Annotated in this window: 42 protein-coding genes and 1 tRNA gene (1 of these 43 only partly in view); 20 read left to right on the top strand and 23 right to left on the bottom strand. The window is 69.1% G+C overall.

Going from position 1 to position 51,452, the window contains the following annotated elements:
- Window positions 1–139 precede the first annotated feature (139 nt).
- The 3 genes from gltX to SOM13_RS09995 all read left to right on the top strand — a co-directional run bounded on the left by gltX (window position 140) and on the right by SOM13_RS09995 (window position 2,686).
- On the top strand, window positions 140–1,630 hold the full coding sequence (gene gltX, locus SOM13_RS10005; protein ID WP_320479607.1) for a glutamate--tRNA ligase: 1,491 nt from the start codon (window positions 140–142) through the stop codon (window positions 1,628–1,630).
- Window positions 1,631–1,632: 2 nt separating this feature from the next.
- Window positions 1,633–2,562, top strand: a complete 930-nt coding sequence (locus tag SOM13_RS10000) for an NAD(P)/FAD-dependent oxidoreductase (RefSeq protein ID WP_320479606.1) — start codon at window positions 1,633–1,635, stop codon at window positions 2,560–2,562.
- A gap of 52 nt (window positions 2,563–2,614) precedes the next feature.
- A tRNA-Gln gene (locus SOM13_RS09995) sits at window positions 2,615–2,686 on the top strand.
- Window positions 2,687–2,897: 211 nt separating this feature from the next.
- On the opposite strand, the gene purL is transcribed toward SOM13_RS09995, so the two are convergent.
- From purL to purS, 3 genes are read right to left on the bottom strand one after another with little or no spacing between them, the layout of a single operon-like run.
- Window positions 2,898–5,243 carry a phosphoribosylformylglycinamidine synthase subunit PurL gene (purL, locus tag SOM13_RS09990; protein ID WP_320479605.1) on the bottom strand — a complete coding sequence of 782 codons (2,346 nt, stop codon included), beginning with the start codon at window positions 5,241–5,243 and terminating at the stop codon, window positions 2,898–2,900.
- Window positions 5,240–5,935, bottom strand: coding sequence for a phosphoribosylformylglycinamidine synthase subunit PurQ (gene purQ, locus SOM13_RS09985; RefSeq protein WP_192060868.1), 696 nt, complete (start codon window positions 5,933–5,935; stop codon window positions 5,240–5,242). Before purQ ends, purL begins: the two co-directional genes overlap by 4 nt.
- On the bottom strand, window positions 5,935–6,207 hold the full coding sequence (gene purS, locus SOM13_RS09980) for a phosphoribosylformylglycinamidine synthase subunit PurS (RefSeq protein ID WP_192060867.1): 273 nt from the start codon (window positions 6,205–6,207) through the stop codon (window positions 5,935–5,937). Before purS ends, purQ begins: the two co-directional genes overlap by 1 nt.
- 390 nt (window positions 6,208–6,597) lie before the next feature.
- Here purS and SOM13_RS09975 point away from each other — a divergent pair, with 390 nt between their 5' ends.
- Both SOM13_RS09975 and SOM13_RS09970 read left to right on the top strand, forming a co-directional pair.
- Window positions 6,598–7,068 (top strand): Fur family transcriptional regulator, encoded by a 471-nt coding sequence (locus tag SOM13_RS09975; RefSeq protein WP_192060866.1) that lies wholly within the window; start codon window positions 6,598–6,600, stop codon window positions 7,066–7,068.
- A gap of 63 nt (window positions 7,069–7,131) precedes the next feature.
- The gene (locus SOM13_RS09970; protein ID WP_192060865.1) at window positions 7,132–8,634 is read left to right on the top strand and encodes a catalase; all 1,503 of its coding nucleotides are present in this window, start codon (window positions 7,132–7,134) and stop codon (window positions 8,632–8,634) included.
- Between the two features lie 91 nt (window positions 8,635–8,725).
- Here SOM13_RS09970 and SOM13_RS09965 read toward each other — a convergent pair whose 3' ends face one another.
- The 4 genes from SOM13_RS09965 to purD form a co-directional block, all read right to left on the bottom strand.
- Window positions 8,726–9,313, bottom strand: a complete 588-nt coding sequence (locus SOM13_RS09965) for a GNAT family N-acetyltransferase (RefSeq protein ID WP_192060864.1) — start codon at window positions 9,311–9,313, stop codon at window positions 8,726–8,728.
- 99 nt (window positions 9,314–9,412) lie between these two features.
- Complete coding sequence (locus SOM13_RS09960; RefSeq protein ID WP_320479604.1) at window positions 9,413–10,324, bottom strand: VOC family protein; 912 nt, start codon at window positions 10,322–10,324, stop codon at window positions 9,413–9,415.
- Window positions 10,325–10,478: 154 nt separating this feature from the next.
- The gene (locus tag SOM13_RS09955; protein WP_243214149.1) at window positions 10,479–11,375 is read right to left on the bottom strand and encodes a phosphoribosylaminoimidazolesuccinocarboxamide synthase; all 897 of its coding nucleotides are present in this window, start codon (window positions 11,373–11,375) and stop codon (window positions 10,479–10,481) included.
- Window positions 11,372–12,640, bottom strand: coding sequence for a phosphoribosylamine--glycine ligase (gene purD, locus SOM13_RS09950; RefSeq protein WP_320479603.1), 1,269 nt, complete (start codon window positions 12,638–12,640; stop codon window positions 11,372–11,374). The genes SOM13_RS09955 and purD overlap by 4 nt, the downstream gene beginning before the upstream one ends.
- A gap of 86 nt (window positions 12,641–12,726) precedes the next feature.
- On the opposite strand from purD, the gene SOM13_RS09945 reads away from it, so the two are divergent.
- Window positions 12,727–13,116: a sterol carrier family protein gene (locus SOM13_RS09945; protein WP_192060861.1), complete on the top strand. Its 390-nt coding sequence runs from the start codon at window positions 12,727–12,729 to the stop codon at window positions 13,114–13,116.
- A 159-nt stretch (window positions 13,117–13,275) separates the two neighbouring features.
- Window positions 13,276–13,713 carry a hypothetical protein gene (locus tag SOM13_RS09940; RefSeq protein ID WP_320479602.1) on the top strand — a complete coding sequence of 146 codons (438 nt, stop codon included), beginning with the start codon at window positions 13,276–13,278 and terminating at the stop codon, window positions 13,711–13,713.
- A gap of 159 nt (window positions 13,714–13,872) precedes the next feature.
- On the opposite strand, the gene SOM13_RS09935 is transcribed toward SOM13_RS09940, so the two are convergent.
- The 3 genes from SOM13_RS09935 to purF all read right to left on the bottom strand — a co-directional run bounded on the left by SOM13_RS09935 (window position 13,873) and on the right by purF (window position 17,888).
- Entirely contained in the window at window positions 13,873–15,447 is a 1,575-nt protein-coding gene (locus SOM13_RS09935) for a transporter (protein ID WP_243214152.1), read from the bottom strand.
- Window positions 15,429–16,304 (bottom strand): ABC transporter ATP-binding protein, encoded by an 876-nt coding sequence (locus SOM13_RS09930; RefSeq protein WP_320478426.1) that lies wholly within the window; start codon window positions 16,302–16,304, stop codon window positions 15,429–15,431. Before SOM13_RS09930 ends, SOM13_RS09935 begins: the two co-directional genes overlap by 19 nt.
- Window positions 16,305–16,427: 123 nt before the next feature.
- On the bottom strand, window positions 16,428–17,888 hold the full coding sequence (purF, locus tag SOM13_RS09925; RefSeq protein WP_320479601.1) for an amidophosphoribosyltransferase: 1,461 nt from the start codon (window positions 17,886–17,888) through the stop codon (window positions 16,428–16,430).
- A gap of 71 nt (window positions 17,889–17,959) precedes the next feature.
- On the opposite strand from purF, the gene purM reads away from it, so the two are divergent.
- Window positions 17,960–19,084, top strand: a complete 1,125-nt coding sequence (purM, locus tag SOM13_RS09920) for a phosphoribosylformylglycinamidine cyclo-ligase (RefSeq protein ID WP_320479600.1) — start codon at window positions 17,960–17,962, stop codon at window positions 19,082–19,084.
- A gap of 166 nt (window positions 19,085–19,250) precedes the next feature.
- Here the strand turns inward: purM and SOM13_RS09915 are convergent, their stop codons facing one another.
- Together SOM13_RS09915 and SOM13_RS09910 are read right to left on the bottom strand one after the other, a co-directional pair.
- Window positions 19,251–19,694: a VOC family protein gene (locus SOM13_RS09915; RefSeq protein ID WP_320478424.1), complete on the bottom strand. Its 444-nt coding sequence runs from the start codon at window positions 19,692–19,694 to the stop codon at window positions 19,251–19,253.
- Window positions 19,695–19,706: 12 nt separating this feature from the next.
- On the bottom strand, window positions 19,707–19,904 hold the full coding sequence (locus SOM13_RS09910; RefSeq protein ID WP_192060854.1) for a DUF3073 domain-containing protein: 198 nt from the start codon (window positions 19,902–19,904) through the stop codon (window positions 19,707–19,709).
- A gap of 217 nt (window positions 19,905–20,121) precedes the next feature.
- Here SOM13_RS09910 and SOM13_RS09905 point away from each other — a divergent pair, with 217 nt between their 5' ends.
- Complete coding sequence (locus SOM13_RS09905; RefSeq protein ID WP_320479599.1) at window positions 20,122–20,673, top strand: VanZ family protein; 552 nt, start codon at window positions 20,122–20,124, stop codon at window positions 20,671–20,673.
- Here the strand turns inward: SOM13_RS09905 and SOM13_RS09900 are convergent.
- From SOM13_RS09900 to SOM13_RS09885, 4 genes are all read right to left on the bottom strand, one after another.
- Window positions 20,654–21,322: a glycosyltransferase gene (locus tag SOM13_RS09900; protein WP_341850028.1), complete on the bottom strand. Its 669-nt coding sequence runs from the start codon at window positions 21,320–21,322 to the stop codon at window positions 20,654–20,656. The two genes, SOM13_RS09905 and SOM13_RS09900, sit on opposite strands and share 20 nt — an antisense overlap.
- A 455-nt stretch (window positions 21,323–21,777) precedes the next feature.
- On the bottom strand, window positions 21,778–22,719 hold the full coding sequence (locus tag SOM13_RS09895) for a hypothetical protein (RefSeq protein WP_320479597.1): 942 nt from the start codon (window positions 22,717–22,719) through the stop codon (window positions 21,778–21,780).
- Window positions 22,719–23,369: a low molecular weight phosphatase family protein gene (locus SOM13_RS09890; protein WP_320479596.1), complete on the bottom strand. Its 651-nt coding sequence runs from the start codon at window positions 23,367–23,369 to the stop codon at window positions 22,719–22,721. The genes SOM13_RS09895 and SOM13_RS09890 overlap by 1 nt, the downstream gene beginning before the upstream one ends.
- A 3-nt stretch (window positions 23,370–23,372) precedes the next feature.
- Window positions 23,373–24,809 (bottom strand): polysaccharide biosynthesis tyrosine autokinase, encoded by a 1,437-nt coding sequence (locus tag SOM13_RS09885; RefSeq protein ID WP_320479595.1) that lies wholly within the window; start codon window positions 24,807–24,809, stop codon window positions 23,373–23,375.
- A 303-nt stretch (window positions 24,810–25,112) separates the two neighbouring features.
- Between SOM13_RS09885 and SOM13_RS09880 the strand changes: the two genes are divergently transcribed.
- Window positions 25,113–26,903 carry a hypothetical protein gene (locus SOM13_RS09880; protein WP_320479594.1) on the top strand — a complete coding sequence of 597 codons (1,791 nt, stop codon included), beginning with the start codon at window positions 25,113–25,115 and terminating at the stop codon, window positions 26,901–26,903.
- Between the two features lie 10 nt (window positions 26,904–26,913).
- Here SOM13_RS09880 and SOM13_RS09875 read toward each other — a convergent pair whose 3' ends face one another.
- Window positions 26,914–27,405, bottom strand: coding sequence for a DapH/DapD/GlmU-related protein (locus SOM13_RS09875; RefSeq protein WP_320479593.1), 492 nt, complete (start codon window positions 27,403–27,405; stop codon window positions 26,914–26,916).
- 270 nt (window positions 27,406–27,675) lie between these two features.
- On the opposite strand from SOM13_RS09875, the gene SOM13_RS09870 reads away from it, so the two are divergent.
- The 5 genes from SOM13_RS09870 (at window position 27,676) to SOM13_RS09850 (ending at window position 34,841) form a co-directional block, all read left to right on the top strand.
- Window positions 27,676–28,818: a glycosyltransferase gene (locus tag SOM13_RS09870; RefSeq protein ID WP_320479592.1), complete on the top strand. Its 1,143-nt coding sequence runs from the start codon at window positions 27,676–27,678 to the stop codon at window positions 28,816–28,818.
- Window positions 28,819–29,106: 288 nt separating this feature from the next.
- Window positions 29,107–31,020, top strand: a complete 1,914-nt coding sequence (locus tag SOM13_RS09865) for a glycosyltransferase (protein WP_320479591.1) — start codon at window positions 29,107–29,109, stop codon at window positions 31,018–31,020.
- Window positions 30,920–32,272, top strand: coding sequence for a hypothetical protein (locus tag SOM13_RS15355; RefSeq protein WP_341850027.1), 1,353 nt, complete (start codon window positions 30,920–30,922; stop codon window positions 32,270–32,272). The genes SOM13_RS09865 and SOM13_RS15355 overlap by 101 nt, the downstream gene beginning before the upstream one ends.
- Window positions 32,273–32,305: 33 nt before the next feature.
- Window positions 32,306–33,508 (top strand): lipopolysaccharide biosynthesis protein, encoded by a 1,203-nt coding sequence (locus SOM13_RS09855; protein ID WP_320479589.1) that lies wholly within the window; start codon window positions 32,306–32,308, stop codon window positions 33,506–33,508.
- Between the two features lie 10 nt (window positions 33,509–33,518).
- Window positions 33,519–34,841 (top strand): O-antigen ligase family protein, encoded by a 1,323-nt coding sequence (locus SOM13_RS09850; protein ID WP_320479588.1) that lies wholly within the window; start codon window positions 33,519–33,521, stop codon window positions 34,839–34,841.
- Between the two features lie 9 nt (window positions 34,842–34,850).
- Here the strand turns inward: SOM13_RS09850 and SOM13_RS09845 are convergent, their stop codons facing one another.
- The 4 genes from SOM13_RS09845 to SOM13_RS09830 all read right to left on the bottom strand — a co-directional run bounded on the left by SOM13_RS09845 (window position 34,851) and on the right by SOM13_RS09830 (window position 40,880).
- Window positions 34,851–36,341 carry a sugar transferase gene (locus tag SOM13_RS09845; RefSeq protein ID WP_320479587.1) on the bottom strand — a complete coding sequence of 497 codons (1,491 nt, stop codon included), beginning with the start codon at window positions 36,339–36,341 and terminating at the stop codon, window positions 34,851–34,853.
- A 234-nt stretch (window positions 36,342–36,575) separates the two neighbouring features.
- A complete protein-coding gene (locus SOM13_RS09840; RefSeq protein WP_320479586.1) occupies window positions 36,576–37,637 on the bottom strand; it encodes an LCP family protein in 1,062 nt (353 codons plus the stop codon).
- Between the two features lie 207 nt (window positions 37,638–37,844).
- Window positions 37,845–40,109, bottom strand: coding sequence for an amino acid permease (locus tag SOM13_RS09835; RefSeq protein WP_320479585.1), 2,265 nt, complete (start codon window positions 40,107–40,109; stop codon window positions 37,845–37,847).
- 144 nt (window positions 40,110–40,253) lie between these two features.
- A complete protein-coding gene (locus SOM13_RS09830) occupies window positions 40,254–40,880 on the bottom strand; it encodes a hypothetical protein (protein ID WP_320479584.1) in 627 nt (208 codons plus the stop codon).
- Window positions 40,881–40,942: 62 nt separating this feature from the next.
- On the opposite strand from SOM13_RS09830, the gene SOM13_RS09825 reads away from it, so the two are divergent.
- The 3 genes from SOM13_RS09825 to SOM13_RS09815 all read left to right on the top strand — a co-directional run bounded on the left by SOM13_RS09825 (window position 40,943) and on the right by SOM13_RS09815 (window position 48,399).
- Window positions 40,943–42,430: a PLP-dependent aminotransferase family protein gene (locus tag SOM13_RS09825; RefSeq protein ID WP_320479583.1), complete on the top strand. Its 1,488-nt coding sequence runs from the start codon at window positions 40,943–40,945 to the stop codon at window positions 42,428–42,430.
- Between the two features lie 145 nt (window positions 42,431–42,575).
- Complete coding sequence (locus SOM13_RS09820) at window positions 42,576–45,725, top strand: efflux RND transporter permease subunit (protein ID WP_320479582.1); 3,150 nt, start codon at window positions 42,576–42,578, stop codon at window positions 45,723–45,725.
- Between the two features lie 520 nt (window positions 45,726–46,245).
- Window positions 46,246–48,399 (top strand): DEAD/DEAH box helicase, encoded by a 2,154-nt coding sequence (locus tag SOM13_RS09815; protein ID WP_320479581.1) that lies wholly within the window; start codon window positions 46,246–46,248, stop codon window positions 48,397–48,399.
- Window positions 48,400–48,569: 170 nt separating this feature from the next.
- Here SOM13_RS09815 and SOM13_RS09810 read toward each other — a convergent pair whose 3' ends face one another.
- Complete coding sequence (locus SOM13_RS09810) at window positions 48,570–49,076, bottom strand: mycothiol transferase (protein ID WP_320479580.1); 507 nt, start codon at window positions 49,074–49,076, stop codon at window positions 48,570–48,572.
- 33 nt (window positions 49,077–49,109) lie between these two features.
- Window positions 49,110–49,613 (bottom strand): MarR family winged helix-turn-helix transcriptional regulator, encoded by a 504-nt coding sequence (locus tag SOM13_RS09805; RefSeq protein WP_192060833.1) that lies wholly within the window; start codon window positions 49,611–49,613, stop codon window positions 49,110–49,112.
- Between the two features lie 244 nt (window positions 49,614–49,857).
- Here SOM13_RS09805 and SOM13_RS09800 point away from each other — a divergent pair, with 244 nt between their 5' ends.
- Window positions 49,858–50,457, top strand: a complete 600-nt coding sequence (locus SOM13_RS09800) for a hypothetical protein (RefSeq protein ID WP_192060832.1) — start codon at window positions 49,858–49,860, stop codon at window positions 50,455–50,457.
- A 426-nt stretch (window positions 50,458–50,883) separates the two neighbouring features.
- A protein-coding gene (locus SOM13_RS09795; protein WP_320479579.1) for a signal peptidase I crosses the window boundary here: on the top strand, window positions 50,884–51,452 show its start. Its footprint extends 1,036 nt past the window's final position; only the first 569 of its 1,605 coding nucleotides appear in the window; its start codon is at window positions 50,884–50,886; its stop codon lies off the right edge, out of view.

Raw genomic sequence — 51,452 nt, 5'->3', positions numbered from 1 at the left:
ACTGCAAGGGGGACCTTGTGGGAGAGTAGGACACCGCCGGACTCCTTTTAGTAAGATCAGAGAGCCCCTTCTTCGGAAGGGGCTTTCTGCGTTTAACGCGCCTTCGGCAGTCGTGGGTGAAGCGGTAAGATGATCCTCGATGTCTGCTCCTTTCTCCACCGCGACCGGCACTGATGTGCGCGTCCGGTTCTGCCCCTCGCCCACTGGCACGCCTCACGTCGGCCTGATCCGGACGGCCCTGTTCAACTGGGCTTATGCACGTCACACGGGCGGCAAGCTCGTCTTCCGCATCGAGGACACCGATGCGGCCCGTGACAGCGAAGAGAGTTACGAGCAGATCCTCGACGGTCTTCGGTGGCTCAAGATCGACTGGGACGAAGGTGTCGACGTCGGCGGCCCGCACGGGCCGTACCGGCAGTCGCAGCGTCACGACATCTATCGTGGTGTCATCGACCAGCTGCTCGAGCGAGGACTCCTGTACGAGAGCTTCGCGACGGGCGAGGAGATCGAGGCGCGCAACATCGCCAACGGTCGCGACCCCAAGCAGGGCTACGACAACTTCGAGCGTGAGCTCACCGACGAGCAGCGTGCGGCGTTCCGTGCCGAGGGCCGTCAGCCGGCGCTCCGACTGCGAGTCCCCGACCGCGACCTCAGCTTCGACGATCTCGTTCGTGGCGAGATCACGTTCCCGGCCGGCTCGTTCACCGACTTCGTCGTGGTCCGGCCCAACGGCGTACCTCTCTACACCTTCGTCAACCCCCTCGACGACGCGCTGATGGGCATCACGCACGTGCTCCGCGGCGAGGACCTCCTCTCGTCGACACCCCGGCAGATCGCTCTGTACGAAGCTCTCGTCGAGTTGGGCATCACCACCTTCGTGCCGCGCTTCGGACACCTCCCCTACGTCATGGGTGAGAAGAACAAGAAACTGTCGAAGCGCGACCCCGAGGCCAACCTCTTCCATCACCGCGACCGTGGTTTCGTCCCGGAGGGCCTGGTCAACTACCTCGCTCTTCTCGGCTGGTCGCTGACGCACGATCGGGACGTCTTCTCGATCGACGAGATGGTCGAGGCTTTCGATGTCGTCGACGTCAATCCCAATCCAGCCCGCTTCGACCTGAAGAAGGCCGAATCGATCAACGGAGACCACATCCGCCGTCTCGAGGCCGCGGACTTCGTCGACCGTCTTCTGCCCTATCTCGAGGGCGTCGTCTCGGATCCGATCACCGAGTCGGAGCGTCGAGTGCTCGGCGAGGCGGCTCCGCTCGTCCAAGAGCGCATGACTCTGCTCGGAGAGGCGCGTGGCATGCTGTCGTTCCTCTTCACGAGCGACGACGAACTCGTCTACGAAGAGGACGCGATCGCCTCGTTGCCGGAGGGGCATGTCCAGGTGCTGCGCGCCTCCTCGGAGGCTCTGCAGGGGCTGACGTCGTGGAATCACGCCGACGTCCAGGAGGCACTCAAGGGGGCGCTCGTCGACGGGCTCGGGCTCAAGCCTCGCGTCGCCTTCGGCCCGCTGCGCGTCGCGCTGTCCGGTCGACGGGTGAGCCCTCCGCTGTTCGAGTCCATGGAGATCCTCGGTCGCGAGTCGACGATGGCCCGTCTCGAGAGGCTCGCAGCACGCTCATGAGCATGGAGTACGAAGTCGCGGTGATCGGGGGCGGGCCAGCCGGGCTCAGCGCAGCCCTCAATCTCGCCCGCGCCCGCCGTCGCGTGCTGCTCATCGACGGCAACCGGCCGCGCAACTCCGCGACGCTGCTGTCTCACGGGTACCTCACTCGCGACGGCATCTCGCCGCTCGAGCTGCGCAAGCTCGGCCGCGACGAGTTCCTGCGGTACGAGGGTGCCGAGCACCGGATGACGATGGCCACGTCGGTATCGGTTGTCGACGGCGGCTTCGAGATCGACTGCGACTTCCGTGGGCGCACCAGCAGCGCGACCGCAGGGGTCGTGGTCGTCGCTACCGGGCTGCACGAGACCCTGCCCGAGATCGACGGCCTGAAGGCGTTCTACGGCACGTTCATCCACAGCTGCATCGAGTGCGACGGGTACGACAAGCGTGATCAGCCTCTGGCTGTGATCGGCGAGCACCCCGACCTCGCCGAACGGGCGCATCTGCTGCTGCAGTGGTCGGCCGACCTGGTCGTCTTCACCAACGGGGCTGACGTCGTCACGCCGAGCGAAGAGGCCGATCTCGGGTCACGCGGGGTGACCGTGGAACGCCGCCGTGTGGCGTCGATCGATGCGGACCGCGACGGGATGCGCGCCGTCGTGCTCGACGACGGCACCCGGATCGAACGCTCCGGCGGCTTCGTGCGTCCCGCCTGGTCGGGTGCACTCGAGTACGTCGCCACTACCGGAGCGATGCTCGACTCGGACGGTCTGCTCGTCGTCGACGCGCACGGCCGCACGACGGTCGATGGCCTCTACGCCGCGGGGGAGTCGACGGCGCCGGGGCCGCAGCAGCTGATCGTGGCAGCGGGCTCGGGAGCGTCGGTCGCGGCCGTCGTCAACCGCGATCTGATCGGTGTCGCATGTGGCCTCGGTGATGCTGTACAGTAGGTTCTCGGTTCGAGTTTGAGCCGAGTGATGTAGCACTGACGTGTGTCATCATTGGGGTATGGTGTAATTGGCAACACGACTGATTCTGGTTCAGTTGTTCTTGGTTCGAGTCCAGGTACCCCAGCATCGAGAAAGGCCCCGACCTCTTGGTCGGGGCCTTTCTGCGTCCCGCGCCGACCCAGGAGGCGCGGGTCAGGTTGGTCGGTTGTGGCCCTTCGTGCGGCTCTGAGGGGCGTCTTCTGACCACCGTGGAACGTGGTCGGCGCTATGGGCCCGGCGCAGACGAAGGACGCCCCCGCCGGGATGGCGAGGGCGTCCGTGGTGCTGCGTGGTTGCTACTGCGGGATGGTCGCTCCGAAGCGCGCGGGGAGCGTCCCGCGGTGGGTGCGTCGCAGCTCGTCGAGCGAGACCGTGAAGACGTCCTGGATCTCGAGCGACTCCGACGCGCCGTCGGTGACTCCGATGCGGGCCACCGGGTAGCCGCGACCTTCGCAGAGGCCACGGAACCGCACGTCGTCCTCGCGGGGCACCGACACGATCACTCGGCCGGTCGACTCGCTGAAGAGCGCCGTGGCCGCGTCGATGCCGTCGCGCTCGAGCAGTTCGCCGAGCCAGACCCGCGCACCGACGCCGAACCGCAGGACCGACTCCGCCAGGGCCTGCGCGAGGCCGCCGTCGCTGAGGTCGTGCGCGGCCGCGAGCAGCGACTGATCGGCACCGGCGGCCAGCAGCTGGGCCAGCTGCCGCTCGGCGTCGAGGTCGACCGCGGGCGGACGACCGCCGAGGTGGTCGTGGATCACGCCGGCCCAGGCCGAGCCGTCGAGCTCGAGCGCCGTGGTGCCGAGCAGGTAGATGTTGTCGCCTTCGTCCTGCCAGCCGGACGGGACGCGCTTCGCGACATCCTGGATGACGCCGAGCACGCCCACGACCGGCGTGGGGTGGATCGGCACGGTGCCGGTCTGGTTGTAGAACGAGACGTTGCCACCGGTGACGGGGATCTCGAGTTCGAGGCACCCGTCGGCGAGGCCCTCGACGGTCTGCGAGAACTGCCACATGACCTCGGGGTTCTCGGGGCTGCCGAAGTTCAGGCAGTCCGTCACGGCGGCGGGCACCGCACCCGTCACGGCGACGTTGCGGTACGCCTCGGCGAGGGCCAGACGGGCGCCCTGCTTCGGATCGAGCTGGCAGTACCGGCCGTTGGCGTCGGTGGCGATGGCGAAGCCGAGGCCGCTCTCTTCGTCGACGCGGATCATGCCGCCGTCGTCGGGGAAGCTCAGTGCGGTGTTGCCGAGCACGTAGGTGTCGTACTGGTTGGTGACCCAGCTCTTGTCCGACAGGTTCGCCGAGCCGAGCAGTTCGAGGAACTGCTCGCGCAGCACGCTGTTGCCCGTGGGGCGGGGGAGCGCCGAGGCGGAGTCCGCCTGCAGGGCGTCGATCCAGGTCGGGTACGCGACGGGTCGCTCGTAGACCGGGCCGTCGACCGCGACGGTGCGCGGCTCGACGTTGACGATCTCCTCGCCGTGCCAGTCGATCACCAGCCGGCCGGTGTCGGTGACCTCGCCGAGGACGCTCGTCTCGACGTCCCATTTGGCCGTGACGGCGAGGAACGCCTCGAGCTTCGACGGCTCGACGACGGCCATCATGCGCTCCTGGCTCTCGCTCATCAGGATCTCCTCGGCGGTGAGCGACGGGTCACGCAGCAGCACCTTGTCGAGCTCGATGAACATGCCGCCGTCGCCGTTGGATGCGAGCTCTGACGTGGCGCAGCTGATGCCGGCCGCGCCGAGGTCTTGAATGCCCTCGACCAGCTCGTCGCGGAACAGCTCGAGGCAGCACTCGATGAGCACCTTCTCGGCGAAGGGGTCGCCCACCTGCACGGCCGGCCGCTTGGTCGGGCCACCCGACGAGAACGTGTCGGAGGCGAGGATGGAGGCGCCGCCGATCCCGTCGCCGCCCGTGCGAGCACCGAAGAGCACGACCTTGTTGCCCACACCGCGGGCGTTCGCCAGGTGCAGGTCCTCATGACGCAGGACGCCGACCGCGAGGGCGTTGACGAGGGGGTTGCCCTGGTAGACGGCGTCGAAGTAGGTCTCGCCGCCGATGTTGGGCAGACCGAGGCAGTTCGCGTAGAAGCTGATGCCGCCCACGACGCCATCGACGACGCGCGCCGTGTCGGGCGCGTCGATGGCACCGAAGCGGAGCTGGTCCATCACGGCGACCGGGCGGGCCCCCATGGAGATGATGTCGCGGACGATGCCGCCGACGCCGGTGGCGGCACCCTGGAAGGGCTCGATGTAGCTGGGGTGATTGTGGGACTCGACCTTGAAGGTCACGGCCCAACCGCCTCCTACGTCGACGACGCCGGCGTTCTCGCCCATGCCGACCATGAGGTCCTTCTTCATGGCGGGCGTGACCTTCTGGCCGAACTGCCGGAGGTAGATCTTGCTCGACTTGTACGAGCAGTGCTCGCTCCACATCACCGAGTACATGGCGAGCTCGCCGCTCGTGGGGCGGCGGCCGAGGATCTCGCGGATCGACGCGTACTCGTCGGCCTTGAGGCCGAGGGCGCCGTAGGGCTGTTCTCTGTCGGGGGTCGCCGCGGCGTTCGCCACGGTGTCGGGCACGTGGCCCTCGGGGCGCACGTCGATCTGCTCCGCCGTGTTCTTGCTGTCGATGCTCATCTGGCGAGGGCCCTCTCGATGACGGACGTGAAGAAGGTGAGACCGTCGATGCCGCTCGACATCGCGTCGGGCATGTCGGGCCCGAACCCCGGCTCGGTCGCGTGCTCGGGGTGGGGCATCAGGCCGACCACGTTGCCGCGTGCGTTGGTGACGCCCGCGATGTCGTCCATCGACCCGTTGGGGTTGACCTCGAGGTAGCGGAAGGCGACCTGCCCCTCGCCCTCGATGCGCTTGATGGTCTCGGCGTCGGCGATGAACCGGCCGTCGGCGTTCTTCAGGGGGATCGTGATCTCCTGCCCCTCGGTGAAGCCGTTCGTCCAGTCGGTGCGGGCGTTCTCGACACGGAGACGCTGGTCGCGGCGGATGAACTGCTGGTGCGCGTTCCGGGTGTGCGCGCCGGGGATGAGCCGCGCCTCCGCCAGCATCTGGAAGCCGTTGCAGATGCCGAGCACGGGCACTCCCTTGTTCGCCGCGTCGACGACCTCGGTCATGATCGGGGAGAACGAGGCGATGGCGCCCGCCCGCAGGTAGTCGCCGTAGCTGAAGCCGCCGGGGAGGATGATCGCGTCGACCCCCTGGAGGTCGTGGTCGCCGTGCCAGAGGGCGACGGGTTCGCCGCCGGCGAGGCGGACCGCGCGCTGCGCGTCGCGGTCGTCGAGGGAGCCGGGGAAGGTGACGACGCCGACGCGCATCAGACGGCGGCGGGGGCGTCGGCGGAGTCGACGACGGTGATCGACACGACGTCTTCGATGACGGAGTTCGAGAACATGTCGTCGGCCAGGCGGCGCACGTCGGCGAGCACGCCGTCGGTCACCTCGCCCTCGACGGTGACCTCGAAGCGCTTGCCGATGCGGACATCGGTCAGCTGCTTCTGTCCGAGACGGGCCAGGGCGCCGGCGACGGCCTTGCCCTGGGGGTCGAGCAGTTCAGCCTTGGGCATGACCTCGACGACGATTGTGGGCACGTTTTACTCCTGCGGAGACGTCAGCGGGTGGACGCGACGAGTCTACGGCAGCAGGAGGCGCGGACCGGTGGCGACCAGCGCCTCCTGGGGACGGCGGCGAGACCGGGGAGGGGTCGTCGCGATGCACGATGCTCAGCGGACTGCGAGTCCGCTCCCAGCGTCGTCATCGGTTCACGTCGCAGGATGATCTCAGCGGTGAGGAACAAGACCTCGTGATCGGGTCTCCTGCCGCTCACACCGGTCGAGGGCTCCTGATCCGCCCGACACCGTAGGACGCCCGGTCGAATCCCCCCATCGACCGGGCGTCACCCCTCTCCCCGGGCTGTGATGACGCTCCGAGTGATGCTCATCTGTTTTTGAACAGATCAAAAGAGTGCTTTACTGGAAGCCATGACGACGATCGCCGACGATGCCACCCGAGACGCCCTCCGCGGCGCCGGTCTGCGCGTCACCGAGCCCCGCCTCGCGGTGCTCGCGGCACTCGAGGGGCGCGCCCACGCTCCTGCCGACGCTCTGTTCGCAGCGGTGGCGCCGCGCCTCCCCGGCACCTCGCTCCAGGCCGTCTACGGCGTCCTCAACGCGTTGACCGGCGTCGGGCTCGTCCGCCGCATCGAACCCGCCGGCTCGCCGGCGCTGTACGAGCTGCGCACCGGAGACAACCACCACCACGTGGTCTGCAGCACCTGCGGCGACATCGCCGACGTCGACTGCGTCGTCGGGCACGCACCGTGCCTCTCGCCGTCGAACGACGCCGGGTTCTTCGTCCAGACGGCCGAGGTCACGTTCTGGGGCATCTGCCCCGAATGCCGCGCCGCCGAGCTCGACCAGCCTCTCGAGGTCGACCCCGTCCTGACCGACTGACCCGCGCCTCCCGGGCCCCCACGACATTCCGATCTGAACGACACCGAAAGACAGGATGAGAAGATGACCGACGAGAAACGCGTCACCACCACCAACTCAGGCGCACCCGTCGCGAGCGACGAGCACTCGCAGAGCGTCGGCGCCGACGGCGCGATCGCGCTGCACGACCACTACCTGGTCGAGAAGCTCGCCCAGTTCAACCGCGAGCGAGTCCCCGAGCGCGTCGTGCACGCCAAGGGCGGCGGAGCCTTCGGCACCTTCACGACCACCGGCGACGTCTCGAAGTACACGCGGGCGGCGCTGTTCCAGCCCGGCGTCGAGACCGAGATGCTCGCGCGCTTCTCGACCGTCGCCGGCGAGCAGGGCAGCCCCGACACCTGGCGCGACCCCCGCGGGTTCTCGCTGAAGTTCTACACGACCGAGGGCAACTACGACCTCGTCGGCAACAACACACCCGTGTTCTTCATCCGCGACGGCATCAAGTTCCCCGACTTCATCCGTTCGCAGAAGCGACTGCCCGGCACGCACCTGCGCGACCACGACATGCAGTGGGACTTCTGGACCCTCTCGCCCGAGTCGGCTCACCAGGTGACCTGGCTGATGGGCGACCGGGGTCTGCCCGCCTCGTGGCGCAACATGGACGGCTTCGGGTCGCACACCTACCAGTGGATCAACGCCGAGGGCGAGCGCTTCTGGGTCAAGTACCACTTCAAGAGCGACCAGGGCATCAAGATCCTCGAGCAGGCCGACGCCGACCGCATCGCGGGCGAAGACGCCGACTTCCACATCCGCGATCTCTCGGCCGCGATCGAGCGCGAGGAGTTCCCGACCTGGACCCTCTCCGTGCAGGTCATGCCCTACGAAGACGCGGCGACCTACCGCTTCAACCCGTTCGACCTCACCAAGGTCTGGCCGCACGCCGACTACCCGCTGATCGAGGTCGGCTCGATGGAGCTCAACCGCAACCCCGAGAACTACTTCGCGCAGATCGAGCAGGCAGCCTTCGCCCCCTCGAACTTCGTGCCCGGGATCGCCGCCAGCCCCGACAAGATGCTGCTCGCCCGCATCTTCAGCTACGCCGACGCGCACCGCTACCGTGTGGGCACCAACCACGCGCAGCTGCCGGTCAACGCGCCGAAGTCGCCCGTGCACTCGTACTCGAAAGACGGTGCGGCGCGGTTCGACTTCCAGAAGGCCGAGGTGCCCGTCTACGCACCGAACTCGCTGGGCGGCGCGCACGCCGACCCGCAGGTCGCCGGTGACACGGGCGGCTGGGAGAGCGACGGCGAGCTGCAGCGCTCGGCCGCGACGCTCCACGCCGAGGACGACGACTTCGGGCAGGCCGGCACGCTGGTACGCGAGGTCATGGACGACGAGCAGCGCGACCGTCTGGTCGCCAACATCGTCGGTCACGTCTCGAAGGTGACCCGCCCCGAGCTGCGCGAGCGCGTCTACGAGTACTGGGCGAACGTCGACCCGACACTCGGTCTCCGCGTCCGCAAGGGCGTCGAGCCGGAGGCCCCCGGTTCGAACGAGGACCCGGCGACGGTCGGCGTCAGCGTCTGATCGATCGGTCTGGTGACTGAAGGAGGGTCGAGGAGTCGCGACGCGTCGTGGGCTCGCGAGTCGGCGCCGGGTCGTGACTCCTCGAGGCCGGTCAGACCATCTGCCCGTTCCAGTGCAGGTCGCCCTCGGGCCACTCCGCCAGGGTCGAGGTGCCCTCGCGGGCGAGCCAGCCCTCCTGCTGCGTGACGAGCACGCCCGCGCCATCGGCGCTGAACGCCGTGTAATGACCGGTGATCGGTTCGCCGGCGTGCTCGAGCGGGCGCCACCCGGCCGAGCGGTAGAAGCCCTGGACCCCCTCGCCCGACTCGAGCACGCCGAAGCGGACGCGCAGATCGGTCAGCACGCCGTCGACGTGCCGCAGGAGCTCGGCGCCGAGCCCCGTGTTCTGCACCTCGGGCGAGACGGCGACCATGCCCACGGCGGCGACGAGCAGGTCGGTCGTGCCGACGGTGACGAACTGGCGGCGGACTCCGGCATGCGCCACGACCACGTCGCCGAGCCGTGCGACGACACGGCGCTCGGGTTGCATGCCCGCCCAGCTGCGGGCTCCGAGGTACCAGTGGTCGTAGCTCGGGAACGCCCGGGCGAGCAGCGACGCGATGGCCTCGTGATCGTCGAGCGTGAGGTCGCCCTCGGCGACGGGGCTGAAGATCGGGGCTGGTGCTGCGGCGTCGGACATGACGTCGACGCTAGCGCGCCCCGCCTCGTGCCGGCGGGGTGCTGGCGGCGTGCGGCGGGGGAGGGCGGTCGTGGGTCGCGTCGGTCGGCGTGCCCTGCGTCAGCGGGTGCGGGTCGTGACTTCGATGCGGTTCGACCAGGGGTCGTCGAAGCCGAGCACCCGTCCGTCGTCGCGGGTGGCCACGCCGAAGTGGCCGAGGCGCTCGCCGAGTGCGCCGAGATCGTCGCCGCTCGGCACCTCGATCCGCACGAGTCCCAGCCCGAGGGCGAGCTGCCGGCGCCCGGCGCCCGCGCTGTTCCACGTGTTCATCGCCATGTGGTGGTGGTAGCCGCCGGCGCTGACGAACAGGGCCTGCGGTCCGAATCGCGTCGTCGTCTCGAAGCCGAGCTGCTCGACGTAGAACCGGTGGGCCGAATCGACGTCGCCCACGCTGAGGTGCACGTGCCCGACGGAGGCGGGGCGGAGGGCGGTGCCGGCCAGCGCCTCCTCGGTGACGTTCTGCTGCAGGAACCCGTTCGGATCGAGCGCGAGCGTCGCCATGTCGACCTGCCCGTGCGTCCACGACCACTCGGTGCGGGCTCGGTCCCAGTAGAGCTCGATGCCGTTGCCCTCGGGATCGGTGAAGTAGAACGCCTTGCTGACGAGGTGGTCGGCGCTGCCGGTGAACGACTGCGGGTGGCGGCTCGCGACCGAGTAGACCGCTGCGGCCAGATCGGCCTCCGTCTCGAACAGGATGGCCGTGTGGAACAGCCCGGCCTCGCGCGGACCGGCGTGCCGCAGCTCGGGCGCGTGCTCGAGGATCACGATCGGCGTCGCACCGCGCCCCAGGGTCACCCGGCCTGCCGCCGGCTCGCTCGCCAGCACCTGCAGCGTGACCGAGTCGCGGTAGTACGCGGTCATCGCGTCGAGATCGGCGACGCGGAGGGTGACCGCACCCATGCCCGTGTCGGCTGCGAGCAGATCGGCCGAGGAGGCGCGGGGTGCGTCGGGAGCGGCGGGTGCGTCGGTCATGGGGTCCTCTGAACGGTCGATGTCGATGGGGCGTCACAGGTCGGTGACGTGTCATCGACCTAACCGGTCGGCGGGAGGCGGCATTCCCGACGCGCGACGGGGCTTGGCCGCAGGCGCAACCGGCGCAACCGGCGCAACCGGCGCAACCGGCGCGTCAGGCGGTGAGGCGCTCGATGAGCTCGCGGTAGCGGAGAGCGGTCTGCTCGACCACGTCGGCGGGGAGCTCGGGCGGGGTGCCCGTGCCGTCCCAGTTGGTCGACAGCCAGTTGCGGACGATCTGCTTGTCGAAGCTCGCGGTGCGATCGCCCGAGGCGTAGACCTCGGCGTCCCAGTAGCGACTGCTGTCGCTCGTCAGCACCTCGTCGCCGAGGGTGATCTCGCCGGTATCGCGATCGGCCCCGAACTCGAACTTCGTGTCGGCGAGGATCACCCCACGAGCCTCGGCCACCGCGGAGGCACGGCGGAAGACGTCGAGCGAGAGGTCGCGGAGGGCCTCCGCCGTCTCGGCCCCGACCAGCTCGACGGTGCGCTCGAAGCTGATGTTCTCGTCGTGGTCGCCCAGCTGCGCCTTGAACGCCGGCGTGTAGATGGGCTCGGGCAGTCGGTCGCCACTCGCGAGGCCCTCGGGCAGCGGCACGCCGCAGACGGTGCCGTGCGCCTGGTACTCGACCCAGCCGCTGCCGACGAGGTAGCCGCGCACGACGCACTCGACGGGGAACATGTCGAGCGGCTTCACGAGCATGGCGCGGTCGCGGACGGCGCCGGGCAGCGACACCGTCGCCCGCGTCGGGTCGACCAGGTGGTTCGGCACCGTCTCGAGCTGGTCGAACCACCACAGGCTGAGCTGCGTCAGGAGGGCGCCCTTGCCCGGGATGCCGGGCTCGAGCACCTGGTCGAACGCGCTGACCCGGTCGCTGGCGACGACGAGCACGTACTCGGTGCCGTCGAGCGATGCGGCGCCGTCCGTGGCGGGGACGTACAGGTCGCGGACCTTGCCCGAGTAGACGGGCGCCCATCCGTCGAGGGCGGGGGGCGTGCCGAGGGTGCTCATCGGGTGACCCGTTCGGCGATGTCGCGGCGGTACTGGCCGCCCTCGAGCCCGATGCGCGACAGGGCGTCGTAGGCGCGGCCTCGTGCCTCGCCGAAGTCGGCCCCTTCGGCGACGACGCTGAGCACGCGGCCTCCGGTCGCGATGAGGCGGTCGTCGAGCCGGGCCGTGGCGGCGTGCGCGACGTGGACTCCTGCGACGGCCGTGGCGTCGTCGAGCCCGGTGAGCGGACGACCGCTGACCGCAGCCTCGGGGTAGCCCTCGCTGGCGAGGACGACCGTGACGGCGGAGGTGGGCGCGAACCGAGGCGATTCGTGGTTGCCCAGCGAGCCGGTCGACGCCGCGAGCAGCAGACCGCTGAGGGGGGTGATGAGCCGGGGCAGCACGACCTGCGTCTCGGGGTCGCCGAACCGGGCGTTGAACTCGATGACGCGCACACCCTGCTCGGTGAGGATCAGCCCGGCGTAGAGCAGGCCGATGAACGGCGTCGACTCGCTCTCGAGCTGACGGACCGTCGGTGTGGCGATCGTGTCGAGCACCTCGTCGACGAAGTCCTTCTCGCTGCCGAACCGGTCGGCCAGCCACGGCAGGGGCGAGTACGCGCCCATGCCGCCCGTGTTGGGCCCGTCGTCGCCGTCGAGCAGTCGTTTGTAGTCTTGCGCCGGGCTGAGCGGCACGACGGTGTGACCGTCGCTGAGGAAGAACAACGAGACCTCGGGGCCGTCGAGGTGCTCTTCGACGAGCACCGGCCCGTGCTGCAGCCAATAGGTGGCGTGCTCGACCGCGGCGTCGCGGCTCTCGGTGACGAGCACGCCCTTGCCCGCCGCGAGTCCGTCGGCCTTGACGACGTACGGAGCGCCGAAGTCGTCGAGCACCGCGATGGCCTCGTCGAGGGTGCCGACGCGCGTCGCGCGACCGGTCGGCACGCCGGCCTCCTGCATGATGCGCTTGGCGAAGGTCTTGCTGCCCTCGAGCGCGGCGGCCTTCTTGCCGGGCCCGAAGACGGGGATGCCGCGAGTCCGCAGCGCGTCGGCCACACCGGCGACCAAGGGGGCCTCGGGGCCGATGACGACCAGCTCGACGTCGTTCTCGAGCGCGTACTCGGCGACGACCGAGCCGTTCGACGGGTCGAGGTGCACGACCTCGACCTGCGCCGCGATGCCGGCGTTGCCGGGGGCCGCCACGATCTCGTGGCCCGCGTCTTCGCGCAGCAGAGCGGTGATGATGGCGTGCTCGCGAGCACCGGAACCGAGGACGAGGATTCGCACGGGGCAAGCCTAGCGACGAGCGCCGACGGGCGGGTGGGGGTGCGCTGGGCGGGCCCGGCGGTCGGGGCCGGGCGTACGGTGGCCCGATGGCCAAGGCGCGGATCGACGACGGGGCGGGGGCGGCTGCCGTCCGGGAGGCGTCGGCGGCGCTCGACGGCGGCGAGACGGCACCCCGGATGGTGACGGCCACCGCCGTCCGCTGGTTGCTCCAGGTGATGGCCGATGCCGAGCCGGGGGCCACCGTGGAGGTGCGGGTCCCTCCGTTCGGAGCCGTCCAGTTCCGTGAGGGGCTGAGTCACACCCGGGGTACGCCGCCGAACGTCGTCGAGACCGACGCGGACACCTTCATCCGCCTCGCGACCGGTCGTCTGACCTGGCCCGAGGCGGTCGCCGGTGCGCTGGTCTCCGCGTCGGGCAGTCGAGCGGATCTCACCGGGTACGTGCCCGTGCGGCTGCCGGGGCTGCGTTCGGAGTGAGCCGGGGCGGGCGTGGTCGGCGAGGGGCTGCGCCTCCTGCACCGCGCCTCCGGAGCAGGGTCCGGCATCTGGAGTCGTGCGCTTCGACACCGGGGATCGTGTGGTTCGACACCGAGAATGCTGAACGGCGGCGCGGCGTCCGTCTGGGAGACTTGGCGGGTGACCAACGCTCCCGACCACTCGCAGCAGCCCGACGTCCCCGCCGAGCCCGCCGAGTCTGCCGAGCCCGCCGGGTCGACCGAGCCCGCCGGGTCGACCGAGCCCGCCGAGCCTGCCGAGCCCGTCGAGGTCGCGACGCATGACGAGGTCACGGTGCGCCGGGCGCCCAAGTACCCGGTCTTCCTGATCATGGGTGCGCTCGCCGGGGTCATCGTGTCGCTGATCGTGACCTCGCTCTTCCCGTTCCAGGAGGGGGAGGGCGTCGCGTCGACCTACGGCTACTTCTCGCTCTGGGGGCTGACCTTCGGCGGGGCGATCGGCTCGCTCGTGGCGATCATCGTCGACCGCGTGTCGGTCCGTCGGGCGAAGTCGGTCACCGCCGAGCGCAGCCGGGTCGACGCTCCGGACGAGGCCGTCGAGGGCGACATCGAGTCCTGACCCGCCCCGGTCGGTCGGGTTCGGCACGCCGCGGTGCAGTGGCCCGGTCGCGATCTGCACGGCACGAACCGGTCGCGATTTGCACAGGGTGCGCCGGTCGCGATTTGCACAGGCGGGCGGGAGGCGCGGGTCAGCCCACCACGCGCAGCCCGCCCCGCGCTACCCGCCGCTCGCGCGACGCAGGCTGCTGAGCAGCTCGGGCCCTCGGGCGTCGAGTGACCTGCCCCCGCGGTCGATGCCGACGAACAGCAGCGCCGTGCCGAGCCCGACCCCGACCACGAGCGTCAACCAGCCGAGCAGCGCGCTGCCGGTGACGAGCGCCGCGATGGCGAGTGCGATCTCGGGGATGGCGAAGGCGAACGCGATGATCCACACGAGGTAGGTGATGAGCGCCGTCGTCAGCGTCGAGCCCTGCGGCGACTTGAACGGGCTCTCGCCGGCTGCGGGCACCGGCATCAGGAACCTCGTCGACGCGACGCTCGAGACCCCGTACCCGGTCAGCATCACGCCGAGCCCCAGGCCGAGCATCACCGGCACGAGGTCGAGCCGACCCACCACGGCGAGCGGCACGACGGTCGCGATCAGCACCATCGGCACCGAGAAGAGCGACAGCGTCAGCACGCGCCCGGCCCGGTCCGCCCGACCCGAGAGGCCCGTCGACAGGTGGGCGGCGAACGCCGTGCCGTCGTACGAGATCTCGGCGCTGAGGGTGATCATCAGCAGGGCGCCGATGGCCGGCCCCGTCGCGAGCAGCAGCCAGTCGCTGCCGGTGGTGACCGAGATGAAGATCGCCAGCACGGGGATGAGCGGTACGACGATCAGCGACCCGCCGTATCGGGGGTCGCGCATCCAGTAGACGGCCGCGCGAGCGGCGACGGCGCCGGTGGGAGTGGCCGGGAACCAGCGGAAGGGCCCGAGACCCTTCGCGGTCGAACCCGAGTCCGACGCCGGAGGGGCGATGAGGGCCGCGGCCAACCCGCGCCTCCAGAGCAGGAGGAGCACGGCCAGCGTCGCGAGGGCGATCCCGACCTTGGCGAGGGCCTCGAGACCGCGCCCCGCGGCGAGGTCGCCCGGGATCGACCACGCCGCCCCGAGCGGTGTGAACGACAGGGTTCGCGCGATCTCGGGCAGGTCGTCGCCGACGGTGGCGAGCCCGGTGCCGGCGAGGGCGATGATCGGCCCGGCGAGGATCAGCGGGATGAAGACCAGCACGCTCATCAGCTCGCGGTAGCGACGCTTCGACCCCAGCGACGACGTCAGCGACTCGACGGTGCGCGACGCGGCGATGCAGGTCAGCACGCCGATCACGGCGCAGAACGGCGCAGCGATCAGGGCCACCGGGTCGCGCAGCCAGCTGAGGGCGGTCGCGACACCGGCTATGGCGGTCACGAGACCCGGCACGCCCAGCACGCCGCAGATCAGCAGAGCGACGAGCAGACGATCGGCCGGGATCGGGAACGCGCGCAGCTTCTCGACGCTGAGGGTCTGATCGAGACCGCGCAGCACGAGCGGCACGATCACCCAGCCGAGCACGAGCACCGATCCGCCGAGCACCGCGGTCGTCCACGCGACGCCCTCGGGCGCGAACGACAGGGCGATGAGCCCGGCCACGACCACGCCGAGGATGCCCAGGCCGTACAGGAGACCGATGATGGCGGCCACCATCTGCCACGTGCTGCGCTTGAAGCCGTTCAGCATCACCCGCCAGCGGAGCCTCAGGAGGTGCGCAACCACGACGGCCCCTCGTTGTGGCGACGTCCGCCGACGAGCTCGACGAAACGGTCTTCGAGCGTCGAACCGCCCCGCACCTCGTCGATCGTGCCCTCGGCCAGCACGCGGCCGTTCGCGACGACGGCGACGTGATCGCACATGCGCTGCACGAGGTCCATCGAGTGGCTCGACACGATCACCGTGCCGCCGCCCTCGACGTAGCCCTGCAGGATGTCGCGGATGTTGGCGGCCGAGATCGGGTCGACCGACTCGAACGGCTCGTCGAGCACGAGGAGGCGCGGTGCGTGCACCAGTGCGCAGGCCAACGCCACCTTCTTGGTCATGCCCGCGGAGTAGTCGACGACGAGCGTGCCCCCGGCGCCGCGGAGGTCGAGCAGGTCGAGCAGATCGCCGACGCGCTGAGCGGTCGTCTCGCGATCCATCCCGTTGAGCAGGCCGTGGTACGTGACGAGCTGCTCGCCGGTGAGGCGGTCGAACAGCTTGACGCCGTCACTCAGCACGCCGACCAGCGCCTTGGCGTGCGTCGGGTCGCTCCACACGTCGTGCCCGAGCACCTCGATGGTGCCGGCGTCGGGTCGCAGCAGACCGGTCGCCATCGACAGCGTCGTGGTCTTGCCGGCGCCGTTCGGCCCGACGAGCCCGTAGAACGAGCCCCTCGGCACGGTCAGGTCGATGCCGTCGACCGCGACCTTCTGGCCGAAGGCCTTGCGGAGTCCGCTGATCTGCAGCGCGACCCCGCCCTGCGGAGCCCGATCGCCGGGCGAGACCGACGCGGCGGGCGCAGCCGACGACGTGGGCACGGCCGCCGAGGCGGCGGGCACTGCGGGATCGGGCACGGGAGGAGGCACGGCGTCCGTCATGCGGTCAGCCTAGGGAGACCGACGGGGTCGCGACCACCGCCTCCCGGGGGAGATGCGGGTGAAGACGACCCGCGCCTCCTCGGTGGGGGAGGAGGCGCGGGTCGGTCGATCGGGGACGGGCGACTAGCTGAGCTGGTTGGCCTCGACCCAGGCGAGGTACTCGGGGCTGACCGTGCCGGTGACGTACTCGCCGGTGAAGCAGCTCATCTCGAGTTCGGTGACGTCGCTGCCCTCGATGATGGCGGCCTGCATGTCGGCGACCTCTTGATAGATGAGGTGGTCGGCGCCGAGCTCGCGGGCGATCTCGGGGATCTTGCGATCGTGGGCGACGAGCTCGTGACGGGTCGGCATGTTGATGCCGTACACGTGGGGGAACCGCACGGGAGGCGCGGCGGAGGTGAACGTGACCTCGTTCGCCCCGGCGGCGCGCGCCATCTCGACGATCTCTCGCGAGGTGGTGCCGCGCACGATCGAGTCGTCGACGATCAGGATGTTCTTGCCCTTGAACTCGCTCGACATCGCGTTCAGCTTCTGCCGCACGGAGCGCTTGCGCTCGGCCTGCCCCGGCATGATGAACGTGCGGCCGACGTAGCGGTTCTTGTAGAAGCCCTCTCGGTACTCGATGCCGAGCTTCTGCGCGACCTGCATGGCGGCGGGCCGCGACGAGTCGGGGATCGGCATGACGACGTCGATGTCGCCGGTGGGCGCGTAGGTCGCGATCGTGTCGGCCAGGCGGTTGCCGAGTCGGAGGCGCGCGTCGTAGACCGAGATGCCGTTCATGATCGAGTCGGGGCGCGCGAGGTAGACGTACTCGAACGAGCAGGGGATCAGGCGGGGGCTCGCGTGGCACTGCTTCGACACCATCTCGCCGTCGAGCGAGATGAAGACCGCCTCGCCGGGGGCGACGTCGCGGACGATCTCGTAGCCGCCCGACTCGAGCACCAGCGACTCGGAGGCGGTGATCCACTCTTCGCGGACGCCGTCGGCCGCGAGACGACGACCGAGCACCAGCGGGCGGATGCCGAACGGGTCGCGGAAGGCGAGCAGACCGTGCCCGGCGATCATCGCGATCGCGGCGTACGAGCCCTGCACGCGCTCGTGCACCCGCGACACCGCGGCGAAGATCTGATCGGGGTCGAGGTCGCTGCCGTTGACCTGCTCCTGCAGCTCGTGCGCCAGCACGTTGACGAGCAGCTCGGTGTCGCTGTTCGTGTTGAGGTGACGGCGGTCGACGTGGAACAGCTCGCTGGTCAACTCGCGCGTGTTCGTCAGGTTGCCGTTGTGGATGAGGACGATGCCGTACGGGGCGTTTACGTAGAACGGCTGCGCCTCTTGCTCGTTGCTCGCGGCGCCCTTGGTCGCGTAGCGCACGTGACCGAGCCCCATCGTGCCGAGCAGGGCGCGCATGTCGCGGGTGCGGAAGCCCTCGCGCACCTGCCCCCTGGTCTTGTGGATGTGGAAGATGCCGCGCTCGGCGGTGGCGATGCCGGCGCTGTCCTGGCCGCGGTGCTGCAGCAGGAGGAGCGAATCGTAGACGAGTTGATTTGCTGGCTCGTGCGCGACGAGACCGACGATGCCGCACATGCGGATCTGGCTCCAGACCGTAGAGTTGGGGTTACCGCGTCAGTCTAGAGCGACACCGAATGGATGAACGAATGGCGACCTCCGAAGCCCCCTCGACCAGCGCCTCCTACGCCGCGGCGGGTGTCGACACGGCGGCGGGAGACCGCGCAGTCGAGCTGATGAAGGCCGCCGTGAGCGCCACGCACGGCCCGGGCGTGGTCGGCGGCGTCGGCGGATTCGCCGGCATGTTCGACGTCTCGTTCCTGAAATCGTTCGACCGCCCGCTGCTCGCCACCTCGACCGACGGCGTCGGCACGAAGGTCGCCATCGCGCAGGCCCTCGACAAGCACGACACCATCGGGCAGGACCTCGTGGGCATGGTCGTCGACGACATCGTCGTGGTCGGCGCCCGCCCCATGATCATGACCGACTACATCGCCTGCGGCCGGGTCGTCCCCACCCGCATCGCCGCCATCGTCGAGGGCATCGCCCGCGCCTGCAGCGAGACGGGCACCGCCCTGGTCGGCGGCGAGACGGCCGAGCACCCCGGGCTGCTCGGCCCCGACGACTACGACGTCGCGGGTGCCGCGGTCGGCGCGGTCGAGGCCGATCGCCAGCTCGGCCCGCACCTGGTCGGCGACGGCGACGTCGTGCTCGCCCTCGCCTCGTCGGGGCTGCACTCGAACGGCTTCTCGCTGGTCAGGCACATCCTCGCGTCGCGCGATCTCGGCTACACCGACACCGTCGACGAGCTCTCGGGCACCCTCGGCGAGGCGCTGCTCGAACCGACCCGGCTCTACACGTCGCCCCTGCTGCGGGTGCTCGACGACCCGGCGCTCGCCGGGGCCGTGCACTCGCTCAGTCACGTGACCGGCGGCGGCATCGCGGCGAACCTGGCGCGTGTGCTGCCCCGCGGTTCGTGGACGGACGTCGATCGCGCGACCTGGTCGCCGGCACCGGTGTTCCGCGTGCTGAGCGACCTGGCCGGTTCGACCCTCGAGTCGAGCGAGGGCACCTGGAACCTCGGCATCGGGATGATCGCCGTGGTCTCGGCCTCGCAGGCGGCCGCGGTCTCGGCCGCGCTGGTCGCCGACGGCATCGACACGTGGCGGATCGGCACGGTCTCGACGGCCGTCCGCGACCTGTCGGGCTTCGAGCAGGGAGCGAAGGGCGTCGACGGAGGCGCGGTGCGGCTGGTCGGGGCCTACGCCGGCTGATCCGGCCGGTCGCCGACCGATCCGGCCGGCCGCCGACCGACCCGGCCGGTCGCCGACCGACCCGCCGGTCGCGCTGGTCGTGCTCGGCTGGACGACGAACGCCCGCGCCGCTGATGCGGGGCGGGCGTCGTGCTGTGTCGAGGGGGAGGCGCGGCGAGCGGGCAGCCTAGGAGGCGCGGCGTGCGCCGAGCACGCAGAACTCGTTGCCCTCGGGGTCGGCGAGCACGACCCACGACACGTCGGACGTCTGGCCGACGTCGGAGCGGGTGGCCCCGAGCTCGAGCAGGCGGGCGACCTCGGCGTCTTGATCGTCGGGTCGGAAGTCGAGGTGCAGGCGGTTCTTGAGGGTCTTGCCCTCGGGAACGCGCACGAAGAGCAGCCCCGGCAGGGAGTCGGGGCTGCTGCGGATCTCGGGTTCGTCGTCGCCGCTCGGCGACACGACGACCCAGCCGAGGGCGTCGGCCCACCAATGGGCGAGCGTCGCCGGCTCGAGGGCGTCGACGACGACCTGCTCCCATTCGAGCGACGGGCGCGCGATCGGACCGCCGGGCGAACCCGTCGTGTCGACGGGTGTCGTGCCGTCGTCCGCCGAGGATCCGTCGATCGTCATGACCAGGCGACCCTAGGCGGTCTTGTTCTGGTCGTGATCGACGTCGTACTCGTCGTCGATGTCGTCGGCCCACTTGTCGACGTATTCGTCGCCGGAGTCGCTCTTGGTAGCCAGCTCTTTTTCGAGTGCACCGTAGTTGGTGTCAGGGCTGAAGTACTTCAGCTCTCTGGCGACCTTGGTGTGCTTGGCTTTTTGACGGCCGCGCCCCATGCGTGACCCCCTCTGAATTCGGCCCGGAAGCGGTGTCGGACGAACCGGGTACAGCCGACTGATGACAGTTGCAAAACTGGACCGATCTTAGCATGTACCCCATGAGTCACCTGTGCCGTCTGGCGCGGGGTCTCGAGCGCTCAGGCGGGGTCTGCCACGATTGCTCGAAACACCGTCGGGTCAGCGCAGCTCACGACGCCCGACGAGAGGCGAGACCATGACCCGACCGACGCTGCGCGCCTCATGGGCGAGTCGGACCATCGCGATCTTCGCCCTCGCCCTCTACGGTCTCGCGGTCGCGCTGGTGGCCTTCTGGCCCTCGCCTGTCGACCAGGGGGCGCGCCCGCTGATCAACCGGGGCCTCGCGCTGCTGCACCGCCGGGGCGTGCCGGAGTCGTTCGACTACAACGCCCTCGAGTTCATGGCCAACATCGCCTTCTTCGTGCCGATGGGTCTGATCGTGGTGCTGCTGGTCGGCGGCCGGCGCTGGTGGCTCGGCGGGCTGGTCGGCATGTCTGGCAGCGTCGCGGTCGAGCTCGGGCAGCACTTCTTCCTCCCGTCGCGCTTCGCGACCGTCGACGACGTCATCGCCAACACGGCGGGCGCCGTGGTCGGGTCGATCGTCGGCGTGATCGCCCTGTGGATGCGCCGCTCGAGCCGGGTGGCGAGGAGGCGCGCGCGGCTCCAGCGACGCCGGTCGCGCGATCAGGTGGCTACCGGCGAGGGCTCGGTGGAGGCCGCGGGGACTCTCAGCGACTCCCGCTCGTGAGCGCCGTCCGCCAGTAGTCGGCGGTGGCACGGGAGGGTGCGTAGCGCGAGAGGGCCGCACCCGGAGTCCAGGCGGTGTCGACGGCTGAGGAGCCGTCAGCGAGCACGCGTAGGCATTCTGCCAACTCAGAGACGTCGGACAGGATGGTGCCGCGACCGGCCTCACGGACGATCTCTGCGGGGCCCGAGCGGTCGAGGACGACCGGGAGCGCACCGTGAGCGAGGGCCTCGACGATCGAACGTCCGAAGGCCTCCTGGTGCGAGAGATTGACGATGACGTCGCACGCTCGGGCGTAAGGCCCGATGTCAGGGACTCTTGGCAGTAGCGCCGAATCAGTACTCAGTGCTGCGATACGAGCCCCGCAGTCGGCCTCGTAGGTAGACTGCTCGTCCGTGGGCGCGCCGCCTACGACCGTCAGCTCGATCAGGCCGGGTGTGAGCGATTCGACGGCGGAGACGAGGTCCATCACTCCCTTGTGAGGGGCGATCTGACCGAACATGCCTACTCGAAGCGGACGACCGGAATTGCGGAGACGCGGGGCCACCGGGCTATCGGCTGCTGGTACGGGTCGAGGCACGACCGTCACGCCGTCGCGCGGTGTCAACCCATACCGAGCGAGCACGTGATGCGATGGCGCGAGCACCTGCATAGACGCTGAGGCCATTCCCCGCACGATGCGATTGACGATACCTCCACTGAAGTCGTCGTGCAGATCTAGGAGAAAGGGACGGCGCGCGGCCCTGGCCCCGAGGATGAACTCCGGGCACTGCCACAGACTGAAGCCGAGAACCGCATCGTGGCGACCCGCGACACGGCGAGCGCGCCAAGCTCCTCGCAGGATCGACCAACCCTCCTCGAGTCTCTGTCGCGGAGTCGAGGTGCGGAAGCTCCCCGAACGAAGCGCCGGATGGTCTGCGAATTCGTACGCCTCGATCGACACTCGGTCGGGCGCGTCGATGTCGAGGAGTGGCGACGAGGTCGATACGAGGACCGTCGCCTGCCACTGCTCGGGGAGGTCGCGAAGCAGTTGAATCAGAGTGGCCTCTGCCCCCCAGCTGGAGGCGGACTCGGTGACGACCAGAAGGGAGCGATGTGGCTGAACGCTCACGCCCACGTGGCGCCACCGTCGGTCGAGACGACGACGGTGTCGGCGACCTGGAGCCAGATACTGTCCTGAGTTCCCGAGACCCGGATGTCAGCACCTTCAAGTGAGTCCGGCGTCGACTCGTAGCAGCCCAGTACCGCCGGGGTGAGGTCGGCTGCGCTCAAAGTCGACACCTGGACGCCTGCGCAGCCGTCGCGACCGATCTGGGCCACGACGTAGCCACCCACTCCGGTGGACGTGGCCATGGCACCAGCGAGGGGTGATGGCGTGCCCCAGGTGCCCCCCCCGTCGCTGGTGTGGAAGAACGTCCGATCCGAACAGATGACAGCCGCGGAGAGCCTGTCCAGGCCCACAACGTCGACGACGTCCGAGCATGGTGCCGTCTGTACGCCTGCCGGGCTGTGCAGGGTTCCATCTGCCGTGTTGAGGTACCAGACGCCGAGCAGTTCGTCGGGGTAGCTGCCGAAACCTGTGCCCGAGGTGTAGGTCGCGGTGAAATTCGCCTCGCACGCGTCGTTGAGCCCAACCATGTACGCGTACGTGTCTGATGTGGCCGCGAACTGGGTCACGGACCGCAGCGTAGTGGTGACGGGGTTGCTCACCCACGACACCCCGGAATCGATGGATTTCTCCAGGTTCGGCGCTTCACCTGCCGCGCAGTCGCCCGCATTGATCCGGTACGCCGTCGAGGCGTCGATCGCGGAGAGGTAGCCTGCGGGACTTGTCAGTGGCTCGAGATCGGGGAGGGGTGTCGGGGTGGCGGTCGGTGACGACGAGGTCGTCGCGACCGGCGCGACTGAGGCCGTGCCGCCATCGCTGCCCTGCTCCGAGAGGGCGAGCCCGACGAGCGCGACATCGACGACGACGAAGACGGCTACAGCGGCGATCCAGATCTTGCGGCGCCCAGCGGTTCCGCGGCGGCGTCGTTTATCGGCGGCCATCAGAGAGCCTCGGACGGCGTGATGAAGGCGGCGCGTCTCAAGATCGCGACGATGATGTCCGAGGCCGGGACCAGCTGGCGGGCGGACTCGTCGAACACCTCATCGGACTGTCGGTAAGGGTCGACGACGTCCTCCTCTTCGAGGTCGGAGGGTATCGTGACGGCGCCCCGTCTCGACGCGACGAGGGCCACCAGCTCGCGAAGTCGGCTGGGAACCTCATCGAGGGGCAGACGGGCGATATCACCTAGATCCGCATCGGTGATGCCGGCCGCGAGACGGGCGAATTCGCGCAACGTGAATGTGTAGCGGGACGCTCTCGGATGAAGGGTCACTACGGATCGACGGTGTTCCCTGGCCAGCCCGAAGACGAGGTCGGCTTGAGCGACATGCGTCTCGACTAGGAATTTCGCAGAGTGCTTGTCTGGGTCGGCACCCCACGTGCGAGCCATCGTGACGGCTTGCGCGGGCATTCTGTCTCCATCTCGCGCGTGGGTGCCGGCACTGTCCACCGTGAGACGGGGCACTTCGGCGAGCTGTGCGCGCAGATACTGCTCGGCGAAAGGAGAGCGGCAGATGTTTCCGGTGCAGACCGTCAAGATGCCGAAGTCCCCGCCGGGTCGATCGAAGAGGCCTTCGAGAGAGAGTGACATGTTCTAGCGGCTCCGCACGTTGGGCGTGGACGAGTCCTTAGGCACCTGAGTGTCGATGTTCACGTTGTCCTGGTCCATGCCGTAGTACGAGCCGTAGTTTCCGTAGCCGTAGGCGTCAGGTCCCTTCGTGGGAAGCATCGTCATGACGATGCCCATTACCTTGCCGCCGATGTGCTCGAGGGTGCGAAGAGCCGACTCCAACTCCTGACGCGTCGTCCGGCCAGCGGCGGCGACGACGATGGCTCCGCCGGTGAGCTTCGAAAGGATCGCCGCATCGGTGACCGGTAGCAGGGGGGGAGCGTCGATCAGCACATAGTCGAAGGACTGGCTCAGCGTGCTGAGCAGCGAGACCATCGCCTTCGAGCCGAGCAGCTCGCTGGGGTTCGGAGGGATGCGGCCGGCAGGAAGGACGAAGAGGGTGCCACGGCCCCAGGGCTGAAGGACGTCCTTGAGGTCGGCACGTCCGATCAGCACGTCGGTGAGACCGACGGCCCCCTCGAGGCCCATCGTGTCGGCAAGACGCGGTAGCCGCAGGTCACCGTCGATCACGGCAACGGTGGCGCCGCTCTCTGCGAGAGCGACAGCCAGGTTCGAGGTGGTCGTCGTCTTGCCCTCGCCAGGAAGCGAGGACGTCATGACGAAGCACCTGTTGGTGGACTCGAGGTTGACGAACTGCAGATTGGTTCGGAGGGAACGGAACGACTCGGCTCGGGGATTGCGAGGGTCGACACTCACGATGAGCGGGCGTTTCTTGGCGTCGGGGTCGAAGCTGATGCCACCCAGGATCGGGGCTTCGGTGACGTTCTCGATGTCGTGGCTGCCGTGGATCCGCGTGTCGAGCGTGGCGCGCAGGACTGCGAGACCGATGCCGAGCGCGAAGCCGATCAGCAAGCCGAGCGCGAGGTTCAGGGTCGTCCGAGGGCTGGAAGGCTCGGTTGCGGCGACCGCAGGCTCGATAGTCGCGATCTTGACCAGGCTAGGACCTGCCCCGTTGGGAGATTCGAGGTCGTCTTGGACGACGGTGGCGAAGCTCGTCCCCACGGCGTTGGCGATATCGGCGGCTCGTACGGCTGAGGTGTCTTCAACGGTGATGTTAATCAGAACCGTGTTTACGGGAGATTCAGCCGTCACGACGGCCGCGAGCTCGGGGGCCGTCAGGTCGAGACCGAGGTCGTCGATGACGGGCTGCAGAACGCTCGTGCTGGTGACGACATCGACATAGGAACGGACCTTCTGCTGGGCTGCGCTGCTGCCCTGCACGAGGTCGCTGGCACTCGAGGCGTCGGAGGTCTGGACGCTCACGAAGAGCTGGGTGGACGACACGTACTTGGGAGTGGCGATGATCGACACCAGGGCACCCGTGGCGACCCCGAGGAGCACCAACGTCAAGATGAGGAGCCAGCCCTTACGGAGGATCCTGATGTAGTCACGCAGCTCCACGTGGCAGTCCTGTTCTCTCGGTCAGCAGGAACACCCGACCGGGCCCCCGTTCGCCCCATGTCGTCTGTGGCGCCTGACAACCGATGTCGGTACGCGACTACGAGACGTGGGTCGACCTCAATAGTTGCACATGGGGAGACTGGGCAACGGCAGGAGCGTGACTGTCACGCACGTTACAAGCTTGATAACGAGACAGCGTTCCGCAGCGTCGCTGTGGTGATCCGTGCATTTCTCACGCATCATTAGGACTCGACACCGGTCGACCATCAGATGAGCGACCGACCGGCGACTAAGGGGTTCACAGTGAAGAAGCGAGACCGCGACGCATCCGAGACTGAATCGGGCCTTCTCGCTCGTCGGGCACTGCTGGGCACTGCGGCTGTCGGTGCCGTGGCCGCGGTCACGACGAGTAGGCCACAGGAGGCACAGGCGGCGGAGACCGCGACGACAGTGTCAGTGGCAGACCTGCCCGAAGGCGCCAGGACGAGGGCTCTGGTCACGACGGAGGCCGAGAAGACCAAGCAGTTCGGAACGTACGCCCAAAGCGAGACGGTGATCAACGTTCGAGACCTCTACATGGCCTCGGACGGGACCGTCGCATTCCCCGGAACGACGAGTGCTGTGCCCAACTACACGCGGGCGATGACGCGTGCTCTAGCCGTGGCTGGAGCAGCAGGCTCGTTGTCGACAATAGGGTTCCCGGCGGGATCGTTCGTCATGGAGCCATTCGTCGTCAACAGGCCCATCCGTCTTGTGAGCCTCGGCTCGGACACTTCCAACCACGGTACGGCGACGGTCGGCCCACCCGCCAGCACCGCGGCTAATGCCGCGAAGGTGTACGGCGGAGCCCAGATCTGGCGGGCGGGGTCGTCGACAGCTCCGATGATGACCGTGAACGCTGCCGGCGTCACGGTTGAGGGAATCTCGTTCAACGGGTCGGGTCGCACGGGCGGCGGGATCCTCGTCAAGTACGGGTTCGAGCTGCGCATGTTCCGAGTGCGGGTGATCAACGCCCTGGGCGTGGGGCTGCAGATCGATCGTGCCAACAATGCGCTCTTCCACCACGTGATGATCGATCGATGTGGAGTGGCCGGGCAGTCATCGTCCGTCGTGATCAACTCGGCGGACCTCGAGGGGGAGGCAGCACCGTACGCGCGGACAAACACCCTGGACATCATGGGCCTCACGATCGAGCAGAACCGCCATACGGCCCTCGAGATCGGCGTGGACGCCTCGAGGAACGTAGCTGCCCGTGACCAAGCGCCTGAGTACCTCCGCTTCACCGACCTGCACATCGAGTCGGCCTCGGCCGCGAGTGAGAACGAGTTCCTGCCGAACGTGCCGGTCGTGGCGATCGGCGTCGTCACGTCGCTCACGTTCGTCAACCCGTTCGTCTATGGGGGGCCATCGCCGCTCATCCGGCAGGAGGAGCCGACCACCCGTCCGAACCGGAGCGAGGGCGTGACGATCATCGGTGGGACTCTCCGTGGTCAGTACCCGCCGGATGGCGTGTCCAAGACCCTTGTCGAGCTCGTTCGCGGCAACTATTTCAAGATGCTGGGTGTTCGACTGCTCCAATACGGTCCGAACGACAGCCCCGTGGTCTTCCAGCAGGGCTTCCGCGATAGCGCCCTCGTCGACTCCACGACGGAGATTCCGACCCGACTCGGAGTGCCCCCCATCTCGGACCGGCGGGGAGTCCTCGTTTCGCCCTCGTTGCAGACCATCCACGGCAAGCTCCGGGCTATGGACCACATCATCGCGGCTCAGCCGTCTGCCGTCGTCGTTCGTCCTGCCGGCTCGAACGTGACGGACCGTATCGCCGTCAACGGCGCCAATGACTCCCGCGGGAAGATCATCTTCGTGACCTCGGGCTCACCGGCCGCCGGAATGCAATTAAAGATCTGGCTGTCGAGGCGCTATACGACGGGTCTCCCCGTCGCCATCGTCGCCCCGACAGACGAGCGCAGTGCGGCGGCCAGGCCCTATCTGATCGTCCGCGACGATGCATCGTCAACGTGGATCGAGGTCTACTTCGCCTCGGCTCCGCCGTCCAATGCCACGATGGGTATCAATTACATCGTGATGGGCTAGTGGACGTCGACTACGACAGCGTCTTGTGCTCGCGTGCGGGTCGACCGTAGGCGGTCGTGTTCGCACGGACATCAGTGAGGACCAGGCTGCCGGCACCGACGACCGCGCCCGTGCCGATGGTCACGCCGGGCAGGATGGTGGTATCCGCGCCGATCCATGCGCCATCCTCGATGGTGACCGGGGCGTTCGTCAGCGGGCCAGCACGGCGTTCGGACGACCCGAGGTCGTGCGAGCCGGTGATCACCATCACTCGCGGACCGATGTCGACCTTCGTGCCGATGCTAACCGGTGCGCTGTTATCGAAATAGCAACCCTCGTTGATGAACGTGTCACGTCCGATCGAGATGCGTGTTCCGCCGAAGAAGGTTCCTGCGCGCACGAACGAGGGTTCGATTGTCAGCCCCAGCATCCGGAGGATCCGCCAGCGGTGAGAGATGGGGATGATGCGGGCCCCTGCAATCGAATTCAAGCCGATGTCACGAGCGATTCTCAAAAGTCCCATGCGGGGATCCTAGGTCCGTCTCCCTCCACCCGGGGTGCGCGAGAAGGACCAGCAGCCCTCGAGGCCCGACCATCGCCGCGCTTCTCGATAGAATTCGTGATCGAGCGTTGTTATGACGCATGACACTCGATGTTGCGCGCCACACGGCGTGTGCCGTTTTTGACGATGCGATCAATTCGTCGCCTGGGGGATCTTGATGACTATCACTGCGCTGACGACGAGCAGGCAGCCGGTCTGCGGTCGGATCCTCACGACGACGCTGGAGGCAGCATGACCGACGCAACCCCCTCTCTGGGAGCGATGACCGTAGCCGTTATCGGCACGAGGGGCTACCCGAGCTACTACGGAGGTTTCGAGACCGCCGTTCGTCGCATCGCTCCCCATCTGGTCGATGAGGGGTGGGGTGTCACCGTCTACGGGCGGCCGGGTACGACGCGCGATGACGACGCCCTACGCGATCGACGCATCCTGAGCGTCACCACCTGGGGAGTGGAGTCGCAGTCGCTCAGCACACTCTCGTATGGGCTCTCGTCTGTTCTTCATGCTGTCCGGACCAAGCCCGACGTGGCGCTGGTGATGAACGTCGCTAACGGCTTTTGGTTGCCCCTGCTGAAGCTCCGGGGCATCCCCACTCTCGTGAACGTCGACGGCATCGAATGGGAGCGGGCCAAATGGGGCCGTCTGGCGAAGACCATGTTCCGGTGGGGTGCTCGCGCTACAGCCCGATGGGCCACGGGTCTGGTCTTCGACGCGCAGGCAATCGGATCGCGCTGGCTAGACGACTTCGGCCGGGATGGCTTCTTCATCCCCTATGGCGGGGACGCGGCTGGCAACCTGCCCGTCGAACCCGGTCTCACTCATCGCGGTTACGTGCTCGTCGTCGCCCGCTTCGTGCCGGAGAACACCATCCTCGAGTTCGTCGACGCCGCAGTGTCGCTGTCCAAGACCCATGACGTCGTGATCGTCGGCTCGAGCGGCTACGGAGGAGAGGTGGAGGAGCGCGTTCAGGGGCTGGCAGAGAGTGAGGAACGGGTGCGCTGGCTGGGTCATGTCAGCGATGACGCACGACTGCATTCACTGTGGCAGCACGCTGGCGCGTACTTCCACGGACACAGCGTGGGTGGCACCAACCCCGCGCTCGTCCAGGCGATGGCGCTGGGGGCGCCGATAGTCGCGCGCGACACCGTCTACAACCGGGAGGTCCTCGGTGATGCAGGGGAGTTCGTGTCTCCCGACGCCGACAGCATCGCTCGAGGTATCGACCAGGTCATGACTGACTCGCGACGCCAGGATGCCTTAGCTGCCCGAGCGCTGAAACGTGGACGAGCGGAATACACGTGGGAGGGCGTCTGCCGCGCTTACGAGAGCGCCCTTCTCGCCGTCCAATCGGCTTCGACTCGGAGGAAGCTCTAGATGGCCTCGAACGATGAGTTCTCTCGGCGGTCCCTGACCATCCTGTTCGACGGATACTGGTGGGTGGATGGGCCGACGGCGAACAGGTCGGTCCAGCGTGATCTGATCCTCTCGTGGGTCGAGGCGCATCCTGACGATGACATCGTGATCGCCGTGCGTCGTTCGCACGACCTCACGGCAGGGGGCGCCTTGCCGCCCAACGTCCGTACCGTGGAGACTCGTCTCTGGCCTCATGCCGTCTCGAACGCGATCGAACTTCCGTCGCTCGCGCGACGGGTCGGGTCTGACGTGACCATCGCCCACAACTTCGCGCCCCTCGTGGGGCCATCGGTCGTCTTCGTGCACGACCTGCTCTTCGAGGATCACCCCGAGTGGTTCAGCGCCTCTGAACGTGCCTATTTTGCCCTCATGCCGCTCACGCTCGGCTTCGCCGATGTCGTCGTGACTTCGACCGCGGTCGAGAGCCGACGGATAGAGCGTCTGCATCCCGGTCTCGCGCCCGTGGGGACGATCGGTCTGGCCGTCCCGCGTAACCTGGCGGCCGCCGAGAGTCGGCGTCCGGACGAGGACCTCCGCCCCGGCGGGTTCGTCCTCTGCGTGGGACGTCTCAACGCGCGGAAGAACCTCGAGACGGTGATCCGTGGAGTGGCACTCTCCAACTCCGTCGACGCTGATGCCCCCCTGGTCGTCGTCGGCAGCGCCGAGCACTCCGGCGCGGGATCAGATCTGTCTGACGACTTCCGCGCACTCCGCGACGCCGGCCACCTGAGGTTCCTGGGCCGTGTCGACGATGAGGGTCTGAAGTGGCTCTATGAGAATGCGCGCGTCACCGTGTACCTCTCGCGCGACGAAGGATTCGGCCTGCCCCCCATCGAGGCCACGGCCTTCGGCTCGCCTGTCATCGTGAGCGATATCCCCGTCTTGCACGAGACGTTGGGTGACTCCGCTCAATTCGTCGATCCCTCCGATGCGGTGGAACTCGCGGCTGCCCTGGACGAGCTGGACGGTGATCCGGGTCGTCCGAAGTCCTCAGGATCGATGGGCGTGCGACACTCATGGGCGGACACCACCGAGCGACTTCGGCGTTCCCTGCCGTGGGGGCGAATGGGTCGCGGAGAGACTCGATCGGCACGACCGGATCGGAGAATCCTCTACTACCGGATCCACGACTCGGACTACCCACGGAACCGCCTCATTCGGGAGCATCTCGGTTCGCGTCCCGTCGACATCCGCATCGTGCCCAAGAGCTCCCGGTCGGGCAAACTCCGACGCATGTCCCATGATCTCGGTCGACTCTTCCGGAACGCGAGAGGCGCAGACGTCATCATCGTGGCCGAGATGTCTCTCACCCATGTGCCGTTCGCCTGGCTCGCCTCACGACTCGTCCGAGCTCGTCTCGTCGTCGATGGATTCGTCGGTCTCCACGAGACCGCCATCGGAGACTGGAAGCTTGCTGCCGCGCACTCGTTCCGGGCACGACGACTCGCCTTCCAGGACTGGTTGGCCATCCAGCTGGCAGACGTCTATCTGACCGACACTCGGCTGAGGGCCGACCTGATCCGAGCGAGGAAGAGGACGTCCGGCTTGGTAGATTCACTGCCCGTCGGCGCCCCCGCCTGGGCTCGCCCGGCAATCGCGCCACGAGCCTCCGGCCCGCTGCGGGTGCTCTATTACGGCAACTACATCCCCCTGCACGGGCTCGATCTCGTGGTCGAGTCTCTGGCTCTAGCATATGAGGAACGCGAGATGGCGGTTACCTTCATCGGTGAGGGAGACCGGCGCGCCGCAGTGGAGAAGCGGGTCGCCGAGTCGGGGCTGGGGAACGTGGTCGCCTTCCGAGACTCAGTTCCCGAGCGTGAGCTGTTCGAAAGGATCTCGGAGAGCGACGTGGTGCTGGGGATCTTCGGTGGGTCCGCCAAAGCGCAGTCCGTTATCGCCAACAAGGTGTGGCAGGGCCTGGCCTGCGAGCGTCTCGTCATCACTCAGCGGTCCGAAGCGCTGGCCGAGCTGCGGAACCTCGTTGGCCGTCATCTGCTCGAGACGGACCCGGGAAGCGCTCGCTCGCTGGCAGACGCTCTCGTGTCCGCGACACCGAGCGCCGGTGACGGAACGACGACCCACCGTCTCTCGGCCTACGTCGAGGGCGAGTTCTCACGAGTCGTCGGCGAGGCGCTGGACACGAGTGGGGGTAGCCGTGCTTGAGCGCGTCACGCGTCAGGTGGCCAGGAAGTCGGAGTTCGGGCAGCTCCTGCTCGCTCAACGGAGGCACGCGAGATTCGTCGCGGACCGGCTCGGTGACGGTTGGGGCATATACCGGGGACTGGCTCCGACGAGCACTTCCCTTGCTGCCCTGAGGATCGACGACGACGCTCCTGGCCGGGTGTCGATCCTCGTTCCGAGTCTCGCTCCGGGTGCGGTCTTCGCAGGAATCCGCACCGCTCTAGCGGCGGCATGCGCGCTTGCGGCACGACTCGGGCGTCCGCTGCGGATCGTCACATTCGGCGTCCCCATGCGCGGGACGGAGGAGGACGTCGTCGACCGGCTCCTCCGTGCGGAACTGGGTTACAGCGGACCGCGCGTCGTGTTCACGTCCGTGTGGGCGCGGGAAGAGCTCGTCGCCCCCGCCTCTGAGATCTGGATCGCCACTCACTGGGGGACCGCACATGCGCTGGACGTGGCTTGCAAGATCGGCGTGATCGCACCCCGTTCGGTCGTCTACCTCGTCCAGGATCATGAGCCGAGCTTCTATGCGAGCTCGAGCGACTCCGCCCTGGCCCAGGCCACCTATCATGCGGGCTTCCAGATCGTCGTCAACTCGGCCCCGCTCGCCGCCGCGCTCCGAGCGCGCGAGGGAATCGACGTCGGCCTTGAGCGCATCTTCCGCCCCGAGCTAGACGAGGCCCGTCTCGCGGCGGTCGGCGCCTCTGCGCATCCGACCGGACCGCTCGTCGTGAACTTCTATGCTCGACCGTCGAAGCCCCGCAACGCCTTCTCGATAGGAGTAGCCGCGCTCAAGGTCGCCGCCGCCCGGCTGGAGGCCGAGGGCATCCACGTCGAGTTCCGCTCGATGGGCGACGTGCATCCCACCGTTCGATTGACGGCCGGCCAGAGCATCGCGGGCCTGGGGAAGCTCAGCTGGCAGGGCTACTTCGACGAGCTCGCGAAGACGGACGTGCTGCTGTCACTCCAGATGAGTCCGCATCCGTCCCACCCGCCACTCGACGCGGTCGTCGGGGGAGGATGGGCTGTGACCAATGAGGTGGACGGGTCGCGCGCCGATCTGAGCCCGCGCCTCCTGGCCGTCGTGCCCGACCCCGGGGCGTTGGCCGAGGCCATCGTCGTGGCCGTCCGATCGGCCCGGACCGCGGAACGGTCCTTCGATGGGCGGTTGCTGGCCTCACTCGGTGATCGTCTCGACACGGTGATGACGAGGGTCGCAGATGACCTTGGTTGATCCGCAACCCCCGTCGTGGTGGAGGGGGGGTCGATGAGACACGTCTGGAAGCTCGCCCTCTACATCGCCATACCTTCGCTCAGCGCAGCAGCTCCACTGATCGTCATCCCGGCGATCACCTCCACCCACGGGGCGACTGGCTGGGCGAGCGTCGCAGTGGCCCTCGCCATCGGAAACGCCGGTGCCGTCCTCGCTGAACTCGGCTGGGGAGTCGTCGGACCGCAGCGGGTGGGTCGCGAGCCTGACAACCGGTCGCGAATCTACGCCGAGTCACAAGCCTCCAAGGGGATCGCCGTCGCGGTTCTGGCTCCCTTGTCGGCGCTCGCCGCGTACCTGGTGGTGGGAGAGGACAAAGGCCCAGCTGCCCTGCTCGCCTTCGCTCTCGTGTCGGCAGCGATCAGTCCGAGCTGGTACTTCATCGGCACGGGGAGGCCCAGCTTCGTGCTGATGGCAGACACCGTGCCCCGCGTGGTGCTGTCGATCGCGGCCGCTCTGGTCATCGCGGGAGGCGGCAGTCTCTGGTTCTATGGAGCGAGCCTCCTCATCGCCGCACTCGTCAGCTATGTGCTCGGGAACCGGCTCGGGCATCTGCCGATGGTCCAACGCCTAGTGAGCACGAAAGACGCCGTCGGCATCATGCGGCATCAGTCGGTCGTCATCCTGGGGCGAGGCGTCAGCACCGTGTACACGGCCCTGCCTGCGGCCTTCCTCGGGGTCGTGAGCCCGGCATCGGTCGCGACGTTCGCTGCAGTGGACCGCCCGATGCGCATGGGGCTGAACGTGCTCTCCGCTCTCCCCACCCGGCTGCAGAGCTGGCTCGGCCATCCCGACGAGGCCCTGGCCCTCTCTCGGAGCCGAAAGTCCATCCTGCTCAATCTCGGTCTCGGTCTGTTCGCCGGCTCCGTCTTCTTCGTCGCGATGCCGATCGTCGTCCCGGTGCTGTTCTCCAACACGATCACGGTCGATTCGGCCCTCGCTCTACTCGGCGCCGTCCTGGTGTTCCTCATCTGCGCTTCACGGGGGATAGGGCTGTCACTCGTGTCGGCGGGTTCGCCGAACTCCATCACATACGCGGTCATCGCGGCGGCGAGCGTCGGCCTGGTCGGTATCTTCACTCTCGGGAGCCTCTGGGGCACGGTCGGCGCTTTCATCGCGTTGATCGTCGCCGAGACCACGGGATTGATGGTGCAGGGAGCGTTCCTCGTGCGACGCTGGCGGAAGCTGACAACGAAATGAGTACTTCTCCATGTTGATCGCCATCGTTATCGCAGCGCTCGTCCTCGGGTGGTTGTTCCTCTTGGCCGTCGTCCCCCAGGATCGCATCGCGGGTGTCGGTGTCGGGCTTGTGACGGCCCTGTTCTTCCTCGCCTCCTCCCCTTCCGTGCCGGAGGCCGTCCGTGACATCACGCTCATCGGCGGTCTCGTACTGCTGGCCCTCGCCGCGCTATCTAGGCCGTGGCCCAGGAGCTTGACCCACCCGGTGGTCCTGCTCGTCTTCATCTTCTACGTAGTCTCGATCGTGTCGACCCTGATCGTCTTCCCGTCCGCCCTGAATGCGGTTCTGCGTTTCGCGGCCCTCGCGGTTATCGCCGCCGTCGTCGTCTCGCAGTTCACTCGTCGAGACGTGCTGGCCCTCGTCAAGTTCCTCGTCGGTTTCGCGGTCTTCCAGGTCGCCCTCGGTGTCGTCGAGGTCGCTGTCCTCGGCAAGCCTGTCCTCTGGGGTTACGGGGCCCTGCCCAGCGGTCTGCCGGCGCTCTACCCGAACACGCTCCTAGGAGAGCAGGTGCTGCGCGTGCAGGGCACGGCCGGGCACCCGATCCCCTACGCGATGCTGTTGGCCGTCGCGTTCGTCATCGTCCTACATCTGCACGATGAGTGGCGTCTCCGGTTCCGACTGGGCTTGCTGTCGATCCTGACGGTAGGTCTCGTCCTCTCGGGGACCCGGAGCGCTCTGGTGGCCGTCGCGATCGTCCTAGCGGTCAAGCTCGTCACCACACGCTCTGAGAAGCGCATCCTCTCGGTCTTCGCCGTCGGCGTCGCCGCGGTCATCGTCGTCGTCCTCCTCGGAAGCTCCATCGCTGACGCCTACCGGGAGTTCACCGGGACAGGGTCGTTCTACAACCGAGTCGGAGCCCTGGCCTCCGTTCCGGCCCTGCTCGCGCGCGACCTCCGTGAAGTCCTGTTCGGATCGGGCGTCGGATCGGAGGCCTCGCTCTTTGGGCGTGGGTTCTTGCAGCAGAACGGCTTCAACATCGTCGACAATCAGCTCGTCACGACGCTGGCGACCGGTGGAGTCATCGGCCTCGTACTGCTGCTGCTCATCATCGGAGTCGCCGTCAAGAGAAGCGATCCCCTGACACGTGCTCTCATCATCGTCATGGTCGTCGCCATGTTCTCGTTCGACTACCTGCGGTGGTTCAGCATGATCATGCTGCTTATCGTCGTCGTCGCCCTTCCCTCGGCGTCGAGCGGATACTCCGATGAGAGCTTCTCCCAGGAGACGACCCGCTTGGTCAAGGCCCGCGACCGCAGGAAGAGCGAGAAGGCTCGGCTCCAGCTGACGCTCTAGTCGTGGAGGTTAGTAGGCACCGCTTCCACGGAAGACGGCGCGTGCCGTGCGTCCGAGCAGGATCAGATCGTTGAGGACGGACCAGTTCTCGACGTAGTAGAGGTCCAGACGGACCGAGTCCTCCCAGGAGAGGTCGCTCCGGCCGCTGACCTGCCACAGCCCGGTGATGCCGGGACGGACCAGGAAGCGGCGAAAGTTGTGCTTTTCGTAAGCTTTTGTCTCGGCGTCGAGAGGCGGGCGCGGGCCGACCAGGGACATCGTGCCGTTCAGCACGTTGAACAGCTGCGGCAGCTCGTCGAGGCTGTACCGGCGGAGGAACGCACCGACCCGGGTGACCCGCGGATCGTTCTTCATCTTGAACAGGACCTGGTTGCCGGCATCGCGCTGTTCCGCCTGGAGCTTCGCCAACTGCGCCTCGGCGTCCACCCGCATGGATCGGAACTTGAACATCGTGAAGGTCTCGCCGCCGAGACCCACCCGCTGCTGGCGGAAGATGATCGGCCCGCTCGAGGTCGACGCCACGGCGATCGTGATCGCCAGCAGGACAGGTGACAACAGCACGACGGCCAGCCCGGCCGCCACCCGGTCCATGGCCGTCTTCGTCCACGCCTTGCGACCGGCGAACACCGGTGACTCCACGTGGATCAACGGCAGGCCGGCCACGGGGCGGGTGTGCATCCGCGGCCCCGCGATATCGGTCAGTGCGGGGGCCACGATCAGCTGCGTACCCGACTCCTCCAGCGACCATCCGAGTTGCCTCACCGCGAGAGGCGAGAGCTCGTCGCTGCTCGTGACGATGACGCAGTCGACGGGCTGCCGGGCGAGGACGGCCGTCACATCGTTGAGGCCGCCCGCGATGGGGACGCCCGCCGTGCCGATCGTGCTGCCTGACGTGCCGTGCGGCACGCAGGCCAGAACCGGACGGTAGCCGGCGGACGGCTGGCCCGAGAGATTGTCGGCCAGATGCTCGACGGAGTGGCGTGAGCCGACGAGGAGGGCCTTGGCCGAGTACTGTCCGACGCGACGCTGCGCGACGAGCCACTGCCGCCATCCCCACCGCGTGAGCACGAGGCCGACCGCGGCGACCGGGAACGACGTCAGCACGAAGCTGCGGCCCAGATCGAGCCGGAACACGACGGCGAAGATCGCGAACACCCCGAAGAGCATCAGCGACGACTCGAGGACGCGCTTGTACTCGAGAGTGCCCTGCCCGATGATGCGCGAGTCGCGGGTGCCGTAGGCGGTGAGGACGAGCAGCCAGGCGGCGAGCAGGAGGACGCTCACCACGGTGTGCCTCGTGGCGATGTCGCCCCAGGCCAGTCGGTCCGCCAGCGAGCCGATGTTCATCGCGTACCAGGTCAACTCGCCCGCCGCGACGGCGAAGAGGACGACGATCGTGTCGGTCAGTGTCAGACGCCGAGCGTAGTTGCGTGCCCAGGGCGCCGGGGCGTCACCTACGAGCCCATGTCGCAATGTCGATTCAGAGGCAGCAGTCGTCAACAGTCCTGTCCCCCTCGGGCAGTCTTCGAGTCAGCACACACGGGTATGAGCACGGATCAGCGCGCACGACGCATTGCGAACCACCGGATCGTGGCCGCGGCGTCAGCGCCCTGAGATTCCAATAGTAATGATCACTCAGCGATTGTTTGCAACCTCACGAAGTGGGGTACGGGTCGAGGTCCTCTCAAAGGCGGACATCCCTGATGGGAACGGCGCGCCTCCTCGGCCTCGTGATCAGCCCTGCAGGGTCGGCAGGTACGCGTCGAGGGTGTCGTTGGCCAGCGCGTCGCGGAGGCCCGGCATCTGCCCCTCGGCCTGCAGGACGACCGACTGGCCGCCGATCATCCCCGTGCCCGACGTCGGGATCGTGAAGAACTTGATGTTGTCGTTCTTCACGTCTCGCAGGCTGACGCCGAGCGACGCGATCGCCCCTGAATCGAGAGTGTCGTCGACCGTGAGGTAGTCGGAGACCGAGCCGACGAAGTTCGTGATCGCCCCGGGGTTGGTCAAGGTGTCGCGCGAGATCAGCTTGTCGGCGACCGCCTGGAGGAAGCGCTGCTGGTTCTCGACGCGGGTGTAGTCGCCGTCAGTGAACGAGTACCGCTCGCGCACGAAGTTCAGGGCGTCCTCACCCTCGAGGTGATTCGTGCCGACCTGGATCTGCGTGCCGCGTGCAGTGAAAGCCTTGTCGCTCACGACGTCGACGCCGCCGATGGCCGTGGTCATGCCTGAGAAGCCCTCGAAGTCGATGATCGCCACATGATCGATACGCGCACCGGTGAGCTGCTCGATCGTCTGCACGGTCAGCGGGGACCCGCCGAAGGCGAAGGCCGCGTTGATCTTGTTCTCGCCATTGCCCGGGATCGGGACCCACAGGTCGCGCATGATCGACATGACGTAGACGTTCTTCCGGTCGGCGTCGATGTGCATCAGCATCATCGTGTCCGTGCGCTGGTCGGAGGACGACGCGTCTTCGAGGTTGGTCTCGTCGCCTCGGGAGTCCGAGCCCATCAGGAGGATGTTCATGGCGCCGGTGGCCGAGGCCGTGGGGCGAGTCGACTCCTCGGGGAACGCTTCGGGCAGCGTCGTCGTGCGGTCGTCGAAGGTGCGCGCGAGGTTCATCGCGTAGAGACCCCCGGCCACGCCGACGATCACGAAAATGCCGACCAGGACCGATGCCACGACGATCAGCGTCTTGACCGGACGGGACATGCGCTTCTTGCGCCCACGACGGGTCTCGGGCTCGTGGCCGCGCTTGTTCTGCTCGTCAGGGCCGAAGTCGAAGATGTCGGTCATGTGTGGGGCTCCCAGGGGCGGCGATCGGTAGGTCGCCCGGTGTTGGCGTCCGATGAGCCTAACCGGAGGAGGTGCGGGGCCAGAAGGCGGGCCGCCCCCTGTTCGGGGGTCGAGCGCCCCGCGCAGCGACCCGGGTCGCAAGCATCGAGATGACTCGAAACGGGCCCTCGGCGGGTTGGGCTGCCCCGTTCGGGTCGTCTCGATGGGCTACTTCCGCTTGCGCGGCGCGGCTCCGGTCGAGTTGCGGGCGGCCGATCGGGCCTTCCGGGCCGCGGAGCCTCCGCCGCGCCTGCTCTTCGCCGAACCGGGAGCGCCCGGGGTCTGCGACGGGGCCGTCTTCGAGGGCTGCGCGTCGAGTCCGCGCTGCACCGCGCCTCCTTCGATCGCGGCTCCGGCACGCCCCGACGGGCCCGCGTCGGCGCCGAGCGAACCACCGGCGGCCTCCGACCGGCGACCGGCAGGCTCGAGCGGACGGCGCTGCACCGGCGTGGGACGGATCGGCTCGCCGCGGCGGTCCTGCCCGGGGATCGGCCGCGAGCGGCGTCCGTAGAGCACCTCCGACGAGTCGAGCAGCCACGGCACGAGCGAGATCGTCACGCCGTGCACGAGCATCAGCCGCTGACGGATGCGCCGGCTCTTGTGGTTGTGCAGCAGCGACTCCCACCAGTGGCCGACGATGTAGATCGGCGTGTAGACCGTCACGACCTCGCTGCCGTGCTCGTCGCGATGCGCCTTGATGTACTTGATCAACGGCATGCTGATGTCGCGGTACGGCGACGGCACGATCCGCAGCGGCACCTCGATGTTCTGCTCGGCCCACTGCCGCTGCAGCAGCGCCGTCGCCTCGTCGTCGATGCCGACGTGGATCGCCTCGAGCGACTCGTGCCGCGCCGCGATCGCGTAGTCGAGGGCCTTCAGCACCGGCTTCTGCATCGTGCCGACCAGCACGATCGCGTGATCGCCGTGCGAGCCGAACTGCGTGGTCGCGTCGGGCTCGATCTCGACCAGCACGTCGCGGTAGTAGCGGTTCACCCCGAGCATCAGCGTGAACAGGATCGGCATGATGACGAACACCAGCCAGGCGCCGTGCGTGAACTTCGTCACGGTCACGACGATGAGCACCGAGGCCGTCAGCAGCGCGCCGAACGCGTTGATGCCGCGGGCGCGGTAGACCGCGCCGCGATCGGCGCAGCCCTCGCGCAGCATCCGCGTCCAGTGCACGACCATGCCGGTCTGCCCGAGCGTGAACGACACGAAGACCCCGATGATGTACAGCTGGATCAGCCCGGTGACGCTCGCCTGGTAGACGAGCAGGATGGCGCAGGCGACCAGGGCCAGCACGATCACGCCGTTCGAGTAGATCAGGCGGTCGCCGCGGGTGTTCAGCGCCTTGGGCGCGTACTGGTCGCGGGCGAGGATCGACCCCAGCAGCGGGAACCCGTTGAACGCCGTGTTCGCCGCCAGCAGCAGCACCGCCGCCGTGCAGGCCTGGATGAGATAGAACGGGATTCCGAAGAGCGCGCCGCCGAAGACCGACGCCGCGATCTGCGCGATCAGGCTGCGCTGCGGCGTGCCCTCGCAGTCGACGAAGCCCTGCAGATCGCAGGCGTCTTCGGCGTAGTGCACCTTCGCGATCAGCGCCACGGCGACGAGGCCGGCGAACAGCACGATCGCGATGCCGCCCATCAGCACGAGCGTCTTCTGAGCGTTCTGCACCTTCGGGCGACGGAAGGCGGGCACGCCGTTCGCGATCGCCTCGACGCCGGTCAGCGCCGAGCAGCCGCTCGAGAACGCGCGCAGCAGCAGCAGGATGAACGCCGCCTGCGTCAGCTGATCGGTCTGCACCGTGTAGTCGGCGCTCTCGGCCACGGGCGGGTCGCCGAGGGCCGTGCGCACCAGCGCGATGACGATCATCACGAAGACGCTCGACACGAAGAGGTAGGTGGGGATCGCGAACGCCTTGCTCGACTCGCGGACGCCGCGCAGGTTGACCGCCGCCAGCGCGATGACGAAGAAGATCGCCAGCTCGACCCGGATCGGCGCCAGCTCGGGCACCGCCGAGATGATGTTGTCGACGCCCGAGGCCACCGAGACGGCCACCGTCATGACGTAGTCGACCAGCAGCGCGGACGCGACGACCAGGCCGGCCTTCTCGCCGAGGTTGCGGTGCGCGACCTCGTAATCACCGCCTCCTGAGGGGTAGGCCTTGATCAGCTGACGGTACGACGCGACCACGACGAGCAGCAGCACGACCACCGCGACCGCGACCCACGGCGCGAGCGTCAGGAACCCGAGCCCGCCGATCAGCAGGATCATCAGCAGCTCCTGCGGCGCGTAGGCCACGGAGCTGAGCGGGTCGCTCGCGAAGATGGGGAGCGCGAGGTGCTTGGGGAGGAGCTGCCCGTCGAGCTTCTCGGAGGGCAGCGGTTCGCCGATCAGCCACCGCTTCGGCGACCGGGTGTCGTTGGTCACGAGCGGCGACTCTACTCCGTGCCGAGGGCCTGTCAACTACTGCGGCGCCCCGGTTATTCCCCGGTCACGCGCCTGTTCACCGAACCGTCTCGTTCTGTGTGCTGCAGGTGGACAGGGGCGGGGCGGGAGCCGAGGAGGCGCGGGTCAGGTCGCGACGGCTGCAGGCGTCGATCCCGTGGTCGCCGCCACCGCCCGGCGACGCGCGAAGAGCGGCAGGGTGATGGCGACCAGGGGGCCGATCAGCAGAGCCTCGGCGGCCGTGCCGATGCCGACCTGCCCGCCGAGCAGCCAGCCGCCCGCCAGCACGGTCACCTCGATGGCGGTGCGGGCCACGCCCACCCGCCAGCCGAACCGCCGGTGGATGCCGAGCATCAGGCCGTCGCGCGGCCCGGGCCCGAAGTCGGCGCCGATGTAGAGCCCGCTCGCGACGGCGAGCAGCAGCAGCCCGCCCGCGAAGGTCAGCCCCTGCGCCCACCACACGCTCTGCTGCGGCAGCACGTGCAGCCCGAAGTCGGCGACCGGCCCGATCGACAGGGTGTTGGCGACCGTGCCGAAGCGCGGTCGCTGCTTCAACGGGATCCAGAGCAGCAGCACGACGAGGCTCGTCAGGAACGTCACGAGCCCGAAGCTGAGCCCCGTGTGCTTCGCGAGCCCCTGCGTCAGGACGTCCCACGGTGCGACCCCGATGCCGGCCCGCACCATCAGGGCGATGGCGAAGCCGTAGGCGAACAGGCCGACGGCGAGACGGAGGAGGCGGTGGATCAGGGGCATGACTCCGATCCAATCGTCGAGGTGGCCTGGTGGCAAGAGGCCAATCGACCTAGGGTGGCACCGTGACGAACGTCGACCCCGGTGCCACTGCTGTCTCGTCGCGAGCGCTGGGGGTGCTGCTGGACTCGTGGCGCGCCTCCTCGGCTCCCGGTTATCTGGCGCTCGCCGACCGGATCCGCCTGCTCGTGCTCGACGGGCGACTGCCGGTCGGCACCCGCCTGCCGTCGGAACGCGATCTCAGCACCCACCTCGGGGTCAGTCGCACGACCGTCACGGCCGCCTACGCGACGCTGCGCGACGGCGGACACATCGACAGCGTGCGGGGGAGCGGCAGCGTCGTGCGGCTGCCGACCCGCGTCGCTCTGCCTCGGCCGGCCTCGACCGAGGGGCTGCTCGATCTGACGAAGGCCGCCCTGCCCGCCGCCGACGGCATCGCCGAGGCGGCCCAGCGCGCGGCCGGTCGACTGGGCGCCTACCTCGGCGACTCGGGCTACGACAAGATCGGCCGACCCGTGCTGCGCGAGGCGATCGCCGAACGGTACCGGCGCCGCGGGCTCGAGACGAGCGCCGACCAGATCGTCGTCACCCTCGGCGCGCAGCACGCCATCGCCCTGCTCGCCCGGGTGCTGGTCGGCCGCGGCGACCGCGCCGTCGTCGAGGCGCCCGGGTACCCGCACGCGTTCGAGGCGCTCCGGGTCGCCGGCGCTCGGCTGGTCCCGGTCAGCGTGACCGTCGGCGACGGGTGGGACGAGGCGGCGCTGATGCAGACGCTGCGGCGCACGAGCCCGCCGGTCGCGTACCTCATGCCCGACTTCCACAACCCGACGGGCGCGACCATGCCGGCCGATCAGCGCGCGCGGGTGCTGGACGCGGCCGCGGCGGAGGGGACCGTCGTGATCGTCGACGAGACGATGGCGGAGCTGGCGATCGACGGGGGCGCGGGTGCCGGCGCGGCCGTCGGATCCGATGCCTCGGGGGCTGCGTCGCCCGGTCGGCCGTCGCCGATGGCGGCCTACGGGCCCGCCGTCTCGATCGGGTCGGTGGGGAAGTCGCTCTGGGGCGGGCTGCGGATCGGCTGGATCCGCGCCGACCGCCCCCTCGTCGACCGCCTCGTCCGCGCCCGCTCGGCAGGCGACCTCGGCACGCCCGTGCTCGAGCAGCTGCTCGTCGCGGAGCTGCTCGCCGACCTCGACGGCGTGCTGGAGGCGCGGGCCGCCCACCTGAGACGGGGTCGCGACCGCGTCGTGACCGGCCTCCGCACCGCGTTCCCCTCGTGGGACGTCCCGTCGCCCGCGGGCGGGCTCAGCACCTGGGTGGGGCTCGGCGCCCCCGTCAGCTCGCAGCTGACCCTCGCCGCCCGGCGCGAGGGGCTGCTGCTCGCCGCCGGCCCCGTGTTCGGCGTCGACGGGGCGTTCGAGCGGTTCCTCCGCGTGCCGTTCTCGTACGGCGACGACGAGACCGACCGGGCGCTCACCGCCCTGCGCGCCGCCTGGGACGGCATCGACGGCGTGCAGGGGCCGGCCTCGCCGCTGCTGGCCGAGGTGGTCTGAGGGGGCCGACCCGCGCCTCCTCGGCCGGTTCTCCACAGGGCATGAGAGAGGGCCGCCAGTTCCCAGAGAGAGTGGTGACAATAGGAGGCGCGGTGGACGTCGTGCACCGCGCCTCCTCCGCTCTCCTCGTCACCACCGGAGTCCCGTGCATCTGCTGTCCGTCTTCAGCCTCCGCAACCGCGCGCTGATCGCCCTCGTCACCATCGTCGTCGCCGTGTTCGGCGGGGTCGCGCTCACGTCGCTCAAGCAGGAGCTGGCGCCCAACGTCCAGTTCCCGCAGATCGCCATCGTCAGCTCGTACCCGGGGGCCACCCCCGAGGTCGTGAACGACGACGTCTCGACCCCCATCGAGCAGGCGGTGCAGATCATCCCGGGCCTCGAGGGCACGACCGCGACCTCGAGCACCTCGACCAGCACCGTCTCGGCCGAGTTCACCTACGGCACCGACCTCGACAACGCCGAGCAGAAGATCCAGTCGGCCGTCAACCGTCTGAGCCTGCCCGACGCCGTCGACACCCAGGTCGTCACCGGCAGCCTCGACGACCTGCCGATCATCCAGATCGCCGTCACCGGGTACGACGACTCCGAGGCGCAGCAGCTCGTCGACCGCCTGTCGGACACGACCGTCCCCGACCTGCAGAAGCTCGACGGCGTCCGCGAGGCCTCCGTCTTCGGCGACGCGGGTCAGCGCGTCACCATCACGCCCGACCGCGACGCGCTCGCCGCAGCAGGCCTCACGACGCAGGCGTTCCAGGACGCGCTCGACGCCAACGGGCAGCTGATCCCCGGCGGCACCATCACCCAGGACGGCCAGACGCTGTCGATCCAGGCCGGGTCGCGGCTGACGGGCGCCGACCAGATCGCCGCGCTGCCCCTGCTCGGCGGCAGCTCCGCCGTCACGATCGACGACGTCGCCGACGTGGCGCTCACCTCGGCCCCGGTCACCTCGATCAGCCGGGTGAACGGCGAGCCCGCCCTGACGGTCGCGGTGACGAAGACGCTCGACGCCAACACGGTCGACGTCTCCGAGACGGTCCGCGACGCCATCCCCGCACTCGCCACCGACCTCGGCGACGACGTCGACCTCACCGTCGTCTTCGACCAGGCGCCCTTCATCCAGCAGTCGATCGACGCGCTCGCCGAAGAGGGGCTGCTCGGTCTCGCCTTCGCGGTGATCGTCATCCTGGTGTTCCTGCTGTCGATCCGCTCGACGATCGTCACGGCGATCAGCATCCCGACCAGCGTGCTCATCACGTTCATCGGGCTGCAGGCGTCGGGCTACACGCTGAACATCCTCACGCTCGGCGCCCTGACCATCGCCATCGGGCGCGTGGTCGACGACTCCATCGTCGTCATCGAGAACATCAAGCGGCACCTGACCTCGGGTGCCGACCGCCTCCAGGCCATCACGACCGGCGTGCGCGAGGTCGCCGGCGCCATCACCGCGTCGACCGTGACCACCGTCGTCGTGTTCCTGCCGCTCGCCTTCGTGGGCAACATCACCGGCGAGCTGTTCAGGCCGTTCGCCCTGACGGTCACGATCGCCCTCATCGCGTCGCTGTTCGTCGCGCTGACGATCGTGCCGGTGCTGGCGTACTGGTTCCTCCGGGCGCCGAAGGCGCACAAGCACGCGGGGACCGCCCGGGGTGCCGCGGGCGCCGGGGCCGAGGGCTCCGACGGCGTCGTCTCCGGAGGCGCCGCCGGCGAGGAGCTGACGACCCGCGCCTCCGACCCCACCGCCGGGGCCCCGCTCGACCGACTGCGCCGCGTCTACGTGCCGGTGCTGCGAGGCACGCTGCGTCGCCCCGTCGTCACGATCCTGGTCGCCGTGCTGGTGCTCGGCGGCACGGCCGCCGCGGTGCCGTTCATGAAGACCAACTTCCTGGGGGCGAGCGGGCAGAACACCTTCAGCGTCACGCAGACCCTCGCTCCGGCGACCAGCCTCGACGCGCAGTCCGACGCGGCGACGCAGGTCGAGGAGGCCCTCGAGGGGGTCGAGGGCATCGAGACCGTGCAGCTGACGATCGGCTCGAGCGGCACCTCGATCGCCAGCTTCTTCGGCGGCTCGGGTGACAGCACCGTCACCTACTCGATCACGACCGACGAGAGCGCCGACCAGGACGTCGTCCAGTCGGACGTGCGCGACCGCCTCGACGGGCTCGGCGACGTCGGCGACATCGAGGTGACCGCCTCGAGCGGGTTCGGCACGAGCAACGACATCACCATCGACGTCTCCGCACCTGACCCCGAGACGCTCCAGACGGCGACCGACAGCGTGCTGTCGACCGTGCGCGAACTGCCCGGCACCGCCGAGGCCAGCTCGAACCTCGCCTCGGCGCAGCCCATCATCGGCGTGCAGATCGACCGCGACGAGGCGGCGGCGCTCGGACTGAGCGAGGTCGCCGTCGGCGCGATCGTGTCGCAGGCCGTGCAGCCGCTGCAGGTCGGCTCGATCGAGATCGACAACAGCTCGATCGACGTCTACACCGTCGCCCCGACGCCGCCGGCGAGTCTCGACGAGCTCCGCGCCGTCGAGCTGCCCGGCCCGACCGGCCCCGTGCGACTCGACTCGATCGCCACGATCGACGAGACGACCGGGCCGACCTCGGTCACCACCTCCGACGCCGTCCGCACGGCGACCGTCACCGTCACCCCGTCGGGCGACGACCTCTCGACGGCCAGCACCGAGGTGACCGACGCCCTCGACGGCATCGACCTGCCGACCGGCGCCGACACCGAGATCGGCGGCGTCACGGCCGACCAGGCGAACGCGTTCTCGCAGCTGGGTCTGGCCGTGCTGATCGCCATCCTCATCGTCTACATCGTGATGGTGGCGACCTTCCGCAGCCTGCTGCAGCCGTTCCTCCTGCTGGTGTCGATCCCGTTCGCGGCGACCGGTGCGATCCTGCTGCAGATCGCCTCGGGGATCCCGCTGGGCGTCGCATCGCTGATCGGCGTGCTGATGCTGGTGGGCATCGTGGTCACCAACGCGATCGTGCTGATCGACCTCGTGAACCAGTACCGCACCCGAGGGCTGCGGGTGCGCGAGGCGCTGCTCGAAGGCGCGTCGCGCCGACTGCGACCCATCCTCATGACGGCGACCGCGACGATCTTCGCGCTGCTGCCCATGGCGCTCGGCATCACGGGGCACGGCGGCTTCATCTCGCAGCCGCTCGCCATCGTCGTCATCGGCGGGCTCGTGTCGTCGACCGTGCTGACGCTGGTCGTGCTGCCGGTGCTGTACTTCCTGGTCGAGGGTGCGCGCGAGCGCCGGGCGGAGCGGCGCGCGGGGTAGGTGCAGGTACGCAGGCCCTGCGGCGCACGCGCAGGCGCCGGCGCTTGCGCTGGCGCTTGCGCTTGCCCTTGCGCTTGCGCTTGCGCCGGGGTGGGCGGTTTGGCGTTTGCGGGCGTGTTCGGCGGGGGTGGGCGTGTGGGGGCGCCCGGTGGCGACGGAGTCGCCCGGAGTGGGCCGCGAAGCACCGCCACCGCCCTGGTGCGGGGGAGACGCGCTGCGGGCGCACGGTGTCTTGACCCATGGGGCCCGTCTTCTCGAAACGGGGCGTGCGGCGGCGCGTAGAGGGGGCTTTTGCCGGAGGCACGGGTCGGGTATCGTGGTCCGGTCGGCTCAAGACACCGCGCCTGTGGCGCGACTGCACCACCCGCTCGTCACGACGGGGGTGCGCATGAGGGTTTGTAAGTCTTGTGGGCCGGATTCCCGTCGGATCTCGACGGGATGAATTCACGATGGTGAACGGTCCTGGTCAACGGCTGCCCGGGTATTTCTTCGCGTCATCCGCAAGCCCGGAAAGAAACCCATGCCCCCTTACGACAAGACCCCCTCGCGCGCCAAGAGCAACGACTCGCGCGGCACCGGCTCGAAGAGCCCCAAGCACCGCGGCCACCGCGCCGACGAGGCCGGCGCCCCCGAGCGCAAGCAGCGCTGGAACGCCGACTCCCGCGCCGAGCGACGCGGCGACGCCCCCCGCGGCGCCGGCGCCGGCCGCCCCAACTGGGAGCCCCGCGAGAAGACCGGCAACAGCCGCTTCGCCCCCCGCGACCATGACGCCCGCAACGGCGAGCGCGGCCGTGACGGCGGACGCGACGCCGCCCGCGGCTGGGGCCGCGACGGGGGCAAGGAGGCAGCCCGCGCCGGGCGCGACAACCGCCCCTCGCGAGGCTACGACCGCGCCCCGCGCTCGTACGACCGCGACGACCGCCCGGCTCGCGACGATCGCGCGCCTCGTTCGTACGACCGTGGCGACCGCCCGGCTCGTGACGATCGCGCCCCGCGTTCGTATGACCGCGGCGACCGCCCGGCTCGCGACGATCGTGCGCCTCGTTCGTACGACCGTCCGACGCGCAGCGACCGCCCGGCGCGTGACGATCGCGCACCCCGCTCGTACGACCGTGACGATCGCGCACCCCGTTCGTACGACCGCGGCGACCGCCCGGCGCGTGACGATCGCGCACCCCGCTCGTACGACCGTGACGATCGCGCCCCCCGCTCGTACGACCGCGGCGACCGCCCGGCTCGCGACGATCGCGCTCCTCGTTCGTACGACCGCAGCGACCGCCCCACGCGCAACGACCGCGGCGACCGCCCCACGCGCACCGATCGCGCCCCGCGCTCGTTCGACCGCGCCGACCGCGACTCGCGGTCCGAGCGTCCCAGCGACTTCTACCCCAAGCGGAACTCCGCGGCGGGCCCGCACTACTCGCCCGAAGACGACGTCAAGCTCGAGAAGCTGCAGGCCGAGGTCGTCACGGCGGCCGACGTCGAGGGCGTGAGCTTCGGCGACCTCGGTCTCGGCGACAACATCGAGCGCCAGCTCGCGTCGATGGGCGCCGCGGCGCCGTTCGCCATCCAGGCGGCGACGATCCCCGACGTGCTGAAGGGCCGCGACGTCCTCGGCCGCGGTCGCACCGGCTCGGGCAAGACCATCGCCTTCGGCGCCCCGCTCGTCGAGAAGCTGATGGAGAACAACGGCGCCAAGGGTCGCAAGCCGGGCCGCAAGCCCCGCGCGCTCATCCTCGCCCCGACGCGCGAGCTCGCGATGCAGATCGACCGCACCGTGCAGCCCATCGCCCGCTCGGTCGGCCTCTTCACCACGCAGGTCTACGGCGGCGTGCCCCAGGCCCGCCAGGTCGGTGCGATCAACCGCGGCGTCGACATCATCATCGGCACGCCCGGCCGCATCGAGGACCTCATCGACCAGGGCCGACTCGACCTCAGCGAGGTCGTCATCACGGTGCTCGACGAGGCCGACCACATGTGCGACCTCGGGTTCCTCGAGCCGGTGCAGCGCATCATCCGCGAGACCGCCACGGTCAAGCGCGACGGCACCCGCGCCCAGAAGCTGCTCTTCAGCGCCACGCTCGACAAGGGCGTCGCGAAGCTCGTCGACGAGTTCCTGGTGAACCCCGCCGTGCACGAGGTCGCCGGCGAGGACCAGGCCAGCGCCACCATCGACCACCGCGTGCTCGTCATCGAGCAGCGCGACAAGACAGCCGTCATCGAGCAGCTCGCCTCGGGCGAGGGCAAGACCCTGGTCTTCGCGCGAACGCGCGCCTTCGCCGAGCAGCTCGCCGACCAGCTCGAAGACGCGGGCATCCGCTCGACGAGCCTGCACGGCGACCTGAACCAGGCCCGCCGCACGCGCAACCTGCAGATGCTCACGAGCGGCCGGGTCAACGTGCTCGTCGCGACGGACGTCGCCGCCCGCGGCATCCACGTCGACGACATCAGCCTCGTCGTTCAGGCGGACATGCCCGACGAGTACAAGACCTACATGCACCGCTCCGGTCGCACGGGTCGCGCGGGCAAGCAGGGCACCGTCGTGACGCTCATCACGCGTCCGCGCCGTCGCCGCATGGAGGAGCTGCTCGATCGTGCCGAGATCGAGGCCGAGATGATCGAGACGCGCCCCGGCGACCGTCTGATCGACCAGCTCGCCGCCGCGCAGGCGTAAGAGGAGCACACGGAGCCGAGGAGGCGCGGGTCGGGTACCCGCGCCTCCTCGGCTCCTTCGCGTTCCGGCGGCCCTTGCGGCGGGTCCGCGTCATCGGCGGCGGGTCAGCGCTGACCCGCCCCGGATGACGGGAACCCGCCGCACTCGGGGGCCGGAGCCACGGCACCGGGTCAGCGGCGGTCGAGGAGGCCCCGCACGTACGAGGCCTGCCCGATGTGCTGGCTGCAGTCGCCGAGGATGCTGACGAGGCGGGCTCCGGCGGTGACGGGGGGATCCCACTGGTCGTCGACCACGTCGGTGTACGACGCGGCGTCTAGGCCCTCGAGGTAGCCGCGGGTCCGCAGCGTCACCGCCTCGAGGTAGCCCACCAGCAGCTCGGCCTCGACTCGGACCTCGCCCGCCTCGACGGCGCTCTGCCCGTAGCCCATCTCGCCGGGAGCGAAGGGCAGCGCGAAGGCGTCGACCCAGCCGTCGACCACCCAGACCTGCTCGCCCGCGGCGAGGTCGGCGATCTGGACGTCCTGCCCGCGGGCGGTGTGCCAGACGAGCCAGGCGATCGAGTTCGCCTCCGAGTCGGGGCGCCACGCCAGGTCGTCGACGGTGAGCCCGGTCACCGCCTCACGGGCGATTGCGGGGAGGCGGTCGAAGGCTTCGATGAGGACGTCGGACGGAGTCATCGCCCCAGGCTACGAGCCGAGGGCGGACCGCGGTCAGTGCAGTTCGTCGAGCCCGGTGCTCGCGCGGTTGCGCAGCGAGTCGGCGAGGGCGTTCGTCACGGTCGCGTAGAACTCGAGGAAGTGGGGGTCGATCGCCTCGCGGAAGGCGAGCCGGTAGACCTGCGCGACGTCGGCGATGGCCTTCTCGCCCCGCGGCGCCAGCTCGAGGACGGTGCTGCGCCGGTCGGTGGGGTGCGCGACACGTCGCACGTAACCGCCCGTGTCGAGCCGGTCGATGAGGCTCGTGGTCGCGCCTGTCGAGAGATCGACGTACTCGGTGACCATCTTGGGCGTGACCTCGTCGGTGCTCGCGAGGAACACGAGGGCGCGGATGTCGGTGACGCCGAGACCGAGCTGGGCCGCCACGAGCTTGATCACCGCGGTGTTGCTCTGCTCGAGTCGACTGAAGGCGCGGACGGCTGCGGTCACGTCGACCCGGCCGTCGTCGTCGCGCGGCGGCGTCGAGCCGCGCTCGGGCTGGGGAGAGACATCGGTCATGGTCGTGCGCCGCTCGTCGGGTCGTTGGTACGGAGGTCAAGTATCTCACTCATCAAGATACCCCCCGCTCTGGGGTCGGCACGCGACTTGCACACGCTTCGATGCGCAAGTATCTTGATTGTCGTACCACTTGGGAAGCGAACAACTCGGGTAACGAACTACTCGAATCTCGTATTACTCGGATTCCGAGCACATCCCACCCCGACTCACACCGACACTTCCCGCTGACCACTTGGAGCACACGATGTCCCGTCCCACCCCCCGCATGACCCGCCTCGCCGCCTGGATCGCCATCCCCGCCGCCCTCGTCGCCAGCGGCGTCGTCGTCTCGCAGGCCTCGTACTCGGCCTTCTCGTCGACCACCGTCAACCCCACCAGCAACTGGACCGCGGGCAGCGTCGCCCTCACCGACGACGACAGCAACACCGCGCTGTTCACCGCCTCGAACCTGAAGCCGGGCTCGACGGGCAGCAACTGCATCGCCGTCACGTCGTCCGGATCGCTCGCCTCGACCGTCAAGCTCTACGGCACGAACGCCAGCACCACCAACAACCTCGCCTCGAACATCACGCTGAGCGTCGTCCAGGGCACGGGCGGCGGCTTCGGCACCTGCGCCGGCTTCACCCCCTCGGCCGCCGGTTCGTCGCTCTACTCGGGCACGCTCGCCGCGTTCGGCACCTCGTCCACCAACTTCTCCAACGGAGTCGGCAACTGGGCCCCCACCGGCACGGCCGCCGAGACCCGCGTCTACCAGGTGACCTACACGGTCAGCCCGTCGGCCCCCAACAGCACCCAGGGCGGCACCGCGGCCCTCGGCCTGACCTGGGAAGCCCAGAACAGCTGATCTCCGAGCTCTCCCGAGCTCGTCAGGCTCCCGCCGCCGACCGACCTCCCCCCCCCCCGGGTAGGTCGACGGCGGGGCACACGATCCGACACCCCGAACCGGTCGGATCGACCCCGGCCACGGCGGCCCGAACCGCCGAGGCCACTCCGGTCACGGCGGCCCGAACCGCCGAGACCACCCCGAGCGCGGCGGCCCGAACCGCCGCGCCGCAGCACCACGCCGAGCGCGGCGGCCCGAACCGCCGCGCCGCAGCACCACACGCACCACCCGCACCAGGCACGACCCGCTCCGGCACCACCGCTACCCGCACCGTTCCACCCGCACCGTTCCACCCGCACCGCACCTCCTGCACCATCCGCTCCACCCGCACCACCGCACCACCGCACCACCACCCCCACCCGACAGTCCCGCCGAGAGAGGCGCCCCGTGACCTCGATCGACCTGAAGCTGCGCCCCTCCCGGGCCGCGGCGGCCGCGTCGATGACGGTCCCCCGGGGCGCCTCCGGCTCGTGGCCGCACTGGGTCCGACTCCTGCTCGCGACGCTGGCGCGCACCGTGCTCGGCACGCTGATCGGCCTGCTGCTCTGGGCCGCCGGCCCCGCCATCATCGGCTGGACCCCCACCACCGTGATGACCGGCAGCATGGAGCCCCGCATCAGCCCCGGCGACATCGTCGTGGCCAAGCCGGTCGCCGAGACCGACATCCACCGCGGCCAGGTGCTGCTGTTCGACGACCCCGACAAGGCCGACCACCTGCGTCTGCACCGCTACCTCGAGAACGGCACGGGTGCCGAGATCGTCACGAAGGGCGACGCCAACCCGGCGGCCGACTCGACCCCGATCGCTCGGAGCGCCGTCGTCGGCGTGGGGTTCCTCCGCGTGCCGTACCTCGGCATGCCGTTCGTCTGGGCGGCCGGCGGGCAGTACGGTCACCTGATCGTCGTCGGCAGCCTGCTGCTCCTGCTCGTCGGAGCCTCGCGTCTCGACCGCGATCT

The organism is Frigoribacterium sp. CFBP9030 (assembly GCF_034045195.1).
Lineage (GTDB): Bacteria > Actinomycetota > Actinomycetes > Actinomycetales > Microbacteriaceae > Frigoribacterium.
The sequence above is the reverse complement of the archived record's forward strand: the minus strand, read 5'-3'. Positions and strand labels throughout refer to the sequence as shown.

What these genes read in the sequence shown, in the direction of transcription:
- SOM13_RS09805 (WP_192060833.1), bottom strand. Translation starts at nt 49,613, where the DNA reads ATGACCGATGTCTCTCCCCAGCCCGAGCGCGGCTCGACGCCGCCGCGC.
- SOM13_RS09955 (WP_243214149.1), bottom strand. Translation starts at nt 11,375, where the DNA reads ATGAGCACCCTCGGCACGCCCCCCGCCCTCGACGGATGGGCGCCCGTC.
- SOM13_RS09975 (WP_192060866.1), top strand. Translation starts at nt 6,598, where the DNA reads ATGACGACGATCGCCGACGATGCCACCCGAGACGCCCTCCGCGGCGCC.
- SOM13_RS09840 (WP_320479586.1), bottom strand. Translation starts at nt 37,637, where the DNA reads ATGACCGACATCTTCGACTTCGGCCCTGACGAGCAGAACAAGCGCGGC.
- SOM13_RS10000 (WP_320479606.1), top strand. Translation starts at nt 1,633, where the DNA reads ATGGAGTACGAAGTCGCGGTGATCGGGGGCGGGCCAGCCGGGCTCAGC.
- SOM13_RS09850 (WP_320479588.1), top strand. Translation starts at nt 33,519, where the DNA reads ATGTTGATCGCCATCGTTATCGCAGCGCTCGTCCTCGGGTGGTTGTTC.
- SOM13_RS09930 (WP_320478426.1), bottom strand. Translation starts at nt 16,304, where the DNA reads ATGACGGACGCCGTGCCTCCTCCCGTGCCCGATCCCGCAGTGCCCGCC.
- SOM13_RS09830 (WP_320479584.1), bottom strand. Translation starts at nt 40,880, where the DNA reads ATGCCCCTGATCCACCGCCTCCTCCGTCTCGCCGTCGGCCTGTTCGCC.
- SOM13_RS09905 (WP_320479599.1), top strand. Translation starts at nt 20,122, where the DNA reads ATGACCCGACCGACGCTGCGCGCCTCATGGGCGAGTCGGACCATCGCG.
- purQ (WP_192060868.1), bottom strand. Translation starts at nt 5,935, where the DNA reads ATGCGCGTCGGCGTCGTCACCTTCCCCGGCTCCCTCGACGACCGCGAC.
- SOM13_RS09945 (WP_192060861.1), top strand. Translation starts at nt 12,727, where the DNA reads ATGGCCAAGGCGCGGATCGACGACGGGGCGGGGGCGGCTGCCGTCCGG.
- SOM13_RS09910 (WP_192060854.1), bottom strand. Translation starts at nt 19,904, where the DNA reads ATGGGGCGCGGCCGTCAAAAAGCCAAGCACACCAAGGTCGCCAGAGAG.
- SOM13_RS09965 (WP_192060864.1), bottom strand. Translation starts at nt 9,313, where the DNA reads ATGTCCGACGCCGCAGCACCAGCCCCGATCTTCAGCCCCGTCGCCGAG.
- SOM13_RS09815 (WP_320479581.1), top strand. Translation starts at nt 46,246, where the DNA reads ATGCCCCCTTACGACAAGACCCCCTCGCGCGCCAAGAGCAACGACTCG.
- SOM13_RS09900 (WP_341850028.1), bottom strand. Translation starts at nt 21,322, where the DNA reads ATGCAGGTGCTCGCGCCATCGCATCACGTGCTCGCTCGGTATGGGTTG.
- purM (WP_320479600.1), top strand. Translation starts at nt 17,960, where the DNA reads ATGGCGACCTCCGAAGCCCCCTCGACCAGCGCCTCCTACGCCGCGGCG.
- SOM13_RS09870 (WP_320479592.1), top strand. Translation starts at nt 27,676, where the DNA reads ATGACCGACGCAACCCCCTCTCTGGGAGCGATGACCGTAGCCGTTATC.
- SOM13_RS09890 (WP_320479596.1), bottom strand. Translation starts at nt 23,369, where the DNA reads ATGTCACTCTCTCTCGAAGGCCTCTTCGATCGACCCGGCGGGGACTTC.
- SOM13_RS09895 (WP_320479597.1), bottom strand. Translation starts at nt 22,719, where the DNA reads ATGGCCGCCGATAAACGACGCCGCCGCGGAACCGCTGGGCGCCGCAAG.
- SOM13_RS09875 (WP_320479593.1), bottom strand. Translation starts at nt 27,405, where the DNA reads ATGGGACTTTTGAGAATCGCTCGTGACATCGGCTTGAATTCGATTGCA.
- SOM13_RS09970 (WP_192060865.1), top strand. Translation starts at nt 7,132, where the DNA reads ATGACCGACGAGAAACGCGTCACCACCACCAACTCAGGCGCACCCGTC.
- purF (WP_320479601.1), bottom strand. Translation starts at nt 17,888, where the DNA reads ATGTGCGGCATCGTCGGTCTCGTCGCGCACGAGCCAGCAAATCAACTC.
- SOM13_RS09800 (WP_192060832.1), top strand. Translation starts at nt 49,858, where the DNA reads ATGTCCCGTCCCACCCCCCGCATGACCCGCCTCGCCGCCTGGATCGCC.
- SOM13_RS09810 (WP_320479580.1), bottom strand. Translation starts at nt 49,076, where the DNA reads ATGACTCCGTCCGACGTCCTCATCGAAGCCTTCGACCGCCTCCCCGCA.
- SOM13_RS09915 (WP_320478424.1), bottom strand. Translation starts at nt 19,694, where the DNA reads ATGACGATCGACGGATCCTCGGCGGACGACGGCACGACACCCGTCGAC.
- purL (WP_320479605.1), bottom strand. Translation starts at nt 5,243, where the DNA reads ATGAGCATCGACAGCAAGAACACGGCGGAGCAGATCGACGTGCGCCCC.
- gltX (WP_320479607.1), top strand. Translation starts at nt 140, where the DNA reads ATGTCTGCTCCTTTCTCCACCGCGACCGGCACTGATGTGCGCGTCCGG.
- SOM13_RS09960 (WP_320479604.1), bottom strand. Translation starts at nt 10,324, where the DNA reads ATGACCGACGCACCCGCCGCTCCCGACGCACCCCGCGCCTCCTCGGCC.
- SOM13_RS09855 (WP_320479589.1), top strand. Translation starts at nt 32,306, where the DNA reads ATGAGACACGTCTGGAAGCTCGCCCTCTACATCGCCATACCTTCGCTC.